The sequence below is a fragment of the Lactobacillus selangorensis genome (assembly GCF_001437205.1).
GTDB lineage: Bacteria > Bacillota > Bacilli > Lactobacillales > Lactobacillaceae > Paralactobacillus > Paralactobacillus selangorensis.
Window position 1 is genome coordinate 57,672 of sequence record NZ_JQAZ01000003.1, and the last position, 57,671, is coordinate 115,342.

The following is a 57,671-nucleotide window of genomic DNA, read 5'->3' on the forward strand; positions in this document are numbered from 1 at the left end:
ACCATCAGTTGATGATACAGCGTATATTTCTCAGTTAGCGAAGCAAGAACGTCGCGATTTGAAGAGTAGCCGTTTTCATATGTCACTCCCATATCTTTTCGTGAAGCGCTTACTGGACATGATTTTGTCCGCATTGGCGCTTCTCTTTCTAAGCCCATTTTTCTTAGTCATGTTTGGAATTTATCACGTCGGCGACAATAAAGGACCAATGTTTTTTAAGCAGAAGCGAATTGGTCAATACGGCAAACCATTCTATATCTATAAGTTTCGTTCTATGGTTGTTGGTGCAGATAAAAAATTACGTGCTAATCCAAGATTATTTAAAAAGTATGTCGATAATAATTACAAGCTTCCACCGGATGAAGATCCGCGTGTTACCAAATTTGGTTCTTTTATTCGTAAATATTCGATCGATGAACTGCCCCAGTTTATTAACATTTTAAAAGGGGATATGGCTTTGATTGGTCCACGTCCAGTTGTTCAAGTTGAACTAAAGGAATATGGAAATAAAGTTGGAAAACTATTAGCTGTTAAGCCAGGTGCAATGGGCTATTGGCAAGCAAGTGGGCGCAGTAACATTGAATATCCGGAACGCTGCGATGTTGAGCTGTATTATGTTGATCATGCTAGTTTATGGTTCGATACCAAGATTTTCTTTAAGAATATTATCAGTATTTTTAAAACTGATGGTGCTTATTAACAAATTAAGGAGTAAGTATTTTGAATATCAAAATTTTAGTAGCCACACATAAAAACTACGAAATGCCAGCAGATAGTGACCTCTATCTGCCGGTTTTTGTAGGTAAGGATTTGCATCCAGATGTCAATCATACTTTTATTGGAGATAATACGGGAGACAATATCTCTAAGAAAAATGCTCATTATAATGAATTAACTGCTATTTATTGGGCGTGGAAAAATCTGAAAAATGTCGATGCAATTGGATTAGTGCATTATCGGCGTTATTTGAGTTTAAACCATCACAAAAATTTGAATGAGATTTTAACTAAAAAAGATATTGAAAAGCTCTTTACAGAGACGAATATCATTCTTCCTAAGAAACGTAATTATTTTATCGAGTCTAATTTTTCACATTACATACATGCTCACCATCAAGAACCACTTGATTTGACTCGTCAAATCATTGCTAAGGATTATCCATCTTATTTGGGTGCTTATGACAAAGTGATGAATTCAACCTCGGCGCATATGTTTAACATGTTCATCATGCGGAAAAAGTACTTTGATTGGTATTGCAACTGGTTGTTTGATATTCTCGGTAAAGTTGAAGACCAATTAGATATCAGTGATTATGATACATATGAAGCACGTGTTTACGGCTTTATCAGCGAATTATTGTTGGATACCTGGATCACGGCTAATCATTATGACTATAAAGAAGTTAATTTTGTGTATATGGAAAAACAAAATTGGCTAAAAAAAGGCAGTAATTTTTTAGCGAGAAAGTTAGAAGGAACATTGTAGTGAATGAATTAGTGTCCATTATTGTACCTATTTATAATGCAGCGGCATCTTTAGAGAGATGCTTAAATTCTATTTTAAGTCAGACATATGAGCACCTTGAAATTATTTTGGTTGATGATGGTTCATCTGATAATAGTTTGCAAATTGAGCAGGATTTCAAAAAAAGTGATCAAAGAATACGATTGTTAAAGCAAGCAAATTCAGGACAATCAAGAGCTAGAAACCAGGCATTGAATGTTTCTACCGGATCATACATTGTTTTTGTAGATTCTGATGACTATATTGCTTCTGATTATATTAAACAAATGCTTTTTATTGCGACTAAGACAAAAGCAGGAATGGTTGCGTGTCAGTACCAGGAGTTTTTTGATGGGAAAAGACTTTTTTTAAAAAGGCAACATCATTTTAGAGTAAAAACATTGTCTGCTAAGGGCTTTTTTAAACGTTTAGGCAATAATTCATTACCTGGAAATATAGATGTTTCAGCACATTCAAAGTTGTATGCAAGTTATTTGTTTACAGATGTTCGCTTTCCAGAAAATAAGACGTTCGAAGAACCTTTTATCTTTTTTAATTTAGTTGAAAAAGCAAGTAAGGTTGCATTTACTGATTATACGGGCTATTTTTACAATCGTCGTGTTGGGTCAACAGTTAATGCAAAGTTTAGTTTGAAACGTTTGGATTATGTAGATGGCGAAAAGGTAATGTATCAGAAAATTACCCATAAATATCCAGATCTGATAAATACTATGAATTTGCGAAAAACACATGTTCTATTGAATAACTTGGGACATATTGCATTATCTAGTGATAAACAATTTAAATCTTTAGAAATAGAATATAAGCACAAAGTCTTAAAACAGAATGTTTTTGTTTTCTTAGGAAACCCTTCTTCAAATTTAAAAGATAAATTAGGAATCGTGATATTAATATTTGGCGGGTTACCTACTTTTCAATTTGTATCAAGAACTTTCAAAAAGATTCAATCAAAATTATGAGGTAAAAAAATGGATTTAAAGCTATTGCAAAAACATGAAACAGAACTTTTGGGCTTTTTTGATGAATTATGTGCTACAAATGGAATTAAATATTTTTTGATTGGTGGTTCACTATTAGGTGCAATTCGACATCATGGATTTATACCTTGGGATGATGATCTTGATGTTGGAATGAAACGTGCAGACTATGATAAGTTAAATCGATTAGCTTTAGATGGGAAAATACCCCTACCATATTTCTTAGATACACCAATTAGTGATCCAGCATATTCGTTGAGTTTTATGAAGGTTATTAATACATCTATTCCTTTTGTTGAAGAACGAACAAAAAAATTAAAAAATATTAAGGGTATTTACTTAGATGTTTTTCCTTTTGATATTATGCCAGACAATAACATTTTAGCTCATAAGCAAGACATTCAATACCGTTATTACAATAACTATGTGGAACGTCTCAGGGGATGGCGGAAATATTCTTGGAAATCAAATTTGATTGCAAATATACATCGATTTGATCCACGAAAGCCATCGTATTCTGAGTTATTAAAAAAGCGTAGATCAGTAATGGAACAATATAATAATTCACCACTTAAGGGCAATTACTATAATATTTCTTCACAATATGGATTTAAACGCGAAAAAATATCCTTTGCTGAAATAGATAATTTAATTCGCGTTCCATTTGAAACTTTAATGGTATCAATTCCAGATGATTATGATAACATTTTAACAACACAGTATGGAAACTATATGCAACTACCTCCTGAGGCGGATAGAATTCCAAAACATAGTGAGGATAAATAAGATGGAACTAATTTCGATTATTATTCCTGTCTATAATATGCAAAACTATATTAGCAGATGTTTAAGAAGCGTTTTAAATCAAGATAATCAAAATTTTGAAGTTGTTATGGTTGATGATGGATCAACCGATAGTTCGTTACGAATTTGTCAAAATTGGGCTAGAAGAGATAACCGAATTCGGGTTGTTCATCAAGATAATTTAGGGGTTGCTATTGCACGCAATACAGGCATACAGGTTAGCAAAGGATCATATATAATATTTGTCGATGCAGATGATTGGGTCTCATCTAGTTTAATTAGTGAAAATATAAAAGAAATTCAAAACAAGAATTCTGATGTTATTTATTATGATTATCAAGCTATTAGTGGAACAAAAAAAGTAGTTGACGAATTTGGAAATCACCATTTTCCCACAGCATCGTGTTCTGGTGAAGACGCTCTAAAACACTTATTTGAATTTCAATATGATAGTTTTTTGTGGCAAATGTGTGTTAGAAAAGCACTTTACGTTGACCATAATATTTCGTTTCCCGTGAATCGGATGTTTGAAGATGTTTCAGTGGTTTATAAGTTATTAGCCTATTCTAGGAAAGTTACTTTTATTTCTAAAGTGTTATATTTTTATTATCAACGTAATGGATCATACTCTCATCAATTTAATAGTAAGAATGCGCATGATGCATATGATGTTGCTATTGAAATAAATTCCTTTCTTGAAAATAATTTTAACGATTTTACATGTTTGGCGTATAAATATGAGGTTTATAGGTTATTTAAGGCGTATGCTATGTTGTTTAACATGGACGAGCCCATCGATAAAAATTTTAAAAGGAAATTAGAAGAACAAATTTCGCAAAGAATGAAAAAAATTCCATTTAAACGAAAAATGTATAAACCTTTTTTGAAATATTTATTGATGAAAGGACAATTGCTTGGTCCACTTATTGTTTTAAAAAGGCGTGCGAAAAATTTTAGGAGAAAAAAATGACAAAATATGTAATGAATGTGGGACTTGAACAAACAAATAATGCAATGAGTAAAGCAAAAACAGATGTTACTTATTTTGCCTCTCATAATTTGGACTATCAACCAATTAATTTTCCAACTTTAAAAAGTAGAAGAAAGAGGATTTTGGATAGTAAAAAAATCATTCGAGAAAAATTAAAGGACTTTCATTCAAACGATATCTTTTTAATTCAAACCCCAACGTATTTGGGCCGCTTTTTCACTTCTATGTTACTGAAAACCCTACAACAAAAGCAGGTTAAGACAATTGCATTTGTTCATGATATTGATGACTTAAGATTTAAACGACGAGAACCTTGGAAAAACAATCAATATGAAGTGAAATTTTATAATAATTTTGATGTTGTTATTGTTTCTAATAGCAATATGGCGAAATTCTTTAGAAAAAACGGATATAAAGGGAAAATTGCAATCTTAGGTATTTTTGATTATTTGGTGGAAGAAATTGAATGGCAATTTCCAATTAAAAAAAAGGTAAACGTAATAAATTTTGCTGGCAATCTAAAAAAATCCGAGTTTCTTTGGCAATTAAATCCAAAGTATTATAGTTTGGATTTGTTTGGTAATATTTCTGAAGAACAGTTAAAAAAATTAAAATTAAATGTTAAATATGAAGGCTCTTTTAATCCAAATGAAATCGTTAATAAAGTAAGGAGTGGATATGGCTTAGTTTGGGATGGAAATAGTAGATTTCCTACTAATGATGATCGCTTGCTGAACTATGAGCGAGTTAATGACCCGCATAAGGTATCTTTATATCTTACATCGGGTATTCCTGTACTGATTTGGGAAAAGGCAGCATTGGCGCCCTTTATTTTGAAAAACAATGTTGGTAAGACAATATCATCACTGGATGACATTTATACTGTTATTAGTCATATTACTGATGCTCAGTTTCTGCAAATGCAACAAAATGCCGAGATATTGTCAAAAAAACTTAGGACTGGATTTTATACAGAAAATGCAATTAAAAATGCTGAAAAATTACTTGAAGGAGAATAAAAATGACTAAGACCGTAATCACATATGGCACATTTGATTTACTTCATTGGGGTCATGTTCGTTTGCTAGAACGTGCAAAAAAGTACGGGGATAATTTAATTGTCGGATTATCCACGGATGAGTTTAATGCTTTAAAACACAAAGAAGCTTATATTCCTTTTGAAGAACGTAAATATGTATTAGAGGCAATTCGCTATGTTGATAAAGTTATTCCAGAGAGAAGTTGGGATCAGAAAATTTCTGATGTACAAAAATATCATGTAGATACTTTTGTAATGGGGGATGATTGGAAAGGACAATTTGATTTTCTAAAAGATTATTGCCAAGTAATTTATTTACCACGTACTAAGGGCATTTCAACAACAAAAATTAAGGAAGATTTGAAATTGAGATAAAATTATTTTTAATTTAATAATGTTTATTATGATTGTGGAGAAATTATGCAGAAATTAAAATTGGGATGGATGTACAAATTCCTTGTTACTTTATTTTTAATAATGATAGTTTTGCTGACAAATACTGTTTATTCTAGATCGGGTCGTTTTGGATCTCTTTTAGGAGAAATGTTGATAGTAGGTTCAGCCTTATTAAGTATATTGAGTATAATATTATTATATCGAGCAAAAATAAATATATTGAAAAGCATTCAACTTTTTGGATGCGAAATAATAGTTATTATGGGGCTTCTAGGTTCTAATCTAATTAAAGGAACATTTTCTCTATCACTAATTATGAAACTAGTTGTTTTTCCATTGTTGTGCTTTCCAATCATACATGTTTTTTTAGTGTCTGGTGAACCTATGTATCCATTGAAGTCTTTACGGATAGTAATCGAATGGATAATGGGGATTTCTACTATTATATATTTTCTTTCTCTTTTTATATCATTGCCAAGCATCATTACCGTTTCTTATGCATGGGGAACATCACAAACAGCAAACGGTATTTTAGGAATGCAATTTTTCACACAAGGATCAACACAGTTCTTGGGAATGACAGTTTTGCGAAATACAGGGATTTTTACTGAGGCTCCAATGTCAGGATTTGTCTGTTCTCTTGCACTATTGATTTTATTATTTATTGAAAAAAAATCTATTTTTAGTTTTTCTTCAATTGTGTTGATTATTTGTGGGCTCACGACTACTTCAACAACAGTGTTAACCGTTATCATTTTTGCTGTATTTTTAAAACTATATACATCACGCTTTAAACGTTATACAGTTTTAATTGCTGTCGCTTTAATTCCAATTATATTTATTGCGATTGAAAGTATATGGGCAAGTAAAGTAGCAGCTAACTCAGGGTCTGTTGATGTTCGGTTTGATGATTTATATGCAGGAGTTAAAACTTGGATAGTTCATCCAATTTTGGGGTGGGGATGGTCTAATGAGGATGCTTATTTGCCTTATATTTCGCCTGAACGATTAAATTTTTATGGGAATAGTGGTTTTTCAAGTGGTATCTTTTTTGTTTTAATTACAGGTGGACTAGTAGAATTTTTCTTTTATTATATTGTTCCTTATTTTGAATTTGCAAAGATCTCCTTGGATAATATGTTTTTCATATTAATTTTGTTGTATATTTTCTTGATCTCGATTGCTTTAAATTCTTATTACATCATTATGTTTTTAAATCAATTTTGTTTGATGTACGCAATATATAATAAAAATACTGTAAAAATTGAAAAAGAAATACTGAGTATGACAGGAGAAGCAAATAGACCTTTACATGTTTAAAAATGTCATTTTAATAAGATTATAAAATGAAAATATAAGTCCACATTTTAATGATATAATAAAGCATTGATGCAAGAGCGCAATGCTTTTTCTTTTGAATTCTATAGTATTGGAGTATTTCTATGAAAGTTATCAAGAACTACCTTTGGAATGTGATGTATCAGTTATTGGTTATTGTCATTCCATTAATTACTGTTCACTATGTAACACGTGTTTTAGGTGCAACGGGTTATGGGATTAATTCTTTTACGAATGCAAATACACAATATTTCGTTTTGTTTGGTAGTATTGGTGTCTCACTATATGGGAACCGGCAAATTGCCTATCATCGTGATGATCGTAAAAAGACTTCTCAGACCTTTTGGGAAATTTATATCATGCGTGCCTGCACACTTGGTCTTGCAATGATTGCTTTTTACATATTCATGCTTTTTACGGGCCAATATAAAGCTGACTATTTTATGCAGTCTTTCTTGATTTGGGCAGCTGCGTTCGATATTTCATGGTTCTTTATGGGCTTTGAAAATTTCCAAGTTACTGTCGTTCGTAATATGCTTGTCAAGATTTTATCGTTAGTTTTAATTTTTATGTTTGTTAAAACACGTGGTGATCTGCCAACGTATATTTTGATTCTGTCGCTCTCGCAATTGGCTGGTAATTTAACGTTATGGCCGTATTTACGTCATTATGTTGATATGCCTGACTGGCATCATTTAAATATTTGGCAGCATTTGCGTCCATCGCTGGTCTTGTTTGTCCCACAAATTGCGACGTCATTGTATTTGTCATTAAATAAAACGATGTTGGGAAGCATGGTTAGCGTCGCTTCTGCCGGTTTCTATGATAATTCGGATAAGATTATTAAAATGGTTCTAGCAGTTGTGACAGCGACTGGGACAGTCATGTTGCCGCATGTGGCGAATGCTTTTGCACATGGCGATAAAAAGAGTGTCCATCGCTATTTGTACATGTCGTTTGACTTCGTTAGCTTTCTTTCTGTTCCGTTAATGTTTGGAATTGCCGCAATTGCTACAGCTTTTGCACCATGGTTCTTTACAAAAAGCTTTGCTGAAGTTGGTAAGTTGATGATGATTGAATCGATCGTTATGTTGATGATTGCTTGGAGCAATGTTCTCGGCGTTCAGTATTTGTTGCCAACTAATCGCAATAAGCCGTATACATTTTCCGTCACACTTGGAGCAATCGTAAATGTCGTTCTTAATGTGCCATTGATCATGATTTGGAAAACCAATGGTGCTATGTGGTCAACTGTTCTTTCTGAAGTTGCCGTAACGGGTTATCAATTATGGGTGGTTCGTCATGACATTGATATACCAAGACTGTTTACAAATCTTTGGAAATATCTAGTTGCTGGTGCTGTGATGTTTGTTGTTGTTTATTGGATGAACCTTCACTTTACAATGGGATATGTCATGCTGGTTGTTGAAGCCACTGTTGGTGCAGTCATTTATGCAGTATTGATTTTAATTTTAAAGCCAACTGTTTTGCAGACGGCAAAGATGTTTTTGGATCGTAGAAGAAATAAATAGGGCAATAAAAGGTTTCTCTGTTAACCAGTGTTGATACGGAGCTTTCGGAAGATCAATTCATTTACGAATTGGTCTTCTTTTTTGGCCTTAATTTTAAGTTGAATGCGGGGAGCGAAATGATTCCGATTGCGATAAGTTAGTCGTTTATATAGTTTTTATTCGAAATAAAAAGATGCTGATGAATTTAATCATCAACATCGAATATTGTAGAGCCGTTTTAAGGTCTCTGTTTATAATAGATTTTCTTTCTGAATTCTCGCAGGAAGTAGTCCTTATCGGTTTCTGAAGCAATTTCTAAGGCGTTGAATTTGTTTTCACGGAGGACGGCGAGCATGCAATCAAAACAGGTTCGTTCAAAGACGTCTAAGAAGTTATGAAAATCGGCCATCGTCAGTTCTTCATCACTGAATTTCTCGCAGCACTGCGAGTAGGTTTTAAAGAAATAGGGATGGGTATGAAGGACATAACCGGCATCTTCGGCCATTTTCTTCTGCATAATGAAGACACAGTGCGATACTTTTTTGGCGGCTTTAAGTCGTTCGGCAAATTCGCCGTGCAGGCGGCCTTTTAAGAGCAGGCCGCAGTTGAAGCGAATGGTAACGTGATGGCGTTTCTGACTGAAATGGTCGATATGATGCAGTGCCACCCAAATGGTCGGGTGATGATGGGGACCGGTCAACGGCATAAATTGGATGACACCGTAAATTAACGGCTGGGCGGTGCGGCCGAGTTCGAGGTATTGGTGCAGCATGCGCATCGCAAAGCAGTCGAACAGGGAAGCTTTGATGGTGGTGTTAATCAGCTGTTCGGTTGTTTTGGGCGTGCGATACAAGCCATGTTCACGGTCGGCGATTAGCGTTCCGACGGCTTGGTCCAATGGAATCATAAAAACGGTGTGTTTCGATAATTCGGGTTCAGCAACGGTTCTTAACGTCGCCAGATTGACGTGGTGCTGATAGCGGGTAAATAACCGGCCGCCGTAGTGGCACAGTTCGTTGGGCATATCGTTATATGCCACTTTCATTAAGTTTCCTAAAGACGCTGGTTCTGTCATAATACTCCTCCAATGTGTAAACGTTCTTAAAAGTTTACCATGGGGACGTTTGCGAAAAAAGATAAATTCCTAAAAAAGGGGCAGAATGGCGCTCTGGGGGCGTTTTTTGGCACGACAGGTTTATTTTTAAAATGAAACGCTTCCATATCGGCTTTTTGAGCGCAAAAAGGGCATTTTCCTAAATGAATGAATGCCGTTATGCTGTCATTGTCGTGATGCGCATCCGAAATGAATTTTCATGGAGGACTACGAGATGACAGAAACAGCGGATGAATTACAAATGGCGGCGTTGTACCAGCTGCGGGATCAGTTGCAGGGCGAATATGACCAGAAGGTGATGACGGGCTGCCGGCTGATGATGAAAAATGAGAATTTGATTTATGCGGCGGTGCATCGGGCCGGTTTGACGACACAAGATCAGGATTTTGAGGATTATTGTCAATCGGCACGGGAACAGTTTGTACGGTTATATTTGAAGTATCGCAATCCGGTGCTGACGATTGATGAGGAACGGATTTTCTGCAACTATTGCTACCGGACGATGCTGTATACGATTATTCATGATCGGCAGTATCGACGCAAGCTGGTTGCACGCGAACAGGAATTTGATGCTCACCAGCAGCCGCCGCTGACGCCGGCTGATCTCTATGACCTGTCGGAACAGTGGTAGGAATTTTTCAAGCAACTGACGGTAACCGAACGAAAAGTTTTTTTCCGCATCTATTGTGATGGTGCGGATACTAAAACGGTGGCGCACGAATTGCATTTGTCGCGCCGCACGATTCAGGTATATCAAAAAAATATCAAGGCATTATGCGAAGAAGCCCTGTTATAAACGGTCGGTGCCATGCTATACTGGAGCTGATTGGAAAGGAAGGGCAGCGATGAACTTATTAGTGACCGGCGGGGCCGGTTTTATCGGTTCGCATTTTATTCATTATGAGCTGGCGCACGATTCGGCGGTACAGATTGTCAATTTGGACTTGCTGACGTATGCGGCCGATTTGGATAACCTGGATGCTATCAAAGATGAGCGGCGTTATGTGTTTGTGCAGGGCAATATTACCAACCGTGAGCTGGTGACGGAGTTGGTCCGGCAGTATCGAATCGATGCGATCGTCAATTTTGCGGCCGAATCGCATGTCGATCGGAGTATTCGCCAGCCGGACGTGTTCATCGCTTCGAATGTACAGGGCGTGGCGGCATTATTAGCCGTTTCAAGGGCGTGCCACATCGGCCGGTTTCTGCAGGTTTCGACGGATGAAGTGTACGGCAGTTTAGGCCCGACTGGTTATTCGACAGAGGAAGCGGCGTTACGGCCGAACTCGCCGTATGCGGCCAGCAAAGCGGCGGCGGACTTACTGGTGCGGGCAGCGGTGGCGACATACGGACTGGATGCATGTGCAACCCGCTGTGCCAACAACTACGGGCCGTACCAATTTCCGGAGAAGCTGATTCCGCTGATGGTGACAAACGGGCTGCTGGGGGAAAAACTGCCGTTATACGGCGACGGGCTGAATATGCGCGACTGGCTGGCTGTTCAGGATCACTGCCGTGCGATCGACCTAGTGTTGCGGCGGGGCCAGACTGGAAACGTGTATAACGTCAGCGGCCGCAGCGAACACACCAATCGTGAAATTGCTGAACGGATTGTAGCGGCGTTACATCTGCCGGACGATGCGATTGTGACGGTGCCTGACCGTCTGGGCGATGACCGGCGTTATGCCGTCGACCCGACTAAAATAATGACTGAATTGGGCTGGCGGCCAGAAGTGTCGTTTGACGATGGCCTGCAGGCGACGATTCAATGGTACGTCGACCATGAAACCTGGTGGCGGCCGCTGAAAAAACGGGCGGCTTTAGATTGAGATTCATTTGCAGAAAGCCTATAAATTTAGCGGAAAAGCTCCTATAATGAAGCTAGACCAAATTTGATTAGAGGTAGCAGATATGAAGAAAACGATTATGGCGGCCGGAATTGCGGCTGCATTATTAGGCACGACGGGTGCCGTTCTTGGTACAAGCACGACGGCTTTTGCGGCTGGCGGTTATGCCATGAATGAATTGACTTACAACCAGCTGAACCGTGTCGGGGTCACCACCGAAGCGGCAACGGTTTACAACAGCCAGGGTGTAGCAACTGGCCAGACTTTGGCAAAAGGGACGAGCTGGAAGGTGCTCGGCCATGTCCAGGATAAAGGCGGCATGGAGTACTTCCAAGTCGGCGGCAACCAGTATGTTGCCTATACCACGATGACACTGAAGGCTGAGAATATCCTGAGCAACGTTCAAACGGCCGGCGGTGTCGTTACACTGACGAATAGCGCAGCTGTTGTCGATGCGACTGGGACAGCCCATCAGACCTTGGCAAAGGGTTCAAGCTGGAAAGTAACCCAGACAGCCTATTCGGCAGTCGATAAGGAAACCTTCTATCAGGTCGGCGCTGGCTTGTATATCGGTGCTTCCAACGTGACTTATACAGGTGCTTCAAGCGATGACAACACTACCACAATCACCAACCAGCGCAGTTTGGCTGGCGGTGTGGCAACCGTGCGGGTCATCAGCGGTGCGCCGTTAGTCAACGCACAGGGCAAGACGATTCGGACACTTGGCTACAACACTGCTTGGAAGACGACTGAAATGGCGAGCGGCGCCAATGGTCATACTTATTACGAAGTCGGTCCTAGCCAGTATGTCGATGCCAACAGCGTGACGGTCACCGGCAACGTTGGTACAATCTTCAAGGATACGGAAACAACCAGTGGCGTAGCGACTGTGCGTTACAATGACATCTGGACAGTCAACGCCAATGGGACTGCTGTCAAGGCGATTTACAAAGGCAGCGCCTGGAAAGTCGGCGCCGTCGCACATGCCTACAATGGCGATACTTACTATTTGATCGGCAGCAACCAGTATGTTTCAGCCGATTTCGTTTCGTTTCAATAATAATTAAGATTCATTTTAAGCACGGGCAAACATTTAGTTGTGTCCGTGCTTTTTTGATGCAATTTAATAAGGCATATCTCACCCTCAAAATTGGAAACACATTTATACTAAATATGAGTAGAAGATTATCAATTTTCAGAAAAAATTTTTAGATAGTAAGACAAGTCTAACTTTGGAGGGTGCATCATGAAAAAAGGACTTCGTGTTCAAACACAGCCGAAAACACATTTTAAGATGTACAAGGCTAAGAAGCAGTGGTTAGTTGCGGGAATTACGTTGTTCTCATTGGGCATTGCTGGGACGATGACCAGCCATTCGGTGCATGCGGCACGTGCAACTGCGGCCGTTGAATCTGTTCAGCCGGAACCAGGTACTAGTTCAGCAGCTGCATCAAGTTCAGCCAGTTCGCAAGCTTCTTCAAGCGTTGCTAATTCAGCTCAATCATCCGTTGCGTCGAGCAGTATTCGTTCAGGAACGAATTCGAATTCAGTTCAAGCAGCAACAACTTCTAGTGCAATTGCTTCACAGGCTTCTTTAAGCGTGGCTAGTTCGCACAATGCGTCCAGTGCTGCTTTATCGAGCACTGCGAGTTCTAGTACCACTAGTGATTCACAAACTGCTTCCAGTACGGCACAGTCTGTGTCTGCCGCCAGCAGTGCCGCTTCACTTTCGGCGGATTCTTCAGCAACAAGCAACAGTTCCAGTGCTGTCAGTGTAGATACGGATCAGTTAAGTGTGGCCTCATCGGATGATGAGACAAATCTTTCATCTGCTGCAAGTGTGGCTAGTTCAGATGTAGCAACGTCGAGTGCTGTTGCTGTTTCGGCAACCAGTCAAACTGTTTCTAGTGCGGCCACTGCACCAACTTCTTTAGCTGCGGATAGTTCGGTGTCCTCAGCATATGTTCAGCAGGGAAGCGACGGTGCAGTGAACTGGGGCTTGGACTCCGCCGGAACATTGCATTTTTACAGTACTGCAGCAGATGCGGAAATGGGCACAACACAGACTTGGCGCAAGTATCAAAATAGCGTGAAGTCGATTATTTTTGAAAATCGAATTTTAATGCCAGTCGACTGTTCAAAGTTGTTTACAAATCTTTATTACTTAGTAACCATTGTTAATGGAACAAATATGGATACTAGTCAGACAACCAATATGTCGGGCATGTTCAGCAGCAATCGTAACTTGACAACACTTGATGTTTCGAATTTGGACACGTCTAATGTCACCACGATGGTAAACATGTTTGCATATGATGACAATCTGGCTAACTTGGATGTGTCTAATTTCAAGACTGGAAATGTGACTGACTTGAGCGGGATGTTTAGCCTTGGCGAGGGGAGCACGGCCCATTTAACGACAGTGGACGTTTCAAACTGGGATACTTCGAAGGTCACGAATATGTCCTATCTTTTTAATTATCAATATGCTCTGACCAGTCTTGCAGTCGGTAATTGGAATACGTCAAATGTGACAACCATGAGCCATATGTTTAATAATTGCAGAAAATTGAATGGTTTAGATGTTTCACACTGGGACACCGCAAACACGACTGATATGTCAAATTTGTTTTCTAACGCTTCTGGATTGACGGCACTCGATGTTTCAAGCTGGAAAACAGATAAGGTAACAACGTTCGCATTTCTGTTTTCTGGCTGCAGTCAATTAACATTCTTAGATGTTTCCCAGTGGCAGACTGGCAATGTGACGAATATGTCTGATACTTTTGCATATGACGGGAAGATTACATCATTGGACGTTTCGCACTGGAATACGAGTAATGTGACGATCATGGCAGACTTATTTCAAAAAATGTCAGGAATCAAATTTTTAGATGTTTCTCAATGGCAAACGAGTCATGTGACCGACATGACAAATCTGTTTTGGGCATGCACAAATTTGCAGCAATTAGATGTTTCCCAATGGCAAACGGGAGCAGTTACTACATTAAAAAATACATTTGCCAGCTTGTATGCACTAACTTATCTGGATGTATCACGTTGGGATGTTAGCAATGTCACTTCGCTGTATAATACATTTTCTTCATGCAATAATATGACGGCCTTAGATGTCGCACAATGGAATATCGGCAAGGTTACTACCATGGAGGCTACTTTTTCAGGTATGACTACCCTAATCTCCTTAGACCTGACGAATTGGGATACTAGCAATGTGACAACGATGCGTTATACTTTCAGCGGTGATTGGAAACTGCAATATCTAAATGTTTCTAAATGGAATGTTGGCAAAGTGACGTCGATGCAGAATACATTTGACTCGAATAGTTCGCTGACTAGTTTGGATGTTTCGCACTGGGATACCAGCAGCGTGACTACTATGACCTATATGTTTTATGGCTGCAAGAATTTAACCTACTTGGATGTGTCACATTGGGATATAAGCCATGTGACAGGGACGGGGCTGACCTCAATGTTTCAAGGGGCTTCGAGTCTTGATGGTCTTGATGTTTCACAATGGGATATTAGCAATGTTACTTCCTTGTGGAAAATTTTCGACTCAGCAGATAGTCTTACGTATTTGGATGTTTCAAAGTGGAATACTAGCAATGTAACCGACATGTCTAATGCCTTTTCAGGCAGTTATGGCAAAGTCGCTACTTTAAAACAACTGGATATTTCTAAGTGGGATACAAGTCATGTGACCAGTATGGATAGCATGTTTGCACGGCGTCCAATTGCCTATTTGGATGTTTCGCAGTGGAAGATGGGAAATGTCAGTACGATTGCTAGTATGTTTGAAAACGATACAATTCTGGACAATTTAGATGTTTCTAAATGGGATACCAGCAATGTGACAACGATGAATACAACTTTTTATGGGTCGGGGCTGACTTCGATTGATGTTTCTAAATGGAATACCAGTAAAGTGACTGATTTAGGCGCTACCTTTGGAAATATGAAAAAAATAACAGCACTGAATCTCTCGACATGGGATACGAGTCGTGTGACAAATATGGCCAATACTTTTTCTGCAATGAGCAAGGTGACTACTTTAGATCTTTCGACATGGGACACGAGTCATGTGACAAATATGTTTGAAATGTTCTTTGGCTCTAATTTTGTAAGTCTCAACCTGCGAAACTTTGATATGAGTGCAATCATCGTCAATGCTATGTACAACAATGGGATTTTTAGCATGTTGTCGCATGACTCAGCACTGCGACAATTAACACTTGGCCCGAAAACAAAACTGACGATGACCGCAAACGGGATTACCAATACAGCTATGATCGATAACTTGCCGAAAAATAATTTCTGGATGAACGTCGGGACCGGTACTGTACAAAATCCCGAAGGCATACGTGCGTTTAGCTCGACTGATTTGATGGCTGATTATGATGGGGCCACAATGGCCGACACTTACGTCGTTGCACCTGTTCGTGAGACGATCACGGTCAACTATATTGACGATACCGAAAATAAAACTTTGACGAATGCTGAAACGACATTGACCGGCGGCTATGGTGAAAAAGTGGCAGCGGATGATATTGCCAAGGTGGATACTACGATTCAGCATCTGCTCGATAACGGATATCGTCTGGTGGTCAATAATAAAAATCCATTGACAGCTGGGATGACTTATCCCGATGGTGGTGCAGCGTACACGGTTCATTTTGCGCATGCCACTGAAAAAGGAACCGATACGAAGACAATTATCAGCACGATTCATTATGTAATGAGTGACGGTTCACCAGCACCGACTGACAAAATTCAGACGCTTACGTTTACACGTCCTCAAACGACGGATCAAGTCACCGGTGAAATTACCTATGGCAATTGGAATGCGGCTAGTGCAATCTTTGCGGCGGTTACTTCGCCAGTCAAAACAAGTTACACAGCGGATCAGCTCAAGGTGCCCGCAGTCACGGTTACACCAGATAGTGAAAACCTGACGACAACGGTTACCTATACGCCGATTTATACGACCGTTTCGGTCAGTTTTGTTGATGACACAGAAAATGGCAAGAATATCATGTCAACGTCTGTCAATGGTCATGACGGCACCCCGATTTCTACGAATTTGAATGCCATGCTGAGCCAGCTTGAAGGGATGGGCTATGAATTAAAGGGTGCGAACCCGTTGGAAAATTTGACGGCTTATCCGAATGCAGATGTTAGTTATACCATTCATTTGGTACATGGGACGGCAGCGGCAACAGACAATTTGACCAAAGACGTCACTAGCACCATTCATTATGTCGTAGCTGATGACAAGACAACGGCACCAGCCGACAATGTACAGACGATTCACTTCACCCGGACTGGGACGACCGATCTGGTGACTGGCAAGACGACTTACACGGATTGGACGACGGCAAATAATACCTTCGCTGATGTGACAACGCCGATTCTGGAAGGCTATAAGGCAGATCAGAGTTTGGTGAAGGGCCAGATGGTCACGGGCAATTCAGACAATGTGACAACCACGGTCACTTATACATCTGATATGACTAAGGTCACGATCAGTTATCTTGATGATGATACTCATGAGACGATTTTCACAACCACACTGAATGGTGTCCAGGGCAGCAAGATGGACGGCCAAATGGTTGATACGTTTATTCGCAGCTTAACCAGCCAGGGTTATCAGCTCGCCGACGGCTCAGGTAATCCGATCACAACAGATATGACATTCCCGTCAGATGCTATCAATTATGAAGTTCATTTTACCCATCAATTAAAGACAACCGCTGAAGCTAAGAATGTCACTAGCACCATTCATTATGTCGTCGATGGCAAAGCAACGGCACCAGCTGACAACGTTCAGACGATTACATTTACACGCACTGGGACCACAGATTTGGTCACCGGTAAAACCACTTATACGGATTGGACAACGGCAAATGATACCTTTGCGGCTGTAACGACGCCGATTCTGGAAGGCTATCGTGCGGACCAGAGTGTTGTCAGCGGCCGAACCGTTACAGCGGCTTCGGATAATAGGACGACGACTGTCACCTATACTTCCGATATGGCCACCATTAACGTTGCTTTTGTCGATGATACTGACCAGAGTACAATTATGTCGACATCGTTGTCAGGTGTGCAGGGCAGTAAAGTGTCTGACGAGACGATTGCTTCAATGATTAACGGCCTAGTGGGGATGGGTTATCAGCTCGCCGACGGTTCCGGCAATCCGATTACAGACGGAATGACGTTCCCTGACAGCAATACGAGTTATACCGTTCACTTTACGCACCAGCAATTGGCTCAAACCGACGAAACGCATGCTGTCACGAGTACCGTTCATTATGTGATGAGCGATGGCGCCAAAGCACCGGCTGATAATGTCCAGACGATTACATTCACACGTACGGTCACCAAGGATGTCGTGACTGGCAAACTGACTTATGGCGATTGGACGACGGATGAGGCAACCTTCAACGATGTTATTTCGCCAGTTCTGACCGGCTACACGGCTGATCAGGCGAATGTGAATGGTCAGACTGTCAGTGGCGAGAGTGCCGACTTAGCGACGACGGTCACTTACGCACCATTGTACACAACCGTTTCGGTCAATTTCGTTGATGATACCACTGGCAAGAACATGATGTCGACGACGGTCAAAGGCCATGATGGCACGCCGATTTCAACGAATCTGAACAAACTGCTGAGCCAGTTTGAAAGTATGGGCTACCAGCTCAGCGGTCAGAATCCGTTAGATGGATTGACCACTTATCCCGACACGGATGCCAATTATACGGTCCATCTGGTCCATCAAACCCAAGCAACGGATGAAACCAAGAATGTTACCAGCACCGTTCACTATGTTGTCGATGGCAAAGCAACTGCGCCAGCAGATAATGTACAAACGCTGATGTTCACACGGACCGGCACCAAGGATTTGGTTACTGGTAAAATTACCTATACGGATTGGACGGCAGCCAATAACACCTTTGCGGATGTACAGTCACCGATTTTGGAAGGTTACCAGCCGGATCAGAGCCTTGTCAAAGGGCAGACGGTCACTGCTGATTCAGATAATTTAACGACGACTGTGACTTATAAGTCCGAAATGGCAACGATTCACGTCGATTTTGTGGATGATACTAATCAAACAACGATTGTATCCACTTCGTTGACGGGTGTGCAGGGCAGTAAAGTGTCCGACGAGACGATTGCTTCAATGATTAACGGTCTGGTCGGGATGGGTTATCAGCTGGCCGACGGGTCTGGTAATCCAATCACAGCTGGGATGACGTTCCCAACTGGCAATGCAAATTACACGGTTCACTTTACGCATCAGCAGATTGCCCAGGCCGCTGAAACACATGACGTCACCAGCACGGTTCATTATGTGATGAGCGATGGCACGCAAGCACCAGCTGACAACGTTCAGACGATCACATTTACCCGCACTGTGACCAAGGATGCCATTACTGGCAAACTGACTTATGGCGCTTGGACGGCAACGGATACGCAATTCAAAGCGGTCGACTCACCAGCCATCACTGGTTACACGCCAAATCAGACGACAGTAGCCGGCCAGACAATTACCGAAACCAGCGGCAATATCGCTGCAACTGTCACTTACACTAAGGACAGCAGCGAACCAACCACTGAACCAACCGGTCAACCGACAACGGCCCCAACTCAGGCACCAACACAGGAACCAACGAGTCAGCCGACGACGGCTCCGACACAGGCACCAACGAGTCAGCCAACAACGGCACCGACACAGGAAACGACAAGTCAGCCAACCACGGCTCCAACGCAAGCGCCGACTCAGGAACCAACCAGTCAGTCAACGACGGCTCCAACACCAGCGCCGACTCAGGAGCCAACGGCAGCTCCAGCAACTGGGTCGCAAAATCGTACTGAAAATACGGTTGTCCCAGTTGGAAAAGCGCAGGTTGTCCAAGGACAGCAGGTTAAGTCGTTGCCAATGACTGGTACTTCAAAAGCGGACGCTTCTAAAGATGCTGCGACGGAAAATGCTTTGCCGCTCACTGGCGAAGCAACGAGCCATGCGGCCGAGACGACTGGTCTAGCGGCTCTCGGATTTGCCATTTTAGGCTTATTCGGAATTACAGGCACGGACCGGAAGCACAAACGGCGTAATTAGTTTCAAAATTCGGGATAACTAGTTCAATTCCGATGTAAAAGGGCACTAACCATGCGGTTAGTGCCCTTTTTAGCGGTTCATTATTTGTTCATAAAGCTGGTATCGTTCCAGTCGGTGCAGGTAAAATGTTTGCCATCGTCAGTGGTAAAGATGGAAATACTGCTGTTGTCGAGGAGTTTGCCGTTGCGAACGTCTTTCAGCGGAACGCCTTGCAATGTTTTCAGCAGGACTAATAAGAAGGTCCCATGACTGACGACTAGGACACGCCCCTTAGGATTGGCCTGATAAATTTTATCAATGACAGCACGGCCGCGTTTAATCATATCAGGATAGCTTTCGCCGTTTTGATTGGCGGCGTCGTATTTTTCAGGATGATGGTAATAATTGATTGCCTGAGGTTCGTGGATATGGTAAGCCCGAATGTCACCGTCCCAATCCCCTTGATTGATTTCATGGAGATCGTTCACAGTCGTCATCCGGCTGGCTTCAAAGTCGTTTGGAGCCAAAACGAGCTGTGCCGTTTTCTGAGCACGGGGTTGTGGTGACACATAAACATTATCGAAGTGGACGTCTTTCAGAAACTGGCCAGCTTCTTCGGCATGCTGAACCCCGACTTCAGTTAATGGGGAATCAGTGACCCCACCGCTGTAGCGGCCTAGGACGTTGTTCATCGTCTGCCCATGACGGACAAAATAAAATTCAGTCATTAAAATTTTCCCTCTTAAGTTAGATTTGATATCTTTATTTTAGCATTAAAAAAGAACCCGCACAGGGGTTCTTTTCAGTGCTGCTCTAAATTGGTCTGCATCTGGGCGACTTCTCGTAAGAACCAGGCGTTGAAGGCTGGCGCATCGATTGTCTCACAAACGTTGGCGTTCGTCTTTTCACCGTGATAGGCGCCCCGAATGTCGGCAATTGTTGCTCCGACAGCCGGACCGTTCAATTGGATGTCGATCCAGTACGGGTGGGTCGTATAGAATTCCGGATGCAGCAAATAAGCGAGCGTGTTGACATCGTGGACGGGAATGCCGCCTTCATGACCTTGATAATAATGCGTAAATAACTTTTGCAGCATGACACCAGCCGGGCCCATTTGACCAAGCTGGGCGAGGGTCTCGTCGGTCAAAAGGGCTTTCATCGTGACGTCCAGACCAACCATCACGATTGGCAGTCCGGATTGGTACATGATTTCCGCCGCTTCGGGATCGGTGAAGACATTAAATTCGGCCGCACTGGTCATATTGCCGCCGTGCAAAGCGCCGCCCATCGCAATGATGCGCTTGATTTTTGGCTTGACATCAGGATGCTCCGCCAGCAGCAGGGCAATGTTGGTATACGAGCCGGTCGGAATCAGTGTCATCGGAACCGGACTGTTTTTCAAAGTCGTGTACAAAGCTTCGACGGCAGTCTGCGGAATCGGTTTGTGATCATATTTGGGAAAAACATAATCACCCATGCCGGATTCGCCGTGAATGCGGGCGGCATCTTCGAATGGTTTGATCAGCGGCTGTTCAGCGCCGGCTGCGACGGGAATACCGGCTTTAAAGAAACTGACCAGATTGAGTGCATTGCGAGTCGTTTTGTCGACGGTCACATTGCCGGCGACGGTCGTAATCAGCTGAAGGTCGATGTGCGGATCATTGATTGCAACTGCGATTGCAGCCGCATCATCAATTCCTGGGTCTGTATCAAGTAAAACGGGTTCCATCATAGTAATTTCCCTCCTAATAAAACGTTTTCATTATTGTATCAAGCTTTGCAAGTCTGTGCAACGAAAGACTTTAATGAATAAAAATATCTTGGATGACGGATACTTCACGGAGAAACCAAGCGTTAAAAGCCTTCGCATCAACGCCGGTGCAAACGGTGGCATTGGTTTGGCCGTTATGATAGGCACCCCGAATGTCAGCCACTGTTACACCGCTGGCCGGGCCGTCCGTTTGAACATCGATCCAGTATTTTTTAGTTGTATAGAATTCTGGATGGAGCAGGTAAGCGAAGGCATGCATATCATAAGCAGGGACACCACCGGGAATATCCCGCAAATATTTTTTGTACAGGGCTTGAAATGATTCGGCCAGCGGACCAATCTGTTTGAGCTGGTTGATCGTATCATCAGTAATGAGTGCGTTCAGGTTGACGTCGAGACTGACCATCGTGATTGGCAGACCAGATTGATAAACGGCGACAGCTGCTTCTGGGTCGGTAAAGACATTGTAATCGGCTAGGCTGTTGACGTTGCCGCGACTCAGCGCACCACCAAGCAGAATCAGCCGTTTGATTTTGTTTTTGCAATCAGGATGGTTGAGCAGCAGGAGTGCCAAGTTCGTATAGGGACCCGTGACGACCAGAGTCATCGGCTTCGGGCTGCGGCACAGTGCGGCGTACATTGCATCTGCGGCGGCTTCCGGCAAGGGTGCTGTTTCGTAGTCGGGGTATTCATAATCGGCGGTGCCGTCATTGTTGTACACATCCGATTGCGGTTCATAGGGCTTGATTAGTGCGTGTGCGGCGCCGCCAGCGACAGGAACATTCCGCTGGTAAAAGGCAACGAGGTTCAAGGAGTGTTGTGTGGCTTTTGCAATTTGGCCATCTGCAGTTACCGTTGTCAAGAGTTTCAGATCGATTCGTGGGTCGGTTAATGCTGTCGAAGTGGCTAGAATGCCGCCGATACCGGGATCCGAATCAAAAATAATAGGTTCATCCATCACAATCTCTTCCTTTAAAAAGCGATTCTATGTTTATTTTAGCAATCTGCCAAGTCATTCAGCAACTACAAAAAAGCCGAACGATCTGCAGAATTCGATTCCGTTCGGCTGGTTAGCTTAGACGCGATTGCATTTGCGTGATTTCAGACAAAAACCACTGATTGAACGCTGCTGCATCAACAGTTTCGCAGACGGCTGCATTGACTTGACCCTGATGGTAAGCATCACGGATATCGGCAACGGTGGTTCCGGCAGCGGGACCGTTCGTTTGGACATCAATCCAGTAAGAACGGGTTTGATAAAATTCAGGGTGGCACAAGTAGGCGAGTGCGTTGATATCAAAAACGGGAATACCGTTTAAATTCATATTATAATAAGACGTAAAAAGATCTTGAAACATTTGACCAATCGGACCCAGTGTCCCGAGTTTCTGCATGGTTTCCGTCGTCAGGAGTGCCTGCCGGCTGACATCAAGTCCGACCATGACAATCGAAACACCGGCGTGGTAAAGAATCTGGGCGGCTGTCGGGTCAGAATAGACGTTGAATTCAGCCGCACTGGTCATATTGCCGCCATGCAGCGACCCTCCAAAAGCAATGATTCGTTTAATTTTAGGTTTGATATCGGGATGACTGGTCAATAATTGGGCGATGTTCGTATAGGCGCCCAGTGCGACAATCGTCAGCGGCTGCTTGCTGTGCTGCAAGGTCTGGTACGCAGCGGCAACGGCCGGTTCTGATAAAGGGGCAACACGATACTCGGGGAAAATATAATCGTCGAGACCAAATTCGCCATGAATCCGTTCATCTGGTTCGAAGGGCTTGTGCAACGGGCGAACGGCGCCTTGAGCCACCGGAATGCGGACGTGGTAAAGCTGCATGATGTTCAAAACATGCCGAGTCGTCGGTGTGATCTTCGGTCCATCCGCTTCCGTGGTCACAAGCTTTAATTTGACGCCGGGATCGTTGATAGCGATCGAAAGGGCGGCGTTGCCGGCAATTCCAGGATCGATATCTAAAAGGATGGCTTCAGGCATCTCCATAACCTCTTTTTATATTATAATTTTTTTAATATCATCGCGAATATTGTAGCAATGTTAGTTAGCCTGCGCAACAAAAAGAACCCCGCCAGGACGGGCGGAGTTCCGATTTTTATTAAAAAATGATTTGTTCGTTGGTTTCAACGTATTTGGCGCCGGCAGCTTCGTGATAAAGCTGCTTGCCGTCGCGTTCGAACAGCTTGGCAGCCACGATTTTATCCATTGCGGCCCGTGTCGCTGTTTCATCGAGATCTTCTTTGACCAAATTGAGTTTTAACGTTGTCTTGCGGCCTGCTTCGTTTTTGAATGCCATTTGTAATTGTTTCATGATAATAGTCCTCCTTCTTAATCTTCGCGGTTTAATTCAGTTGTCGTAATCATGTTGATTTCGGTGACATTGTCTTCGGCACTCAATGATGCGAGCACATCGGCAAAGCTGAAAATGGCTTTTTCATCGGGATTAGCGATCAGATTGCTATAGCGGCGTGTATAATCATTTTCATCCGTTTCCCCGTGTCCCATCTTAATGGCCAATGCGTTTTTTAAAATTGTCTTTGTCATGTCGTTCTCCTCCAAATGAGTAGTTTGTGTAAGTGCTGTCCCGGCCGGTTTTGCCTTACATCTATACAAGGCATTCTAGCGGGTCAAAACGCAGAAATTTCTTAAAGTTTTTTATCTTTCATGTTATGATTAGCCTGAACTGGATTCACAAGCGATTGCGAGTCTGGTAAAATAGGTATAGTCCAATTGACTACTTAGCGCATTGATTAAAATGCAGCACAACAGGAGGTTTAATTATGCAAGTACGCAAGGCCATTATCCCGGCAGCGGGACTCGGAACACGGTTCTTACCCGCCACGAAAGCAATGCCGAAGGAAATGTTGCCGGTCGTTGATACGCCGGTCATCCAGTTTATCGTAGAGGAAGCAGCAAAGTCAGGAATTACAGATGTACTGATCATTGATGGGAAGGGCAAACAAGCCATCGAAAACCATTTTGATTCAGCACCTTTATTGGAACAAGATCTGGAAAAGAAGCATAAAGACGGCATGCTGAAAGCCGTTGAAGCTTCCACGAACATGGGCGTACATATCTATTACACCCGTCAGCCGCATCCGAATGGATTAGGGGATGCCGTTCGTCAGGCCAAGTCATTCGTTGCTGGCGAACCCTTTGTGATTATGCTTGGTGATGATTTGATGGTTGACGATGTGCCGCTGACTAAGCAGCTGATCGATGAATACGAAAATACGCATGCATCGATTCTGGCTGTAAAGAAGGTGCCGCATGATGAAGTTTCCAAGTATGGGGTCATCGATCCTTCCGGTGAAGATCACCCAGGCTTGTACAACGTCAAGAAATTCGTTGAAAAGCCGGCTGCCAAAGATGCACCAAGTGATTTAGCCATCATTGGCCGTTACCTGCTCAATCCTGAGATTTTCGAAATCTTGGAAAAGCAGACTCCTGGTGCCGGTGGCGAAATCCAGTTGACGGATGCCATCGATACTTTGAATAAGACACAGCGTGTTTTTGCCCATGAGTTCAAAGGCAAGCGTTATGACTGCGGGAATAAATTCGGCTTGCTGCAGACTTCAATCATCTACGGTTTGCAGCATCCGCAGGTCAAGGACCAATTACGTCCGTTCATCGAACAATTAGGGGCCCAATTGACTGCTGAAGATAAAAAGCAAACTGGTAAAAAATAAATCAAGTCATTAAAAAAGTTTCTAAAATGCAATTTTTTGCATTTTGGAAACTTTTTTTGTGAAAGAGGCACACATGTCACAGTTTTTTGGTGTGCCTAATTTAACGTGATATCGCCTGAACGTGTGGTCAGACGGTAGCGGGCGTCGTTCGCTTGTGAATAAATTTTGGCGACGGTTTGGCCGTTGATTTCATTATCGCCGTCCACATTAGCAAGCGCCGCTTTTTCGGCCGGCTGGCTGATGCGGATATCGCCGCTGTCAGTGGTCACGACAAGCTGACGGGCGTTCGGCTTGGTTAGTGAAACTGTGCCGCTAGTGTTGACGATACTGAGCTGGCCGACATTCGGTCTGCTGCCGGTAATGTCGCTGCCGGCGGCTTTGATGTTGAGATGCTTGAGCTGCCGGTTCGTCAGGACAATTGTGACCTGATGTGTGATACCGAAGTCAAGATCGAGATGGAAACTGCGATCGATTGGTTTGGCTTTCGAGGTCGCAAAGGTAACTGGGTCGGACAGGACGGCGGTCGCACGTGCGGCTTTTTGAGTCGAAGCAATCGCCAAAGTACTGCCATTTTGGGCAGCACGTGGGGTCTGGCCGGTTTCACCTTCAAGAATCACTTTGGCAGTTTTGCCCCGTTTAATTTTAATATCGGAATCCCGAAGATTGATATTAAGCGTTTTGATGTCATTATCAAGCGGCAGTGTCGTTTTAGTTGCTTTGTAAAATTCAAACTGATGGGTGCTGTTATTCCAAGCGGCACTCATCCGGGCATGCATCGCAGTACCGGCTAAGACACAGAAGAAACCAACGATGATGGCAATTAGACTGCCTTTGAAGAAATGTTTCATGATTAACGGGCCTCCTTTGCCTGCCGGCGTTTCTGAATTTTGTTATATACAAATTTAGTAAAGTTAGTCAGCATTTGAACGAAAAGGCTCAATAAGTATTTGGCGATGATCAGAATCAGGAAGGTACTCCCTAAGGCAATTAAACCGATTCCGATGAAGAACAGCGCCGTTGCAAAGTGAGTAAAGAGGACGCTGAAACCGACGGCTAGAGCGGCAAAACCGCCGATGATGGCTGTTGCCAGCAGAATCAGTGCCACCACAGCCAAAATTCCAATCAGCAGAATGCCGATGAAGATTAGCCCAAAGACGACCAATGCAATCGGTATGGCGATTGGCGTTGCAAACAGTGCGAGCAGGATAATCCACATCAGCCGCAAGTTGTGACGGGATTTCTGCTGCGGCTGGTCCATCCATGTATCGGCACCGTCATCGGCTTTGATCGAATAATCAGCGAGAATTTTGCGGGCCAGCTGTTTTGGGCGCCCCAATTTCTGGGTAATCTCGGCTTCGCTGTCGAGACCGGCATCAAGAATGTATTCACGGTAGAACTCAAGTACATCGTCTTTTTCGGCCGGCGAAAGGCCAGTCAGATGCTTTTCTAGTTGTTGTAAGTAATTATTCATCTTGATTTCCTTTCATTAACCAGTCGATCTGATGTTTGTATAATTCCCAGTCGCTGCGAATTTCGCTGAGCCGTTGGAGTCCATTCGGGGTCAGCTGGTAGTAGCGGCGGTTGCGTCCTTGAAATGGTTTATCGTAAGTGGTCAGCCAGCCCTGTTTTTTCAAACGGCGCAGGACCGGATAGAGTGTTGATTCGGAAATCGGAATCGTCTGCTGCACCAGCTGCGTAATCGCATAGCCGTAATAATCTTCCTGCGATAAAATCGCTAGGACACAGCCATCGAGCAGCTCTGTATTGATTGGAATCGCCATGTTATTCTCCTTTGCATATTATACCTGATATAATATCATTCAATTGTATCTTAGCAGGGGCTCCGCCGGTTGGCAATCCGCCTTTAGACCGATCTGAACGCTGCGAGTGCATTTTCTTAAGTTTTCGTGTGATTATTGGTTTATGCCGGACAGGTCGGCCAGAAACTGTTATGCTAGCATTAAATGAATGCAGATTAGATTACGGAAGAGGATGGATGGACAGTGACAATCAAACAATGGGGAACCGCTGGGGTCGTTTTAGTGGCCATGCCGCTGGTTTTAGCAGCCTGCGGGACCAAAAAGACAACGACACAGCCTAAAACGGCAGCTGCAACGGCGAAATTTGCGAAGGGAATTTATACGACAAAAACTGAAAAGCTGACGGTCGGTGCTGCCAAAACGGCTGACAACAACAAAGTGGTCGGAATTCAATATACCGTCACAAACAAAGGCAAAAAAGCCTTTCAGCCTTTGAATCAGCTGTCGAAGGCGTTTAAAGTGCGTCAGGGCAGCAAGACACTGTCCGTCGTCGATTATCAGGACCAGAACGATGCCAATGTTCAGAAGGCCGAAAAGAAACTTGAAAAGAATCTCAAGGCCGGCAAGACGGTTACGGGAACATTGTATTACCAGCTGAAAAAGAGCGATACGCCGGTCAAAGTAACGGCTTATAATGAAAACGGCAAACAGCTCGGCAGCGTCAAACGCAAATTAACGGTCGCAACGGCAACGAGTTCGTCATCGGCCTCAAGTGCAGCGGCAGCTGTTTCGAGTACTTCAACAGTTGCAGCGGCGCAAAGCCAGTTAGCCAGCGTCGGGATGACAATCGCTAGTGCTTCGACCAGCGGAATCAGTATGGTGCCGAGTTCCGATACCATGAAACAGGCCCTGCAGTCCGACAGCACCGCCAGTGCGGTTGTTTCCCAAGCTTTGCCGAGTTTGGAAGCTGCTAGTCAAAAAGCCGGCAGTGTTCCGGTCACTTTGTACGCTGATTCAAATATGACGACCAAATTAGTGACGCTTCAAAACGGTTCGGTCACCTATAATCGGTACGGCAATTAAAAAAACGCTTGAATTTAATCGAAATGAAATATCAAATCGGGGCAAAGTCTGGTACACTCTAAACAAATGAGGCAGCTTGCTTTGTACCTCTACATATTGAAAAGAAAGGTAATCAGGTTCATGAATAAGAAGAATAACGTCCAACTCTCAAAAAAATGGCTTGTCACAGGATTAGCGTCGAGCGCATTGTTAGTCGGCGGTGTCATGGTCACAACGGCGACACCGACTCATGCGGCAACGATCGAAAATGTCAGCGGCATCCAAACGACAAAGATCACAGCGGCTTCAGGTGCCGTTTTGTATCGCACACCGGCAACCAACGGCACGGTCGTGAAAAGTGTCGCCGTCAACAGCAGCTGGCGTGTTCTTCGTCAAACGACTGCGGCCGACGGAACGACTTGGTACGATCTGGGCGGCAACCAATGGGTACAAGCCGCTGAAACGACCGGCCTGCAGCTGGTCGGGGGCCAACCGCAACCGACAGCGATGACGAATGCCGTTGCGACGACGACCACCAGCGCCGTTTTATACAATGGCTACGGCAGCAATGCGTCCGCCAGCGGCCGGGTCTTAACAACCGGCTCGCGCTGGAAGGTTTCCAACCAAGTGACAGTGAATGGAACGACTTGGTATGAAGTCGGCGGCAACCAGTGGATTACTTCTGGACAGTCGACTTTAGCAGCTAATCAAACGAATTCGTCTAATTCACAGGCAAACGTTGAAGGCACAACAGCGACACAAGCCCAAACCGTTACGGTGCATGCCAATGGGGCAACCTTGTATAATGGATATGGAACGAGTGCTGTGGCCAGCCGCAGTTTGAGTGCTTATTCGGCTTGGAAAGTCGGCCGGACGACCACTGTCAACAACGTGACTTGGTATGAAATTGGTGCTAATCAGTGGGTTAACAGCAATGAAATTACCGGCGCCAATGATTTTGTGCCGAACTCAGCCAACATGGCGGCGGTCGAAAATCGAGTTATCGAACTGATCAATCAATTACGGGCCAGCAAAGGACTCAGTCAATTAACGCTCAACAGTCAGCTCCAGGTTTTGAGCTATAACCGGGCCAATGTGCAACGGACACGCGGTTCGCTCGATGAACACGCCGGCTGGAAGTCTGCTTTGGATGCTTCCGGATACTATTATTCTGTCGCCGGTGAAAACCTGGTCCAAGGTCTGATGGGTAATAGTGTGGAAGCAACTGCCCAAGAAGCCTTTAATTTATGGAAAAATTCACCTGGCCATTACGCCAATATGGTCAACCCGAAATATACAAATATCGGCTTAACGATTTTACCCGACAGCGATGGTTATCGTGACTGGGGTGCAACCGAATTCGGCTGTTAAATCGCAAAAGGGTCGGAACGTGATCGTTCCGGCCCTTTTTGTGTCTGAATGAAAATACGCACAAGCGTTTTCACATTTTGTAACCTCATTTTGCCTATTCTGTAATCTGTCTGACACATTCATCGTGTAAACTAAGTTTTGTTGATAAGCGAAAGAGCTTTCAATCTTAAATAGAAATTTGCACCACTTAAAACAATTTCCGATGTGCTCGGAAAAATAGATTACATATACTTAGGGGAGAATATCAATATGACAATCAAACGAAATCTCGTGACATTTGCCGCAGCCAGTGCTTTAGGGTTAGCCGGTGCTGCATTGACTCAAAGTAATTCTGCACAGCATGTTCATGCTGCAACCAACTCCGTGAAGATCACCAATGCTGCTGGTGCCAACTTATTAGATGGCAACGGCAATGTAATCCGTCATTTGGCCGCTGGTTCGGAATGGCTCTCTTATCAGACAAAGACGGGCAGCAATGGCGATACATGGATCAACTTAGGCGCTGATCAGTGGGTCGACAGTGTCAACACCTCCGACAATTCCAGCAGCACCTCCAGCGCATCTTCATCTAGCAGCATTTTTACTGCTACGAAAGCAGTCAGCTTAGTTGATGTCAGCAACAACTACCTGCGTACTTTGCCAGCCGGCTCTAAGTGGAAGACTTACGGCACGATGACTGGCTGGAACGGCGATACTTATGTAAACTTAGGCGGCAACCAGTGGGTCGATGAAACGGCTGCCAACGCAGCTTCGACGGCAGTTGAAGGCGCAACAACAACTGCTACCAGCCGTGACACACAAGTGCAGGAAGTGATTGCCCTTGCGAAGGCACAAATCGGCAAGCCGTATGTTTGGGGTGCAAAAGGCCCGAACTCATTTGACTGCTCTGGTTTGACACAATATGTCTTTCAGAATGCGGTTGGCAAGAGCATCGGCGGTTACACGGTTGCACAGGAAAGTGCTGGCACGATTGTTTCGATCAGCAACTTGCAAGCCGGCGACTTAGTCTTCTGGGGTTCTCGTGGTGCCACTTATCATGTCGGCATTTACATCGGCAACAACCAGTACATCGCTGCACCGCAGCCTGGTGAAAACGTCAAGATTTCGTCTATCTCGGCTTACTTCTACCCATCCTTCGGTGTCCGTGTCCTTTAATTTGAAATAAATGGGCACAAGGAGGCATTTTAGTCAAATAAAACGCTTTCTTATGTTACAGAATGATGACAAAATACAACTTTAGACCGATTTTTAGACCGCTTCAGCCCGAAAATCGGTCTTTTTGTGTGCCGAATCAGCCGATTTTTGAAATTGGTATGGACAAATATCGTTGCCAGGACGGGCTGCAAAAATCATTGTGTGCAACCGTTCCCTTTTGTAACTTGATTTGCGCACTCCTGTAATCAAACTGAAACATCGCTCGTGTAGTATAAAGAGCGTTGAAGGGGCACAAATTCTTCACATAAAAAACGAAATTTGTTAACTTAAAAAAATTTTAGAAATTGGGAGAAATATCGATGACATTCAAAAAACATTTATTAACACTTGCTGCTGCCGGCTTTGTTGGGTTGTCTGCCACAGCACTTGCACAAGTTAACCAAACGGGTCATGTTTCCGCCGCAACCAACGTTGTTACAGTTTCAAATCCTTACGGTGCCAACTTGCTGAATGGTCAGGGTCATGTGATTCGCGCCTTAAAGCCGAACTCATCATGGATCGCTTATGAAACGATCAACCGTCCAGACGGCAGTCGTTGGGTAAATGTTGGTGGCGATCAATGGATTTCCACCGCGAATGTCACAACTGGCTCAACTGCCGTTGAAAGTGCTACAACAACGAAGACGACAACTACTACAGCAGCTACAACTCGTGCTCAGAAGGTACAAAAGTTGATTTCGGTTGCTGAAGCACAAATCGGCAAGCCATACGTTTGGGGTGCAAAAGGCCCGAACTCATTCGATTGCTCCGGCTTCACACAGTATGTTTATCAGAATGCTTTAGGGAAGAGCATTGGCGGTTACACCGTTGCTCAGGAATCCGCAGGTTCAATCGTTGCCGTTAACAACTTGAACGCCGGCGACTTGATTTTCTGGGGTGCCCGTGGTGCCACATACCACGTTGCAATGTACATCGGCAACAACCAGTACATCGCTGCACCGCAACCAGGTGAAAACGTCAAGATTTCATCGATTTCAAGCTACTTCTACCCATCCTTCGGCGTTCACTTCGCATTCTAAAATAATTCAAGAAAAATTCAAAAATGGATTGTTAAATTTTTGATAATTTGATATACTATGTGCGAAGCAATAATTCGCATATATACATAACATAAGTTTCACCTTTACGTAAATTTCATGGGAATGTGATTAAGCGTAACACATAATGAAAACCACTTCGGTAACGAAGTGGTTTTTTTATGTTTTCTTAAGAATTTTGCTGCTCAGGTTTAAACGTGTGCGCAGAAGCGTTAAGTTGCTGTTCCACAAATCCCACGACTAGAATTTTGGGCAAAGCATCCTTAACCCGCACGCTCGCACGCTCCTTGTTTGCACTCTTTTTGCTTTTTTGTTAATCTTATAACAGAACGTCTGTTTGCAGGTTAGAAAGAGAGTATGTCATGCGACGTAAATTGACACAGTTTATTTATCGGCTCGGACTGGCGGGCTTTATTCTGGGGCTCCTGTATTTCTGGCAGCGGCCGAGTTTATACTTAGCCCCGTACCGGACCCAGCTCGATCCATGGGCGGCGTTTCTATTGATTGCTTACTTAGTGATGGGAGCGTACTGGCTGTTTCGGCTGCCGGAACGGTTCGACCACGTTTCGTTACGGAAAATCGACGAGATGGAGGGAGATGAATTTGAGCACTACACAGCCTATTTGCTCAAGCATCTCGGCTACCGCCACATCCATGTCACCAATTACGAAGGTGATCAAGGCATCGACGTCCTTGCTGAACGGCACGGCGAAAAGTGGGGCTTCCAATGCAAACGCTGGCAGGCCTACGTCGGCAACAAAGCCGTTCAGGAAGTTTGGGCCGGCAAGGGTTTTTACGACCTCGACCAAGTCGCCGTGATTACCAACAGCCACTTTACACGTTCGGCACGGGCACTGGGCAACAAGCTTGAGATCGAACTGATCGACCGGGAAGGCCTGAAGAAACTGATCAACGAAGCACACTGAGCTTTTAGCTTGGTGTGTTTTTAAGTTGGAAAAGCTTATACTGAAGGCAAAGATAAAGGAGGGGACTGCTTGTGACAGTTCAACTTGGTTTGAAAGGCAGCACGGATTCGGCACAGTTAATGGATCGGCTGCAGTTTTATCCGCAGGTGTATGAATTTCATCTCGTTGATACAGATTTAACAACGGAGGGCCTGCAGCGGCTCAGGGATGAAATCGATCAGGTCAAAGCGACGGCAACGACTCAGATTGTGCTGCATCATCCGACTCGGGTTCATGGCAAATCGCTGGAGATGATTACAGCTGAAAATCAGGAACCGGAAGTGTATCGTTTCCTGATTGACAGTTCGGAAAAATTAATCGATTTGGCTCGGGAAAAAGATATTCAAGTGCTGCTGCATGGCGCTTATTCGCAAAAACGAGCTCAGCACTATCTGGATGCTTATCCCGATATCGAGGCGGCGCAGAAGGTTTTGTTCGACCGCCTCGACTACTTCCAGCGGTACGGCGGCCGCCACGTCATGTTCGAAAATTCGATTTCGCCGCTGTATTATTACGGCGATGCTGAATTCGACCAGTTTATCTACCAGAAAAATTACCGCTTGGCGTTTGATACGAGCCATGTCTTCATTAAAAGTCATGGCGATAACGATGTTTTGCTGGCCGCTTTGAACGACCTGTATGCCCACATTGTTCATTATCACTTGGTCGATTCGATGGGACGCAAGCATGATAGTTTAGAACTGGGCAAAGGCAAGATTGACTGGGCACGAGTCCTGCCCCGTCTCAATCCAGCGGCGACGAATATTTATGAAATCGGGCTCGCAAATCCGAATGATTGCCTGCCGATGGTGCGGAGCCATTGTTATGCCCGTCATCTGCAAGAACAGCAATAAAAAAGCCGGCTGAATGTCAGTCGGCCGCAGTTCAGCTCAGCCCAGCAGAATTGTCTGGCCGTCCTGTCGATAGCCGAAAATGGGATAGGGATGTTTATCCAGCTCAACAAAGACGTAATGCTGGTAGTAAATGCGTTTTTGAATTAGGAGTCGCAGTTCCCACAGATGGAGGGGGTGGCCGCCTTGTTTCAGGCGCAGAATCAGCTGCAGTTCTTCCTCAGGCGTTTCAGTCGTCTCAAAGTCGGCGAGATTGTAATTGTCGCCGCCGAGCGGATTTTCAAATTGAATGATGTCGTTTTTGGGCAGGTCGCCGAATAACATCAATAGGTCGAGCACACGCATTTTTAGGTCGCCTCCATCATTTAAGAATACGCGCTTGTCGTGTTTTTGCAACACACAAACGGCGTTCTAACAGCTTAAAAATACTTAAAGAATAACAAATAAATTATCTTATTAAAGTCGAGTCTGGTAAACTAGAATAGTGAATATTCTAGAAAATTGGTGAGGGGTCATGGAATTTATGGATAAAATCGTCATTGCAGGTGCAGTGCGGACGCCGATTGGGAAATTAGGCGGCGAATTAAGCACTGTCTCAGCTGTTGAACTCGGTACTTTAGTTGTCAAAGAAGCCATGAAACGTGCCAAGGTCCAGCCACAGGATGTGGACCAAGTGATCTTCGGAAATGTCTTACAAGCCGGAAATGGACAGAACGTTGCGCGTCAAGTCGAAGTCAATGCTGGAATTCCAGTTTCGAGCACGGCGATGACGGTTAACGAAGTCTGCGGCAGCGGGCTGAAGTCCGTCCGGTTAGGGCAATCTGCCATTATGATGGGCGATGCCGACATTGTCGTCGTCGGCGGGACCGAAAATATGTCTCAAGCCCCTTACTTAGATAAAACAACACGGTGGGGCCACAAATTCGGCAACGTCACCTTGGAAGATGAGATGCTGGTTGATGGACTGACCGATGCCTTTTCACAACGCCACATGGGGATTACGGCGGAAAATGTCGCCAATCGCTTCCATGTGACTCGTGAGCAGCAGGATGCGTTTGGGGTTCAGTCGCAGCAACGGGCCGCCGCCGCTACCAAAGCCGGTTATTTCGATGCTGAAAAGATTCCAGTTACCGTCCACACTCGTAAAGGCGATGTGGTTGTCGATACGGACCAGCAGATTCGGGATACCAGTCTGGAACTGATGGGCAAGCTCCGTCCGGCATTTGCCAAAGACGGCAGTGTGACCGCCGGAAATTCATCTGGTATCAATGATGGGGCTGCTGCTTTAGTTTTGATGCGGGCTTCCAAAGCCGAAGAACTGGGTGTGCCCGTTTTAGGTTCGATTGAAGGATACGCCGAAGTCGGCATTGATCCCGAAATTATGGGCTATGCACCGTACTATGCGATTCCAAAGGCAGTCGCACAAGCTGGTTTAACGTTAGACGACATCGACTTGTTTGAAATCAACGAAGCCTATGCCTCACAGAGTGTTGCGGTCACGCGTGATCTCAAACTCGATTTGGATAAAGTCAATATTTCGGGCGGAGCGATTGCGCTTGGCCATCCGATCGGTGCTTCCGGCGCCCGCATTTTGACCACGCTGTTATACAACATGCAGCGTCTGGACAAGCATGAGGGGGTCGCCGGCATTTGTATCGGCGGCGGCCTTGGAATCGCCATGAATGTCAAACGGGCATAAATAAATGGCAAAATTTTATCAAATGAGCCGTGAACAGCGGCTGCAAGAATTGCAAAAGGCCGGCTATCTGAACGAACGAGGCCGTGCCTTTCTGGAAAATAATCAGCCGATTCCGAATGAGGTCGCTGATGGGATGATTGAAAATCAGATTGGCCAGTTTACCCTGCCGATGGGCGTGGCTCAGCATTTTGTGGTCAATGGCACCAAGTATTGGGTGCCGATGGTCACAGAGGAACCGTCTGTCATCGCCGCTGCCGGCAATGGCGCTCGGATGGCCTTTATGAACGGCGGTATCAAAGCCGATGCCCAGTGGCCCCGTGCCATGATCGGCGAAATCGTTTGGGAAAATGTGCCAGACGTGACTGGGGCCGCTGAACGCTTGAAACAGCATGCGGCCGACATTAAGGCGATTGCGGATGCGGCTCATCCATCGATTGTCAAACGGGGCGGCGGTTTGCGCAGTCAGGAAGTCGTCATTGTCGACGGCCGTTATTTGAAACTGCAATTGGCCATCGATACCCAAGAAGCGATGGGTGCCAACATGGTCGACACAATCTGTGAAGCAGTCGCCAAAGCCGTTCAGCCGTGGGTCAACGGCGAATTATTATTTGCAGTATTGTCGAATGATGCTGACCAGGCGCTGGTCACGGCAACGATGAGCTTGGATCCGATGACGATTGCCACCAAACAGATGGATGGAACCACAATTGCCGAAAAAATCGTTTCAATCACTGCTTTTGCCGAACAGGATGTTTATCGGGCAGCGACACACAATAAAGGCATTATGAATGGCGTCGATGCCGTCGTTTTAGCAATGGGCAATGATTGGCGGGCCATCGAAGCCGGTGCGCACAGTTATGCTAGTCGTGACGGTCATTATCGGCCGCTGTCGAATTGGCAGATGCAGGACGGCAAATTAGTCGGCACTTTGACGATGCCGATGCCAATCGGCAGTGTCGGCGGGGCCACCCATTTATTGCCGGTTGTCCGCATCAACCGCAAAATTGTTAAAATCAATTCAGCCAAAGTTTTAGCTGAATTGATTGCTGGCGTCGGGTTAGCTCAGAATCTAGCCGCTTTAAGGGCCTTAGTGTCGAGCGGCATTCAAGCCGGACATATGGCTTTGCAGGCAACTTCACTGGCCATTACCGCTGGAGCCAAAGGGGACGATATTCCGAAGGTCGCCGCCAAATTACAACAGGTCGGCCGGATGGATCTAGCCACAGCCAAGCATATTTTAAAACACTTACGTTAAAATTATCAAAGGATGGGATATAATCGTGAAAATTGGGATTGATCAGATCGGGCTCTTTACGCCTGGTCAGTACGTTGATTTGGTCGAGGTTGCACAAGCACGGGGCGTTGATCCGAATAAGTTTACGATCGGAATCGGCCAGGACCGGCAAAGCGTTCCAGGTCTGACACAGGACGCTGTGACAATGGCTGCCAATGCAGCGCTGGATTTCTTGACGGCTGAGGAACGGGACCAAGTCGAACTGATTATTTTAGGCACCGAAAGCGGCGTTGATAATTCAAAGGCTGGTGCTTTGTACGTTCAGCATCTGTTGGGTTTGAACCAATGGAGCCGGGCTTTTGAAATCAAGGAAGCCTGCTACGGTGCAACGGCTGGCCTGCAGATGGCGGCTGACTTTGTCGCTGCCCATCCGGATAAAAAGGCCTTGGTTTTTGGCTCCGACATTGCCCGTTACGGCTTAGCCACTGGCGGTGAAGTTACGCAGGGCGCCGGTGCGGTGGCCATGTTGATCAGTGCTAATCCCCGTATTCTGGCCCTTAACAACGATAGTGTCTATCGCAGCCAGAGTATCCAGGATTTCTGGCGGCCGGTTTATTCCGACATTGCCTTTGCTCGTGGCCATTACTCTACCAACCAATACATCGATTTCTTCCAGAAAGTCTGGGCCAAGTACCGTGAGGAAACTGGCCATACATTGGATGACTTCAAAGCCTTGTGCTTCCATTTGCCATACACGAAGCAGGGCCTGAAAGCACTCCGGAAAATTCTGCCCGAAACGAATGTCGATCATCAGCAGAGCTTATTGCACTACTATGATGAAAGTATTCAATATACGCGTCAAATTGGGAATATTTATACTGGTTCGCTTTACTTAGGCTTGCTTTCCTTATTGGAAACCAGCACGTCATTAGCCGCCGGCGATACCATTGGTTTGTTCAGTTATGGTTCCGGAGCCGAAGGGGAATTCTATTCCGCCGAACTCCAGCCTGGTTTTGAAGAACAGCTGCATGGCGAGACGCATCAGCAGATGCTGGCGAACCGCCGTCAGCTGAGTGTGCCTGAATACGAAAAAGTCTTTTCGGAAGAATTGCCGACTGATGGCAGTGCGTACAAGGCCGACACATCCAATGAAAAGGCCCGTTTCTACTTAGCCGGTATTAAGAACCATGAACGTCAATATCGAGATCATTTACGGGGCAACGAAGACGCCGGAGCCGAATCCGCACCCGACGAACCGATTGCTTAATCGAACCGTTTTAGCGATAACCGAATAAAAGCGTCTTTGCAATGATTTGCAGAGACGCTTTTTTTGGCTGCCATTAAGGTTCAGGATAAAAAAGCAGCGCTAATATTCCATATGGATTATCAAAACCAACATCAAAAAGTGCATCCCGTCCTGCTCATTTAACGGCTTCGGAAGCGGAAACCGCTCCGGAAATAAGCGGTTGTCCGGTTGAGGTCGATGTTAAGGTAATCGGCCACTGCGAAGAGCTGGTTATTCGACACATTGTAGTTGTGTTCGATCCGAGAGATGACGCCCTGATTGATTTTGATGTGATAATTATTGGCAACTACTTGCGAAAGTTCTGCCATCGTCATCCGTTTATTCTGACGGGCGCTTCTGACTTGTGTGCCAAAATCCATATGCAACCAGTCCTTTTTTTAGTTCATAAGTTAATAGTGTGGCATTTTCGGCTCGCAAGCAAGCATAAAATACCGCCTGATATAAATTGATGCCCACCTATTTATTTCATATGGAATGAAATTATCAGCCAATTAGGTATTGAAACGTAAAAGAATATGAGCGAGAATAATACATATGGAATATAAAAAATATTCCCTTTTTTCATAACAGCTGAATCGTCTGCTGTGCTGAGTGACGACGGCTGATGTGATTCCGAAAGTTCTCCAGCATGATAGTACTTAAAAAATCGCGTGCATAACGCTGCAACCTCAAAAAAGGGGCCTCTTCCAGAAATGGAAGAGGCCCCTTTGGTGTTCGTTGATCATTTTGCCAGCTTAAAGCTGTAATGATAGAGAACGAAATTGAGGAAGGCTAGGATAACCAAGAAAATAAAGCCGTTTTGCGTCCCAGCAGCGGTCCGAACAGCTTCGGTCTTGCCCGCAGCAGAGGTCATAAAACTGGCCATGATGCTGGTCCCAATCGAGCCGCCGAATTGCTGGAGGGTATTCAGGACAGCGTTAGCATCGGCCTGATGCTGACGAGGCACATTGTTGATTGCATTGGTGAGGGTATTTTCAAAGGCCATTGAGCGGCCGAATGAAAAGACCAAATATAAAATGACGATCATCAAGGGTGACAAGTGCAGACTCAAGAGGGCAAATCCGACTAAGGCAATCGTATAAATCGTATTCCCGGTCAAAATGGGTTTCTTCGGACCGTAAGTATCCAGCAGATGTCCGAAGTAGGGACCCATCAAACCAGCGACCAGGCTGCCAGGCAGGAGAATCATGCCGCTGATCAGCGACGTCGAATGATCGACCAGCTGAGCGTAGTTCGGCAGCATGAAACTGCCGCCGATGTTGGTCAACTGAATGATAAAGTAGGCGGTCAGGCTCAAAGAGAAAGCCGGAATTTTGAAAACAGAAATATCGACCAGCATCCGATGGGTACGATTCGAAGTGTAGACGAAGGCGAGCACGGCGATGATTGCCACGACCATGAAGAGGTCAAAACGAACGTTGAACCAGCCGAGTGTGCTGACGGTGTTGAAGCCCAGTGTCAAACTGATGAAAAAGACGGCCAGAATGAACAGCCGCAGCCAGTCGAATTGCGGTTTCGTCGTTTCAGAAACTTGGGTAATCGTGTTCAAACCCATGAAGAGGGCGATAATCATCAGTGGCAGGACGATCCAGAAAATCCAGCGCCAGCCTAAGTAGTAGACGACGACCCCGCCGAATGTGGGCCCGAATGCCGGTGCTAAGGCTAAAATCATTCCACCGACGCCCATATACGTCCCACGAACAGCCTTAGGAGCCTGTTCAAGGATGATATTGAACATCAGGGGTAAAGTCAAGCCCGTCCCGATTGCCTGGATGAGACGGCCGATCAGCAGCATGACAAAGCTGCCGGCAGTTCCGCAGACAATGGTTCCGATGACAAAGAAACAAACGGATGTAATAAAGATGTGACGCTCCTTATAGCGTGCCTTAATGTAGGCAGAACAAACGATCACAAGCGCAACTGTCAGTAAATAAGCAGTTGTAATCCATTGAATCGTTCCTAAAGTGACATGGAACTCTTTGATCATCGTCGGAAATGTCACGTTCATAGATGTTTCGATTAAAATTCCGACAAAAGAGAGCAAAGCAGCCGACAAAATGGCGGCGAGTGCTTTGCGAGAAATTTTCTCTTGGCCCATAAATTAGGCCTCCTTAGGTTTCAGTTTAAATGCATAATGATAAAAAATGAAATTCAGGCAGATTAAAACGAAGAAGAAGATAAACGCATGCTGAGTCCCGCTTGCTGTTCGTGCGGCAGTCGTTGCACCGCTGCCGGAAGCTAAAAAGCTGGATGCAATGGCTGTCCCGATTGAACCGCCGAACTGCTGCAAAGTGTTGAAAATCGCATTCGCATCAGCTTCGTATTGAATCGGAACTTGGCCCAAGGCAAATGTCATCGTGTTGGCAAAGGACATCGACATCCCAATCGCAAAGACGATGTACATCAGCATAATCATCATTGGCGACATGTGCAGACTGAAGGCGATGAAGGCGATCAGAGCGATTGCAAAGATCGTATTCCCCCAAGTGATTGGTCGCTTGGGACCCAAGTCATCGAGCATTTTCCCAAATAACGGGTTCAGCATGCCGGCCAGCAAACTCCCAGGCAGCAAGATCAGCCCGCTGATTAAGGTCGTCGAATGATCGACTAACTGTGCATAGTTCGGCAAAATGAAGTTGGAGCCGATGTTGGTGAACTGGATTAGGAAATAGGCGATCAGGCTTAATGTGAAGACGGGCAGGGTAAATACCTTGATGTTGACCAGCATCCGATCGGAGTGCTGCGAAGCGGCGATGAAGGCCCAAGTGGCCAGGGCAAAGACGACCAGACTGAATAAAAATTCAAAGTTGAGCCAGCCGAGTGTGCCGACGGTGTTGAAGCCTAAGGTCAGGCTGACGAGCATGACAGTCAATAAGGCCAGTCGCAGCCAATCGAATTTCGGATGCGACAGCTTGGTAACTTGGTCAATCGAGAACCACCCTAAGAACAGGGCCACGATCATAAAGGGCAACACAATCCAGAAAATATCACGCCAGCCTAAGAAATAGACGACGATTCCGCCGAATGTCGGGCCGAGTGCTGGGGCCATTGAAACGATCAGGCCACCCAGACCCATGAATAAGCCCCGCCGTGACAGCGGTGCCCGTTCGAGGATGATGTTGAATAACAGCGGTAAGACGATCCCAGTTCCGCCAGCTTGAACGAGCCGGCCGAACAGCAAAATCCAGAAATTCGGTGCTAGGGCACAGATTAAATCACCGATGACGGCGAAAATAACTCCAGTGACGAAGATGTTCTTTTCTTTGAAACGCATTTTGATGTAGGCTGAGCAGATAATGACCAGCGAGACCATCAAGAGGTAGCCTGTCCCGACCCATTGAGCGACTGACAGGGTAATGTGGAATTGTTTAATCAGTGTTGGGAATGTGACGTTCATCGACGTTTCGATCAAAATCCCGACGAATGACATCAGTGCGGCCGCTAAAATGGCAACGAGATCTTTTTTGGACATGGTTTGGTTCTGATTCATTTTGTTCCTTCTTCCTTTTGTGCAGATGCAAGCGCCTTGTTCAGCAAATGCTCCAATTGTTCCTGTTCGGAGTCATTCAACCCTGCAAAGAGCTTGTCGTAAATTTGGTTGACGATCGGGAGAATCTTTTGGCACAGCTCCGCCGCCTTATCGGTGGGATAAATCTGGCTCGCCCGTTTGTCGTTCGGATTCGGCGAACGGGTGATGATGCCCTTATCGATCAGCTTGGCGACGGCCCGAGTGACCGTACTATGGTCGAGCGACATTTTTTTCGTCAGATCATCTTGCGAGATACCGGGATTGTCCAACAGAATAAAAATAAAGAAAAAATTGCTATCGTTTAATCCAAACGGCTTTAAACGCCGGTTCAATTCACGACGAATGATGCGATTCATGGCTAAACCGCTTCGCAACGGGTCATAAAAGCTGAATTCCACTAAAAGTTCACTCCGATCTTTTAATAATATGTGCAACGACACCTAATTTATTTAAACACTTTCAGAAAATTTGTCAAATGGAAAATGAATGATATCTGGCAAACCCTTTTTCAAAATGGGTAGTAAAAGGAAGTAAACCGACCCATTAAAAAAAGTGTTTCTGAAAGCTGAACCAAACCAAGTCCAGATGAATTCCTCATGCAAGACGACGCCATTAAAAAAACGGCTGTAACAAGTTTAGGTTTTGTTACAACCGTTTTTGTTTTAGACACGATTTTTAAGAATCGTATACGTTAATTTCGTTTCGGAACTCGAAGTGCCCGTATAATAATAATCCGTTTTGGCGGTGCTGAGTTCGATGACCGGACTATTATGGCGGACATAAAGATAGGCATCACGTTTGCCGATGCGGTAATGACCAAGCCGATAGTGAGTTGTTGCAACCCCATTGACTCGGACACCGTTCGGCAGCTGCTTGAGCAGTTTGATCTGCTTAACTTGAGTGTACGGCACTTTTTTGGTAGCTGTCAAGGGGGCCTGCAAGGTTATTTCGTCGGCACCGGCATTGAGAGAGATGGCCTGCTGGTTGAAATCAGCCCGAAACAGCTGACTGCCAACGATTACGAGCACACCGGCCAAGACCAGCAGCAGCAGTCCTAAAATGACTTTGCCCAGCGGCCGGCCGATATTGATACTGACATTGCCGCCGACCCGGTTGGGCACATTCAGACGTGGATCGTTGGGATTGTCGTAGATTCCGTAACGCCAATAATAATCGGCACTATCTGGCTGAAAAGTCTGAGTGTGAGCCAATTCGGCATCTTCGGTATTGCGCAAGCGCCAGAAACTGAAGAAGACCCAAGCAATGAACAGAAATAGCACCAGCAAATAACCGAGCACTACGATTTGTGCCAGTTCGGGTGCAATACTGATACTGAGTGCTACCATGCCAGGAATCAGGCTGACAACGGTGGCACCGGCGACAAACTGCAGCGACCAAGTGTGACGCCAAGCATTATTGAGGCGGCGGTTGACGGCGGTATCTTCCGTCAGCGAACGGGGCGGCTGCTGCTGGATGACGTAATAAAGCCCGATAAACACGGCCAGTGTTGCGACGGCGAGCAGGCCGACAAAGAGCCGGCTGGTTGGGATCATTCGGCCCAGCCACCACCAGCCGCCGACTGCGAGCAATACGGCTGGCAGGAAGGCAAAGGGCGGCAGCAAACCCTGATTCGGGTCGATCAATAGTTGGGTATCCACGACAATCGTATCGTCGGGGTCGGCTAGCCAGCCTTGCTTGTTTTTGACGGCGGTCATCTTGCGGATGAAATGGACTTCAAGGGAAAAATTAGTTCCAATTGCAACGACTAGGAGCAGCATCAGCCAGATGAAATTGAGCGAATCATAAGTGATCCATAACATCGGCAGGCCCGCTGCACATAGCAGGAGCGTCGCAATTACAATGGCACGGCGATAAGCATGCACCACGACTTGGACCAGCGGACTGTTCAACTTCTCAGCCGGTAAAGTAGTTTCCAAAATAATGTTCTGATGGGGTCGTGACTGAATCAGCAGGCCGGCCGCAAAACAAAGGGCGACGGCGACCCAGATAAAGTAGATTAGTACGATGATGAAGACCTCTTTTCAAAAAGTGATTGCACAATTTTTTCAAATTCTGCGACGGTGAGCGATTGCAGTTTGGCTTGGGCGACTAGCGGTTCTAATGCAGCGGTCAGCTGGGCCAAAAAATGATCGTTTTTCGGCAGTGTGGCCGCAACATGAGTGCCGTTGCGGCGGTCGCTGACCAGATAGCCTTCTTTTTTCAAGTGGGCGTAACTTTTGGAGACCGTCATCGGATTGACCTGCAATTGGGCCGCTAGCTGCCGCACTGTTGGCAGCTGCTCGTGCGGCTGCAGCTGGCCGTCAGCAAGCGCCAGCAAAATCTGATCGTGGATCTGTTCATGGAGCGGCACGTCACTATTCAAGTGAATATGCAATAACATCGCAATTGCCTCCTCTTTGTATCATTTGTATTATAACTCGTTATACAAAGAAAACAAGCAAAAACCCATCGCCGGTTCACATGCGATGGGTTTTATGCTGCGTTCCTTATGCTTCTTGATTGGTGACGAATTGGTGGACCAGTTGCAGGAGCTGTTCTGTACCATTGACGACTTCGCCGTTCATTTTGATGAGACCGACGGGGTAGAGGTTGATGTACGAAAACTGATTTTCGGCGACCTCACGGAGGGCGCGTAATTTCTGCGGATTGTCGTAGCCGAGCTGGCGGCTATCGGTATATAAACCATAAATCGGAATGTGCTTGGCATAAGCAACCCCGACTTCAGCGGCCACACCGGCATCGATGGTTGAACCGTCGAGAACGGCGACCATCAGATCGCTGCTTAATAATTCGGCCGTGTCGCCTTGCGCAATGTCTTTCGCGTTGGCGTAATTATTCTTATCGTTGATGGCGGCATTTTCCTGCGGCAGGTAAATATCGACATCGGGATTCTGCTGCCGCATTGCGGCGACGAGCCGTTCATTGAAATCAAAATCGGCTTGTGAAAAGAGGGAATTACCAAAATAAATTTTCATTTTTACTGCCCCTTGTAGTTGAGATTTTTATGCCAGATAAATTTGATGACGGCTTTGTCGACAGCGGCATTTTCATGGAGCTTGGTGTGATAAGCATTGGCACCGGTGAATTCCTTCACTTGATAGCTCTTGGTTTCGCCCCGCAGCAAATACTTGAGCGACAAAGCGGAAGCATTGGTGACTTGTCCGTCAGAATTCGTGCCGTCATTCAGATTGCCATATAAATTGAGGACTTTGACGCCTTTAGGGAAACCTTTGCGGAGGCTTTCAAGTTCGGTGTAGGACGGATAGTCGGCACTTTCGACAACCACACTTGGTTTGCCGTTTTTATCCAATTTAGTGGTATTAGCTGTGTCGCCCATGCCTAAGACGCCGTCAAAAGGACCAGCGATTGTCACGAGCTTCTTCAATTTCGGAGTGGCTTTCTTGCGTCCGTTTTTCATGGCGTTTTCGACGGTCGCCACACAGCCAGCCGAGTGACAGACGGCGTTGTAAGTTGTGTAATGGTACTTTTTCTTCATCGAGACCAACACATTTTGAATCCATTGGGCTTGTGTATCGACGGGCATCGTGTTTTCGGTCAGAACAACCTGAATAATTGGATGCTTGACCTTTTTGATGTTGACGCCGGCCGTTTCGGTCCAAGCAACATTTCCGCTCGCATCGACGGTCGCAGTGGCGATTTTAGTGCCGGCTTTGGCATCGTCCTGCGCAATGACAATCATGCTGTTCATCGAAGCAGCCGACCCCTTGAAACCATGGATGTAGAGAGTCGGGGTGATGGTCTTTTTTTTAGCGGCCTGAACTGGCGCCGCTAAAAGGACACTGCCGACCAAGACGGCGGCAAATAGGAGCAAAAAACGAGTGAGTGACTTTGAATGCATTCCGAGACCTTCTTTGAGAGTTTTCTTAATCTAAGTGTACAGAAAGAAATTTACTGAAACAAGGGTCATTTCCCCCAGAGAAATTGAATGACAGCATGATCGACGGTTGAATTCTCATGGAGCTGGCTGTGCTGAGCGTGTTTGCCGGTGATTTCCTTTTCCTGATAACTGGCCGTTTTGTCCCGCAACAAGTACTGCAATGAACGGGCGGAAACCGTTGAAACATCGCCGTCGGAATTGCTGCCGTCCTCTTGATTGCCATAAATGTTTAAGATTTTGACATGATGCGGAAAATTCTGGCGTTTCGACAGTAAATCGGCATAGGTCGTGTAAATATGTTTCGGCCGGCCGTCTTTTTCAAAATAATTCGTATTCGGTTTGTCGTTGACGAAGGTAATCCCATCGAAAGGACCGGCAATCGTCACGAGCTTGTTCAGCTTTGGAACGTGGCGATTATTGGCACTCGTAACGGCGTAATCGATCAAATCGACGGACCCATTCGAATGGCCGACGCCGTTGAACGTTCGGACGTGATATTTGGTATAGAGCTGTTCCAAGATTGCAGTCAGCCATTTCGTGTTCTGGTCAACGGGTGCCTTGCTGTTCTGAAAGGCAACTTGCACGATGGGATTATCAGCTTTATTGGACCAGCGGCCATGCCAGGTGATACGGCCGGTTTTGGAAACATCAGCGACGAGCGCTTTTGTGGCCGCATGAGCGTCGACGGCAGCATTGATCATGTGATTGGTCGAACGGACCGAGCCACCGTAACCATGAACGTAGAGTGTCGTCGTCCGGCTCGCCGTGTATTTTTTCATATTGATCGTCTGAGCACTGCACGCCGCCAGCATCAGCAGCCATAAACACAGGAAGCCCAAACCCCATTTTGTTATCTTTTTCATCATTCGACCTTCTTTGTCATTATTATAGAGGCTTTCCGCAAATTTACCGCATAAAAAGACCGCCTCCGAAGGGGAGACGGCTGTTTTTTACAGGTCTTCGTTGCCATTGAAATGGAGCGTCATGTGGTTGTTAGCCAAACGGACCAGATCGGCAAAGAGTGCACGTGTTTTTTGGGTCGCTGCACTTGCCGTTTGGGCGTTTTGTGCGGTTAAGAAACCAGTGACCTCTTTTTTAGCCACTTTAGTGACAGCTAAGTCAGTTTGCTGAATGCTGCGGCTTAACGTTTCAAAGGTATCCTGCTGATAGTCTGTGATGAGCGTCTGACTGGCGGCGTAATGCGCTTCGGCTAAAACGCCGATTGTCCGATTGAGCCAGTACATATTGTTGATGTTGACATGGGCCGTCGTATTGCGATAGTTGTCCGGCGTGTCTTCACAGTTGGCGTAGAACGGCACCATCGTGTTGTAGACGTTGACACCTAAGGCTAGCCAATGAATGGCTGCAAATTCAGCCGGCAGGTCGCTGCGGATTTCCAGTACGTGCATTTCCTGATTGCGATCGAGCCCGATTGGCCGGAACTGTTTCTTCTGCACGGCTGTCCCATGACCATAGGGATCATACGGCGTGTCCTGATAGTGCGAGCTCAAAACTGTCTTCACATCATCGGCACCGAGTTTCTGGTCTGGGGTGCGAGTGAATGCCATTTGCTCTGAGAATGGATCGTTTTCGGGCTCAGCGGGCGAGAAAAGATTGTGACCATACCAGACACGAGGCGTATTGTAATGACGATCGGATTCATCATGTGTCCCGAAAATCTGGCGGAAATTGAAGCCTTTTTTGGCCGGATTGAGATGATTCTTTTTTACAAATTTTTTCAAATCAGTCGCCGTCAAAAAATCATCCGGTTTATTAAAATCGATTTCCTGAATACTGAGCTGATTGGCGACAACGGCATATTGACCATCGGGAATCCGCTGTGCTGCCCAATGATGTCCGCCAGCCGTCTCCAGATACCAGACTTCATCGGCATCAGAAAAGGCGACTCCGTTCGTTTCGGCCGTCCCGTATTTTTCGATGATAGCCCCCAGCCGTTCGACACCTTCCTTCGCAGAATGAATGAACGGCAGGACCACACTGACCATGGCATCTTCGGCAATGCCATTGGCAACCAGCGGATCAACGGCTAGGACACGGCGATTTGAAAAGGCTGATTCGGAGGCACTCATGGCGACATTTTCTGAATTGATGCCGTCTTCGGCAAAATCGCCGTACTGCGGGTCGGCATCCGGTGTTGCTGTATAACGTAGGGCGTTTTCCGGCAGGTCAATCTGAAAATCATTCCCTTTAGAACGATAATGCTGGGCTTTGGCGTGAGCCGGAATCACGACGAAGCGTTTCGGATTGACGGCGGCGCCAAAATCTTCGTTACGGGCAATCATGGTGCTGTGATGCAAACTGGCTTTTTTACCGACCAGAACGGTGGTACAACTGCTATGTGCTGATTTCATCTGTGAAGACCCCTTTTTTTATTGGGAAAACTATTTCATAATGTCATTATAAAACAATCACTACATAAGGGGCGGATAAGATGGAAATGAGTTTACAAGAGGAACAAATTGTCACCGAAACGGCCGAATTGGTCCACGAAAAATTAGGCAGCGACCGGAGCGGTCATGATTACCAGCATATTCAAAGAGTGGTGACAATGGCCAAAGTCATTGCCACCAATGAGGCCGATGCGAACAAAATCGACTTTTTTGTCGTCAACATGGCTGCCTATCTCCACGACATGGCGGACGACAAACTGAACGATGACGTGAAAACGGCCCAAGAACGTGTTCGGGAGTGGCTCGATCAGAAGCATGTCCCTGCTGGCAAACAGGCCGATATTCTGGATATTATTCAGCATATGTCCTTTTCCGACAATCTCGAACATCATTATCTCCTGTCGTTAGAAGGGCAGATCGTTCAGGATGCCGATCGGCTCGATGCGATTGGTGCCGTCGGAATCGGGCGTGCCTTTTATTATGGCGGGCACCATGGCGACCCAATCTATGACCCTGAAATCAAACCCCGCATGCACATGACCAAGGAAATGTATCGCAGCCAGTCGACCGTCATCAACCATTTTCAGGAAAAACTGCTGAAACTCGTCGACCAGCTCAACACGCCCACTGCCAAGCAAATCGGCGCGCACCGGCAAAAATATATGCAGGACTTCCTTAAAGAATTTAAAAATGAATGGGAAGGAAACTGTTAGAGCGTGAGAAGGCACGGGGTGACGATAAGGATTAACGGAACTTTGACCACAAATCCTTGGTCTTGAGGATTGTGGTCAAAGTAAGTTAACCGCAATTGTCGGTGTCTTCGAACGCGTTTAAGTAAATACTGCAGCCAGCACATTACAAAATCACTTCGCTTGCAGTACTTTATCAACTCGTTTCAAACTAGCAATCCGTTTAGCTTCTGACTGGCGTTCGGGCGTGAAATTAAGCCATTTGAAGTGTTTCATGCCCAGCTTTTTGAAGGTGCCCCGATAGAGAGCGTTGACGACTGGCTGGCGGAAATACAGTTTGTAAAGCGGCGTCGGGGTGCCTGCGACCGTAAAGACGTCGATCTGCGGACGTTTGGCCAATAAAACTTTGGGATGGGTCGAAACGAGTTTTCCCTTTGCAAAGACTTTATCGATGAATCCCTTCATCATCGCCGGCATCAATTCCCACCAAACGGGGAAAATGAAGATGAGACGGTCGGCGTTATTGATGCGCTCGTAATAATCATCGGCTTGGGGACTGATTGAACGGCGCATCCGCCAATTGGTCAGGTCCTCCTGATGCATGACGGGGTCGAACTGGTCGGCGTCAAGGTCGATCACATCGACAGAATCGCCATTGGCTTCGAGAAATTCTTGGGTGTGTTTGGCCAAAGCAGCACTATAGCTCCGAAAATGGGGAATGTTGTTGCTGGCAGCCATGGTATAGGGATGGTCAAAAATGATTACAGTTTTCATAGTTATCTGAGCTTTCATTGATTATTTCTTCCTTGGAATATATAATCAGAATACTACCTTTTAATGATTTGTCAAATTAAATTCCGAGGAATATAAAATGAAAAATGTCAAAAAAAATTTACGTCAAGAATTGCATCGTTATCGCAATCATCGTTTGAATCAATCTGCGTTTACAGCCCTTGCAAAGACAGCACCGCAACTGACCGACTCACAGCGGCAGGCGATGACGAAACTGTCGGTGAATGAACTGCATGTTTTAACGGCTTTAGACCAGCCGGAAGAACAACGTGGTGCCGATTTAGTTTCCCAACTGGATTTGACGCAGGGGGCCATTTCAAAACTGGTGACCCGGCTGACGAAACAAAAGTTATTGGAAAAATATCATCAGCCTGATAACCGTCGGGATACGTATCTCCGGTTGACGCCATTTGGAAAAGAAGTTGCCGCCGCCCATGCACATTATCATCAGGTTCAGGATGTGGCCACAAAAAAATATATGAATCAGTTCAGTAAAGAGGAACTTGCGACCGTGACTCGTTTTCTGCAAGGACTGAATGATTTGAATGATTCATGGAATGACGTCAATCAAAAAGGATCGGAATAACATTCCGATCCTTTTTGATTGCTATTTGTGCACTAATTTAACTAAGGCTTCGACACGAGCTGTCTGAGGGAACATATCGATTGGCTGAATAAAGTCGACTCGATAATCCTGTGAGAGCTGGACGAGGTCACGCGCCAATGTGGAAGGGTTGCAGGAAACGTACACAAATTTACGAGGCTGCGATTTTAAAATGGTGTCGATTAAAGAACGATCGAGCCCAGTACGGGGCGGATCGACGACCAAAGCATCCATTTGGAAACCTTCTTTGAGCCATTGCGGCAGCAGGACTTCGGCGCTGCCGACTTCATAACGGGCATTCAGAACGCCGTTCAGCTGGGCGTTTTTCTGCGCATCGGCGATTGACTCTGGCGTTGTATCCATTCCCCGTACTTCTTTAGCGTCATGCGCCAGGCTGAGGCCGATCGTGCCGACTCCGCAATAAGCGTCGACCAGATTTTCATCCGGCGTCAGATCGAGTGCATCGCTGACCAGTTCGTAGAGACGGGCGGTCTGAGCTGGATTCATCTGGAAGAAGGCACGTGCTGATAGTTCGAAGGTAATGCCGTTTAATTTTTCGGTAATTGTTTCCTTGCCGGCCAGCAATTTGGTTTCGGTCCCCCAAATGAGTGAGGTTTCACCAGGATTGAAATTCTGAAGGACGGAAACGACTTGTGGCAGTTGTGCATGGATGGCGGCCAGCAAATCCCGTTTACGGGGCAGCTTTTTCGAATTGGTAATGAAGGTCAGCTGGAGTTCGCCAGTGGCTTGTGATTCCCGCACGACTAAAGTTTTTAAAATACCGCTGTGTGCCTGTTCGTTATAGATTGGCATCCCCAAGTCAGTCAGAATCGGCAGCAAGGTCCGAATCACATGGAGTGTGCCTGGCATCTGGGTCGCAAACGACGGCAGGTCGACGAGGTCATGGCTATGTTCCTTATATAAGCCGGCGCTGAGATGGCCGTCTTGTTCACGGACTTGAAACTGCGCTTTGTTCCGGTAGCCGTATGGGTCATCCATGCCCATGGTTGGCAGAATTTTGATATCGCCGTAATGGTCAGGCCGGAATTTCTGCAGGGCTTGAATAATGACGTCCCGTTTGAATCGTAATTGGGCTGGGTAGGCTAAATCTTCGAGTTCGATGCCGCCGACTTGGCCGAATTCTGAATTACGTGGCTGGACGCGTTCCTTGCTGGCTTTACGGATGCGGTGGACTTTGCCCCGCAGGAATCGTTCCGCAACATCGGTGATTTCAGCAACGATTTCCTCATGCGGCAGGGCGCCAGGCACAAAAACGATTTTATGCTGATAATAACCGATTCCTTCGCCATTGATGCCGAGCCGTTTGATTGAAAGGGGCAGACGCTGGCCGACGTGGACCGTAGATTGAACTGGTTTCATAAATAAATGACCTCGTTTTCTGAGAATGGAATGATTTCTAAAAAAGGTCGCGTCAAAGGAGTGGAAACGGTATAATTAACGCGAGGTGAAAAATTTGCTAACGATATCTTTTTCGAGTCGTGCTCGCAATGCGAAAGTGACTCTGTATGAAAATAAAAAAGTCTTAACGACTTTAAAGTCAGGCGAAAGTTACGAACTGGATCCGAAAACGATGCAGAATGTGACTTATCGGGTCGGAATCGGACGTTCCGGCAAGGTGCCATTGAATTCACAGTCACCGCTGCGGATTGAATCCAATCCCGAAGTCGAACTGGTTTACATGGGCTTGCTGGCCATGATGGTGGCTTTGCTGTTCATTTATATGAAGCACACGCCGGCGTGGGTTTATGGCGTGATTGTTGTATTTGCGCTCTTCTATCTAGGCGCCAAATATTTCTACGGGTACCGTATCCGACCGATTCATTAAAAAAGACTGTAACCAATTTTTTGGTTCAGTCTTTTTTCGTCAATTGCTGAATCTGCTTATCGTCGTAAATGTGACGGAGCTGCATATACAAGCTTAAAAATTCGGTATCCGTTGCTTCCAGCGGCCAGTAAAGAAAATGACCAAGGTCGGCGAAGTTTTGTTTGGCGTCTTCAGATAACAGCAGTTTCGCATCCAAACGTGAAAAAGAACTGATGACAACTTCGGCATGTGTTTTCAGGTCATTTGTCGGCACAATGTCGATGAATGAGACATCACGGAGGAAAATCAGCAAATCCCGATACGGCAGCGATTCACTTTCCATGATGACCCGGACCGTCAAATGGTCGCTTGGGTCAAGCCGGCTCAAATACGGCCATACGATGTAGGCAATGCTGCTGGGCAGCGTCGGATAATGTTTGAAGACGGAGGCCGGACTGTCAGGCTCAAGGTGGTCAATAAATTGGTCGACTTCGGCCACAATCCGATCTTCGGCCCGCTGATCTTCCAAGAAGTCCAGCCGCCGCACCATGTCGCCATGGAGCGCATAATGCGCATAGACGGTTTGGTACAGATTGCGCATCAAAGAGGATTGCTCACGCAGGGCCGCACTGGCCGGCACTGCGGCCCAGAAATAAGCCATCATATCGGTACAGAAAACCCGAACCGGATTCGGTGTCTCGTTGAGGCGATCGATCATTTTCTGTTCGCCGTCAGTATTGCCAGGGTGCAGTGAAATGAAGAAGAACTGTGCAAAACAGTAGTATTCAAATTCCCGGCGCCAATCTTCCGGTGTCAGCGTTGGAAAAGCCGCTTTGAAAAAGGTATCATGCGGATAATGATTTGGTGCAATCAGTTTCAAGCGGGAATCATCAGTAATCAGATGGCCTTGCTTGATTCGCTGCGCTTGAACGGCGATTAGTGAAACATCTTCCCGATGTTTCGCCAAGTTGTGCGGGTCTTTGTCAAACGGGTTGCCAAGCGAATGCTGGTACAGTTCTTCCCCACGTGCTTCGGAAATGTGGTCAAGGGCCCAGCCGTTGCCATGATAAACTAACAAATAAAAAATGACAATCATCAGCCGAATCAAGGACTCATCGCCCTGCAATTCCGGTTTGGCCAGCGAAATTTTAAGATGATGGGCCGCCAAATAATCCCCAAATGGCTTGATGCGGCGGCGCAAGGTCGACTGGCTGATCGCATACTGGTTGCAGAAGGCTTCGACGTCGACTTTTCCATCTTGAAAGGCCGTATTAAAGAAGGCATAGGCCGCCGAATGCTGAAGCAGGTCCAGCCGATAATTATCAGAGGAAACGTTTGCCGCCAGAACGGTAAATTCATCTGAGTCGGCCAGATTAGGCTGGCAGCGTTTCAGGTCTAATAAAAGATCATGAAAGCTGCGGTAAGCCTGCTGATAGCTCAGTCCCGTTTCCTGACTGACTTCATTGATGGAAACGCGTTTCGGAAGTGCGGCACTCATATACTTAAAAATCTGCAGCCGTTGAAAGGCCGATTTATCCAAAAAGTAGGATTCAAGTTGCATGACAACCTCCTGTTGCGTAAATTATAACATGAAACGCTTTACAAAGAGAAAGGCAAAAATGACAAAATCAGAAATCACAAAAATCACGACCCAGAAACAAAAAGGGCGTTATAACATCTTTGTCGATGACGAATATGCGTTTTCGGTCGGAGAATCCGTCCTGATTCGTTACCGGCTGGCAAAAGGCCTTGAAGTGACGCCGGAACTGCGCAAGCAGCTTGAGGATGCCGATCACTTCAGCCGTGCTTACCAGCTGGCTTTGCATTATTTGGAACATCAGCTGCGGACACGTTGGGAAATTCAGAAGTATCTCCGTGACCACGAAGTCAGTCCAGCTTATCAGAAACAGATTCTCTATCAGTTAGCAGAAATGGGCTATGTCGACGACCTGCATTATGCCAAGAGTTATGTCCGTACCGCCGCCAACACGAGTACCAAAGGACCGACTGTCATCCGGCGTAAGCTCCGTGAAAAGGGCGTCAAAGACGATGTAATCGACGCTGCGATGCAGGAGTTTCAATCCGATAAACGGCGTGAAAATGGCCTCAAACTGGCACAAAAACTGGCCAAACGCTACCATCGGCGTTCGTTTGTCGATCAGAAACGGCGGGTCAAACAGGGTCTGATGACCAATGGCTTTTCCGGTGATGACGCTACTGCCATTATGGAAAAACTGGACTTGGAACGTGATGAAAACGCTGAAGATTCGGCACTGGCAACGGAAGGCGAGAAAGTGTATCGCCGTTATGCACGGCGTTATGAAGGTCGCGAACGGGACCAGAAAATTAAACAGGCTTTGTATCGAAAAGGTTTTACGTTAGGTGATATTAACTCGTTTTTAGCACAAAAGGAAGACCAAAATGACAATTGATGTGAATGCGTTCCAAACTGATTTTCGTAATTGGTATCAAACCCACAAACGTGATTTGCCTTGGCGGCGGGACCAGGAGCCGTACCATGTCTGGTTATCGGAAATTATGCTCCAGCAGACACGAGTGGATACCGTTATTCCGTATTATGAAAAATTTTTAAAATTATTTCCGACGGTGCAGGATCTGGCCAATGCCCCTGAAGACCAGCTGATGAAGGCTTGGGAAGGACTGGGCTATTATTCACGGGCCCGTAACTTGCAGAAGGCTGCTCGTCAAATCGTTCAGGATTATAACGGCGAGTGGCCGACAACGGCCAAAGAATTGCAGAATCTAGCCGGTGTGGGGCCATATACCGCCGCTGCAATTGCCAGTATCAGCTTCAATGAAAAAATTCCAGCGATTGACGGCAATGCGTTTCGAGTTTTCAGCCGTTTATTTGAGATTAAAGCCGACATTGCCGACCCGAAATCGCGCCAGGTTTTTGCCGCTGCAATTCTGCCGCTGATGCCGGATGCTGCACCTGGTGATTTTAATCAGGCCGTGATGGACCTGGGTTCCATGATTGCAACGCCGAAGGAACCTGACATTGCCCACGACCCGTTACGGAAGTATTCGCTTAGTTATGCGGATGGGACGTGGATGGATTATCCAGTTAAAACGAAGCAGAAAAAGCCGAAACCAGTGTCGTTAGTTGGAATCGTCATCCAAAATGAGTCAGGCGCGTTTTTGCTGCAGCGGCGCGACCACAAAGGCGTGCTGGCCGATCTGTTTACCTTCCCGCTGCTAGCCGAAACGGAGCCGTTGGATGCGGCAGCTCAGGGCCGATTGATTCAGGCTGAGTTCAAAGAAAGCTACAATTTGATGCTAGCTGATTTGAAGCCTTTGGGCGGCAAACCCGTCCGGCACACGTTTACGCATCTGAAGTGGACGATCGATTTATGGACGGCGCAATTGCCGTCAGACGCCGACCTAAGTTATTTTCCCGGTGAATGGGTCGCTCCATCAGAAAGCGACCGTTTTCCAGTGCCGACGGTCCAGAAAAAAATGATGAAACGTTATTTAGCGACCGTTTCCTAGACGCCTGAGACGGGAAATCAGCCGTCCTTTTTCCATAGGCAAAGCCAGCTTGTTCTGCTATAATATTCAATGAATATGATTTGTTAACTTGGAAAGCTGGTTTGGTCGATGCAAGTACCAAAAGAAGGAGACTATGTAGCGATTCAAAGTTATAAACACGATGGGAGTTTGCACCGTACCTGGCGCGATACGATGGTCCTTAAGACGAGCGAACATGAGCTCATCGGGTGCAACGATCATACTTTAGTGACTGAATCAGACGGTCGTCGTTGGGTTACACGTGAACCGGCGATCCTGTATTTCCACAAGCATTATTGGTTCAATATCATTGCGATGATCCGTGAGGGCGGCGTTTCGTATTACTGCAATTTAGCCTCGCCCTACACGCTGGACGCAGAAGCATTAAAATATATTGATTACGATCTCGATGTCAAAGTTTTTCCTGACGGGGAGAAACGGCTGCTTGACGTCGATGAGTATGAAAGCCACGGCAAGAAGTGGCATTATTCTGCCGATGTTGATCGCATTTTGAAGAGTAATGTCCGAGTGCTGGTTGATTGGATCAACAATCGGAAGGGGCCGTTCTCACAAGAGTATATCGACCTATGGTACCAACGCTACCAAGAACTATCGCACAGACGTTAGCGCGTTGAGACGCGTTTCAAATGCACGTCGTAACATAGTTTCGCTATATAACGGAGAGTCTGGGGCAGCCCAGACTTTTTTATTTCAGAAAGGGGTTTTGTTATCATGGCAGCTAAACAAGTAGCCACAGTTCAATTGCCGCAGCGGCACATGGTCGGTCGGGCGTTCACACAGGGCGCCGCCGATGCAAACGGCAGTTTTTACAGTGCCTGGCAGGATATGGAAGACAGCGGCGATTTGAAAACGTTAGACGCATTGAATCCGTCGCCAAATAAGAATCACAGCGATTTGATTATTTTCTCGCCGTATTCGATCGAATACTGGATCGGCTCATTTTTACCGGCCGATGCTGAAACGCCGCAGGGCATGCATACCTTTGACCTGCCCGACAGCAAGGCTGCAAGTGTGACGGAAGACGCTGAACACATGCTGACCCAACTGCCGCTGCAGACAAGCTTCAATCGCATCGTTTCGATGTTTGAAACCGCCAAGATTAAGGTACCCGAACATTTGGGCCGGACGGTCAATCCGTATTTCGTCGAATCTTATTCCGTCACGGATGACCAGGTCAAGCAGGTCGAATACGATTTGTACCTCTCCAAAGCAACCGGTCTGAATGACTATGAATAAAGCGTGCCAAAGAACGGGCCACAGCTAGTTAACCGAAATGGTCAGTTCTTTGAAACGCGTTTGACTGTGTTACAAGAATCTTTGATTTCGTTCGTATGTTCAAGCTAAATTATAAAAGCCATCCGAAAAAATTCAGATGGCTTTTTTGCGGTTCAATGATGATTCGGTTCATCTGGCGTCATAGCATTGGCCAGCTTTGGATTTTTGGTCATGATGTTGCGGTAGGTGCTGGGAATCGTTTTCCAAGGAATTAAAGCGACACGCCGGACATAGAGGCCTTTATGCTGGATCATGGCGTAATTTTTGCCGGGCTCGGTTTCACCAGCATAAAAATCGAGGCGTGTGCCGGAGCCGAAGGAATCGTCGGTCGACCAGATGTTCTTGTAAGGGGCCTGCACTTTTTTCGGCAGAGTGGCATAGCCAACCTTCATTTCAAGGAATGGATTGAAGCGGTCGACCCACTGATTCTGATACTGATAAGTTTTCAAAAACAGGATACTGCCGGCTAAAAGGAGGAGTAGGGCGATTAGGATGCCTTGATACCACTTTTTCTGGCGGACGTTTTCATCAATCGTTTGTACCATTTTGACATCTCCCGTCATTAATTCCTCGAGCGGCACCGCAAAAAGCTTGCTGAGATGCAGCAGCATTTCCACATCAGGGTAGGTGCGGCCGGTTTCCCAGCTCGAGATCGTTTTATCAGACACATTCAATTCAGCGGCCAGCTCTTTTTGGGTCCACTGCATTTGCTGGCGATATTTCTTGAGTTGCTCTTTGAGTTCCATATTGAAAACTCCCTTCTGGATTCAGCCTAAGCGAAGTGCGTGCCAAAGACGACCTATGATGTGCAGAATGGATTCTAGAACGTGTAGAAGACGTCTTCCAAGGCCTACTATACAGACTTTTTACCAGTCCGAACAGTCCCAATTGACATTGCTTGCTTACGCTTACAAACAGGCTTAAACTAGGGTTGAATTCAGAAAAGAGGGATTTGTTTATGACAGTTTTAACGGATACGTACACGTTGTCAAATGGGGTCAAGATTCCGCAAGTCGGTTTTGGAACTTGGCAGATTCCAGAAGGCCAGGAAACTTATGATTCCGTCAGCAAAGCACTTGCCGACGGGTATCGCCATATTGATACGGCGCTCGCCTATGGGAACGAAAAGAGTGTCGGTCAAGCCATTCGTGATTCAGGCATTCCACGTGATGAAATTTTTGTGACCTCGAAATTGCCAGCCGAAACGAAGAGCTACGAAAAGGCACTCGAAGACTTCGATCGGACGATGAAGAACCTCGACCTTGATTACGTCGATCTTTATATCATCCATGCACCGTGGCCATGGAGCAAGATTGGCGCCAATTACGACAAGGAAAACAAGAAAGTTTGGAAGGCCATGGAAGAAATTTATGCCGGCGGCCGTGCCAAGGCAATCGGGGTTTCCAACTTTGCCGTTCATGATTTGGAAAATATTCGA

Annotated in this window: 57 protein-coding genes (1 of these 57 only partly in view); 32 read left to right on the forward strand and 25 right to left on the reverse strand. The window is 45.8% G+C overall.

Features of this window, described 5'->3' with window-relative positions:
* Positions 1-79 precede the first annotated feature (79 nt).
* The 9 genes from IV40_RS05150 (at position 80) to IV40_RS05190 (ending at position 8,601) form a co-directional block, all read left to right on the forward strand.
* Positions 80-700 (forward strand): sugar transferase, encoded by a 621-nt coding sequence (locus IV40_RS05150; protein WP_057769477.1) that lies wholly within the window; start codon positions 80-82, stop codon positions 698-700.
* Positions 701-720: 20 nt separating this feature from the next.
* The gene (locus tag IV40_RS05155) at positions 721-1,485 is read left to right on the forward strand and encodes a DUF4422 domain-containing protein (RefSeq protein WP_057769315.1); all 765 of its coding nucleotides are present in this window, start codon (positions 721-723) and stop codon (positions 1,483-1,485) included.
* Positions 1,485-2,483 (forward strand): glycosyltransferase family 2 protein, encoded by a 999-nt coding sequence (locus IV40_RS05160; protein ID WP_057769316.1) that lies wholly within the window; start codon positions 1,485-1,487, stop codon positions 2,481-2,483. Before IV40_RS05155 ends, IV40_RS05160 begins: the two co-directional genes overlap by 1 nt.
* A gap of 9 nt (positions 2,484-2,492) precedes the next feature.
* Entirely contained in the window at positions 2,493-3,287 is a 795-nt protein-coding gene (locus IV40_RS05165) for a LicD family protein (RefSeq protein ID WP_057769317.1), read from the forward strand.
* Between the two features lies 1 nt (position 3,288).
* Complete coding sequence (locus IV40_RS05170; protein WP_057769318.1) at positions 3,289-4,275, forward strand: glycosyltransferase family 2 protein; 987 nt, start codon at positions 3,289-3,291, stop codon at positions 4,273-4,275.
* Positions 4,272-5,315: a glycosyltransferase gene (locus IV40_RS05175; protein WP_057769319.1), complete on the forward strand. Its 1,044-nt coding sequence runs from the start codon at positions 4,272-4,274 to the stop codon at positions 5,313-5,315. Before IV40_RS05170 ends, IV40_RS05175 begins: the two co-directional genes overlap by 4 nt.
* 2 nt (positions 5,316-5,317) lie before the next feature.
* Positions 5,318-5,710, forward strand: a complete 393-nt coding sequence (gene tagD / locus IV40_RS05180) for a glycerol-3-phosphate cytidylyltransferase (protein ID WP_057769320.1) — start codon at positions 5,318-5,320, stop codon at positions 5,708-5,710.
* Positions 5,711-5,755: 45 nt separating this feature from the next.
* Positions 5,756-7,051 carry a hypothetical protein gene (locus IV40_RS05185; RefSeq protein WP_057769321.1) on the forward strand — a complete coding sequence of 432 codons (1,296 nt, stop codon included), beginning with the start codon at positions 5,756-5,758 and terminating at the stop codon, positions 7,049-7,051.
* Between the two features lie 122 nt (positions 7,052-7,173).
* Positions 7,174-8,601, forward strand: coding sequence for a flippase (locus IV40_RS05190; RefSeq protein ID WP_057769322.1), 1,428 nt, complete (start codon positions 7,174-7,176; stop codon positions 8,599-8,601).
* Positions 8,602-8,818: 217 nt separating this feature from the next.
* Here IV40_RS05190 and IV40_RS05195 read toward each other — a convergent pair whose 3' ends face one another.
* Positions 8,819-9,655 (reverse strand): hypothetical protein, encoded by an 837-nt coding sequence (locus tag IV40_RS05195; protein ID WP_057769323.1) that lies wholly within the window; start codon positions 9,653-9,655, stop codon positions 8,819-8,821.
* A 253-nt stretch (positions 9,656-9,908) separates the two neighbouring features.
* Between IV40_RS05195 and IV40_RS05200 the strand changes: the two genes are divergently transcribed.
* The 5 genes from IV40_RS05200 to IV40_RS05215 all read left to right on the forward strand — a co-directional run bounded on the left by IV40_RS05200 (position 9,909) and on the right by IV40_RS05215 (position 19,687).
* Entirely contained in the window at positions 9,909-10,325 is a 417-nt protein-coding gene (locus IV40_RS05200) for a hypothetical protein (protein WP_057769324.1), read from the forward strand.
* Between the two features lie 15 nt (positions 10,326-10,340).
* Entirely contained in the window at positions 10,341-10,490 is a 150-nt protein-coding gene (locus IV40_RS11035; RefSeq protein WP_082617920.1) for a LuxR C-terminal-related transcriptional regulator, read from the forward strand.
* Between the two features lie 49 nt (positions 10,491-10,539).
* Positions 10,540-11,523: a dTDP-glucose 4,6-dehydratase gene (gene rfbB, locus IV40_RS05205; RefSeq protein WP_057769325.1), complete on the forward strand. Its 984-nt coding sequence runs from the start codon at positions 10,540-10,542 to the stop codon at positions 11,521-11,523.
* Positions 11,524-11,605: 82 nt separating this feature from the next.
* On the forward strand, positions 11,606-12,601 hold the full coding sequence (locus IV40_RS10730; protein ID WP_057769326.1) for an SLAP domain-containing protein: 996 nt from the start codon (positions 11,606-11,608) through the stop codon (positions 12,599-12,601).
* 186 nt (positions 12,602-12,787) lie between these two features.
* A complete protein-coding gene (locus IV40_RS05215; protein ID WP_057769327.1) occupies positions 12,788-19,687 on the forward strand; it encodes a mucin-binding protein in 6,900 nt (2,299 codons plus the stop codon).
* 80 nt (positions 19,688-19,767) lie between these two features.
* Here IV40_RS05215 and IV40_RS05220 read toward each other — a convergent pair whose 3' ends face one another.
* The 6 genes from IV40_RS05220 to IV40_RS05245 form a co-directional block, all read right to left on the reverse strand.
* Positions 19,768-20,394, reverse strand: coding sequence for a histidine phosphatase family protein (locus tag IV40_RS05220; RefSeq protein WP_057769328.1), 627 nt, complete (start codon positions 20,392-20,394; stop codon positions 19,768-19,770).
* A 74-nt stretch (positions 20,395-20,468) separates the two neighbouring features.
* Positions 20,469-21,398 (reverse strand): ribonucleoside hydrolase RihC, encoded by a 930-nt coding sequence (rihC, locus tag IV40_RS05225; protein ID WP_057769329.1) that lies wholly within the window; start codon positions 21,396-21,398, stop codon positions 20,469-20,471.
* 70 nt (positions 21,399-21,468) lie between these two features.
* A complete protein-coding gene (locus tag IV40_RS05230) occupies positions 21,469-22,395 on the reverse strand; it encodes a nucleoside hydrolase (protein WP_057769330.1) in 927 nt (308 codons plus the stop codon).
* Positions 22,396-22,507: 112 nt separating this feature from the next.
* Positions 22,508-23,431: a nucleoside hydrolase gene (locus tag IV40_RS05235; RefSeq protein ID WP_057769331.1), complete on the reverse strand. Its 924-nt coding sequence runs from the start codon at positions 23,429-23,431 to the stop codon at positions 22,508-22,510.
* A 118-nt stretch (positions 23,432-23,549) separates the two neighbouring features.
* On the reverse strand, positions 23,550-23,762 hold the full coding sequence (locus IV40_RS05240) for a DUF2922 domain-containing protein (RefSeq protein WP_057769332.1): 213 nt from the start codon (positions 23,760-23,762) through the stop codon (positions 23,550-23,552).
* A gap of 17 nt (positions 23,763-23,779) precedes the next feature.
* Complete coding sequence (locus IV40_RS05245) at positions 23,780-23,995, reverse strand: DUF1659 domain-containing protein (protein WP_057769333.1); 216 nt, start codon at positions 23,993-23,995, stop codon at positions 23,780-23,782.
* Between the two features lie 236 nt (positions 23,996-24,231).
* Between IV40_RS05245 and galU the strand changes: the two genes are divergently transcribed.
* Positions 24,232-25,140, forward strand: a complete 909-nt coding sequence (galU, locus tag IV40_RS05250) for a UTP--glucose-1-phosphate uridylyltransferase GalU (protein WP_057769334.1) — start codon at positions 24,232-24,234, stop codon at positions 25,138-25,140.
* Between the two features lie 95 nt (positions 25,141-25,235).
* Here the strand turns inward: galU and IV40_RS05255 are convergent, their stop codons facing one another.
* Genes IV40_RS05255 through IV40_RS05265 form a run of 3 tightly spaced genes read right to left on the reverse strand, consistent with a single transcriptional unit; the run spans position 25,236 to position 26,921 of the window.
* Positions 25,236-25,988 carry a DUF4097 family beta strand repeat-containing protein gene (locus IV40_RS05255; RefSeq protein WP_057769335.1) on the reverse strand — a complete coding sequence of 251 codons (753 nt, stop codon included), beginning with the start codon at positions 25,986-25,988 and terminating at the stop codon, positions 25,236-25,238.
* A gap of 2 nt (positions 25,989-25,990) precedes the next feature.
* A complete protein-coding gene (locus IV40_RS05260; protein WP_057769336.1) occupies positions 25,991-26,611 on the reverse strand; it encodes a DUF1700 domain-containing protein in 621 nt (206 codons plus the stop codon).
* Positions 26,604-26,921, reverse strand: a complete 318-nt coding sequence (locus tag IV40_RS05265) for a PadR family transcriptional regulator (protein WP_057769337.1) — start codon at positions 26,919-26,921, stop codon at positions 26,604-26,606. Before IV40_RS05265 ends, IV40_RS05260 begins: the two co-directional genes overlap by 8 nt.
* Positions 26,922-27,143: 222 nt before the next feature.
* Between IV40_RS05265 and IV40_RS05270 the strand changes: the two genes are divergently transcribed.
* The 6 genes from IV40_RS05270 (at position 27,144) to IV40_RS05295 (ending at position 33,404) form a co-directional block, all read left to right on the forward strand.
* Positions 27,144-27,983 carry a DUF5067 domain-containing protein gene (locus IV40_RS05270; protein ID WP_057769338.1) on the forward strand — a complete coding sequence of 280 codons (840 nt, stop codon included), beginning with the start codon at positions 27,144-27,146 and terminating at the stop codon, positions 27,981-27,983.
* Positions 27,984-28,103: 120 nt separating this feature from the next.
* Positions 28,104-29,333 (forward strand): CAP domain-containing protein, encoded by a 1,230-nt coding sequence (locus tag IV40_RS05275; protein ID WP_057769339.1) that lies wholly within the window; start codon positions 28,104-28,106, stop codon positions 29,331-29,333.
* Between the two features lie 249 nt (positions 29,334-29,582).
* On the forward strand, positions 29,583-30,488 hold the full coding sequence (locus tag IV40_RS10990; protein ID WP_057769340.1) for a C40 family peptidase: 906 nt from the start codon (positions 29,583-29,585) through the stop codon (positions 30,486-30,488).
* Positions 30,489-30,847: 359 nt separating this feature from the next.
* Positions 30,848-31,567: a C40 family peptidase gene (locus tag IV40_RS05285; RefSeq protein ID WP_057769341.1), complete on the forward strand. Its 720-nt coding sequence runs from the start codon at positions 30,848-30,850 to the stop codon at positions 31,565-31,567.
* Between the two features lie 380 nt (positions 31,568-31,947).
* On the forward strand, positions 31,948-32,511 hold the full coding sequence (locus IV40_RS05290; protein WP_057769342.1) for a restriction endonuclease: 564 nt from the start codon (positions 31,948-31,950) through the stop codon (positions 32,509-32,511).
* A 71-nt stretch (positions 32,512-32,582) separates the two neighbouring features.
* Positions 32,583-33,404 (forward strand): TIM barrel protein, encoded by an 822-nt coding sequence (locus tag IV40_RS05295; protein WP_236698026.1) that lies wholly within the window; start codon positions 32,583-32,585, stop codon positions 33,402-33,404.
* A 36-nt stretch (positions 33,405-33,440) separates the two neighbouring features.
* Here IV40_RS05295 and IV40_RS05300 read toward each other — a convergent pair whose 3' ends face one another.
* A complete protein-coding gene (locus IV40_RS05300; RefSeq protein ID WP_057769343.1) occupies positions 33,441-33,746 on the reverse strand; it encodes a hypothetical protein in 306 nt (101 codons plus the stop codon).
* A gap of 178 nt (positions 33,747-33,924) precedes the next feature.
* Here IV40_RS05300 and IV40_RS05305 point away from each other — a divergent pair, with 178 nt between their 5' ends.
* From IV40_RS05305 to IV40_RS05315, 3 genes are read left to right on the forward strand one after another with little or no spacing between them, the layout of a single operon-like run.
* The gene (locus IV40_RS05305; protein WP_057769344.1) at positions 33,925-35,100 is read left to right on the forward strand and encodes an acetyl-CoA C-acetyltransferase; all 1,176 of its coding nucleotides are present in this window, start codon (positions 33,925-33,927) and stop codon (positions 35,098-35,100) included.
* 4 nt (positions 35,101-35,104) lie between these two features.
* Positions 35,105-36,355 carry a hydroxymethylglutaryl-CoA reductase, degradative gene (locus tag IV40_RS05310; protein WP_057769345.1) on the forward strand — a complete coding sequence of 417 codons (1,251 nt, stop codon included), beginning with the start codon at positions 35,105-35,107 and terminating at the stop codon, positions 36,353-36,355.
* A 25-nt stretch (positions 36,356-36,380) separates the two neighbouring features.
* On the forward strand, positions 36,381-37,601 hold the full coding sequence (locus tag IV40_RS05315; RefSeq protein WP_057769346.1) for a hydroxymethylglutaryl-CoA synthase: 1,221 nt from the start codon (positions 36,381-36,383) through the stop codon (positions 37,599-37,601).
* A gap of 158 nt (positions 37,602-37,759) precedes the next feature.
* Here the strand turns inward: IV40_RS05315 and IV40_RS05320 are convergent, their stop codons facing one another.
* The 10 genes from IV40_RS05320 to IV40_RS05365 form a co-directional block, all read right to left on the reverse strand.
* Positions 37,760-37,999 (reverse strand): helix-turn-helix domain-containing protein, encoded by a 240-nt coding sequence (locus IV40_RS05320; protein WP_057769347.1) that lies wholly within the window; start codon positions 37,997-37,999, stop codon positions 37,760-37,762.
* A gap of 362 nt (positions 38,000-38,361) precedes the next feature.
* On the reverse strand, positions 38,362-39,738 hold the full coding sequence (locus IV40_RS05325; RefSeq protein ID WP_057769348.1) for a DHA2 family efflux MFS transporter permease subunit: 1,377 nt from the start codon (positions 39,736-39,738) through the stop codon (positions 38,362-38,364).
* 3 nt (positions 39,739-39,741) lie between these two features.
* Entirely contained in the window at positions 39,742-41,130 is a 1,389-nt protein-coding gene (locus IV40_RS05330; RefSeq protein WP_057769349.1) for a DHA2 family efflux MFS transporter permease subunit, read from the reverse strand.
* Complete coding sequence (locus IV40_RS05335) at positions 41,127-41,567, reverse strand: MarR family winged helix-turn-helix transcriptional regulator (RefSeq protein WP_057769350.1); 441 nt, start codon at positions 41,565-41,567, stop codon at positions 41,127-41,129. Before IV40_RS05335 ends, IV40_RS05330 begins: the two co-directional genes overlap by 4 nt.
* Before the next feature lie 264 nt (positions 41,568-41,831).
* Positions 41,832-43,106: a PH domain-containing protein gene (locus tag IV40_RS05340; protein WP_057769351.1), complete on the reverse strand. Its 1,275-nt coding sequence runs from the start codon at positions 43,104-43,106 to the stop codon at positions 41,832-41,834.
* An 80-nt stretch (positions 43,107-43,186) separates the two neighbouring features.
* The gene (locus tag IV40_RS05345) at positions 43,187-43,570 is read right to left on the reverse strand and encodes a GntR family transcriptional regulator (RefSeq protein WP_057769352.1); all 384 of its coding nucleotides are present in this window, start codon (positions 43,568-43,570) and stop codon (positions 43,187-43,189) included.
* 106 nt (positions 43,571-43,676) lie between these two features.
* On the reverse strand, positions 43,677-44,165 hold the full coding sequence (locus tag IV40_RS05350) for a nucleoside 2-deoxyribosyltransferase (protein WP_057769353.1): 489 nt from the start codon (positions 44,163-44,165) through the stop codon (positions 43,677-43,679).
* Between the two features lie 2 nt (positions 44,166-44,167).
* Positions 44,168-45,049, reverse strand: coding sequence for an alpha/beta hydrolase (locus IV40_RS05355; RefSeq protein WP_057769354.1), 882 nt, complete (start codon positions 45,047-45,049; stop codon positions 44,168-44,170).
* Positions 45,050-45,114: 65 nt separating this feature from the next.
* Positions 45,115-45,951, reverse strand: coding sequence for an alpha/beta hydrolase (locus tag IV40_RS05360; RefSeq protein WP_057769355.1), 837 nt, complete (start codon positions 45,949-45,951; stop codon positions 45,115-45,117).
* A gap of 87 nt (positions 45,952-46,038) precedes the next feature.
* Positions 46,039-47,460, reverse strand: coding sequence for a C69 family dipeptidase (locus tag IV40_RS05365; protein WP_057769356.1), 1,422 nt, complete (start codon positions 47,458-47,460; stop codon positions 46,039-46,041).
* Between the two features lie 86 nt (positions 47,461-47,546).
* On the opposite strand from IV40_RS05365, the gene IV40_RS05370 reads away from it, so the two are divergent.
* Positions 47,547-48,212, forward strand: a complete 666-nt coding sequence (locus tag IV40_RS05370) for an HD domain-containing protein (RefSeq protein WP_057769479.1) — start codon at positions 47,547-47,549, stop codon at positions 48,210-48,212.
* Positions 48,213-48,362: 150 nt separating this feature from the next.
* On the opposite strand, the gene IV40_RS05375 is transcribed toward IV40_RS05370, so the two are convergent.
* Positions 48,363-48,962 carry an NAD(P)H-dependent oxidoreductase gene (locus IV40_RS05375; RefSeq protein ID WP_057769480.1) on the reverse strand — a complete coding sequence of 200 codons (600 nt, stop codon included), beginning with the start codon at positions 48,960-48,962 and terminating at the stop codon, positions 48,363-48,365.
* A 97-nt stretch (positions 48,963-49,059) separates the two neighbouring features.
* Here IV40_RS05375 and IV40_RS05380 point away from each other — a divergent pair, with 97 nt between their 5' ends.
* The gene (locus tag IV40_RS05380; RefSeq protein ID WP_057769357.1) at positions 49,060-49,566 is read left to right on the forward strand and encodes a MarR family winged helix-turn-helix transcriptional regulator; all 507 of its coding nucleotides are present in this window, start codon (positions 49,060-49,062) and stop codon (positions 49,564-49,566) included.
* Positions 49,567-49,587: 21 nt separating this feature from the next.
* Here the strand turns inward: IV40_RS05380 and rlmD are convergent, their stop codons facing one another.
* Complete coding sequence (gene rlmD / locus IV40_RS05385) at positions 49,588-50,964, reverse strand: 23S rRNA (uracil(1939)-C(5))-methyltransferase RlmD (RefSeq protein WP_057769358.1); 1,377 nt, start codon at positions 50,962-50,964, stop codon at positions 49,588-49,590.
* Positions 50,965-51,058: 94 nt separating this feature from the next.
* Between rlmD and IV40_RS05390 the strand changes: the two genes are divergently transcribed.
* A complete protein-coding gene (locus tag IV40_RS05390; protein WP_156404239.1) occupies positions 51,059-51,430 on the forward strand; it encodes a hypothetical protein in 372 nt (123 codons plus the stop codon).
* 25 nt (positions 51,431-51,455) lie between these two features.
* Here the strand turns inward: IV40_RS05390 and IV40_RS05395 are convergent, their stop codons facing one another.
* Positions 51,456-52,970 carry a helix-turn-helix domain-containing protein gene (locus IV40_RS05395; RefSeq protein ID WP_057769360.1) on the reverse strand — a complete coding sequence of 505 codons (1,515 nt, stop codon included), beginning with the start codon at positions 52,968-52,970 and terminating at the stop codon, positions 51,456-51,458.
* Positions 52,971-53,028: 58 nt separating this feature from the next.
* Here IV40_RS05395 and recX point away from each other — a divergent pair, with 58 nt between their 5' ends.
* From recX to IV40_RS05415, 4 genes are all read left to right on the forward strand, one after another.
* A complete protein-coding gene (gene recX, locus IV40_RS05400; protein ID WP_057769361.1) occupies positions 53,029-53,841 on the forward strand; it encodes a recombination regulator RecX in 813 nt (270 codons plus the stop codon).
* Positions 53,831-54,919: an A/G-specific adenine glycosylase gene (gene mutY, locus IV40_RS05405; protein WP_057769362.1), complete on the forward strand. Its 1,089-nt coding sequence runs from the start codon at positions 53,831-53,833 to the stop codon at positions 54,917-54,919. Before recX ends, mutY begins: the two co-directional genes overlap by 11 nt.
* Before the next feature lie 108 nt (positions 54,920-55,027).
* Positions 55,028-55,564: a nucleoside tri-diphosphate phosphatase gene (gene ntdP / locus IV40_RS05410; protein WP_057769363.1), complete on the forward strand. Its 537-nt coding sequence runs from the start codon at positions 55,028-55,030 to the stop codon at positions 55,562-55,564.
* Positions 55,565-55,669: 105 nt separating this feature from the next.
* A complete protein-coding gene (locus IV40_RS05415; RefSeq protein ID WP_057769364.1) occupies positions 55,670-56,194 on the forward strand; it encodes a hypothetical protein in 525 nt (174 codons plus the stop codon).
* 152 nt (positions 56,195-56,346) lie between these two features.
* On the opposite strand, the gene IV40_RS05420 is transcribed toward IV40_RS05415, so the two are convergent.
* Positions 56,347-56,979 carry a helix-turn-helix transcriptional regulator gene (locus IV40_RS05420; protein WP_057769365.1) on the reverse strand — a complete coding sequence of 211 codons (633 nt, stop codon included), beginning with the start codon at positions 56,977-56,979 and terminating at the stop codon, positions 56,347-56,349.
* Positions 56,980-57,191: 212 nt separating this feature from the next.
* On the opposite strand from IV40_RS05420, the gene IV40_RS05425 reads away from it, so the two are divergent.
* On the forward strand, positions 57,192-57,671 hold the 5' portion of the coding sequence (locus IV40_RS05425; RefSeq protein ID WP_057769366.1) for an aldo/keto reductase. It continues 369 nt past the right edge of the window; 480 of the gene's 849 nt are visible here — the first part of the coding sequence; the start codon lies at positions 57,192-57,194; its stop codon lies off the right edge, out of view.

Coding starts and splice junctions, on each gene's coding strand:
- IV40_RS05380 (WP_057769357.1), top strand. CDS start 49,060: ATGAAAAATGTCAAAAAAAATTTACGTCAAGAATTGCATCGTTATCGC.
- rlmD (WP_057769358.1), bottom strand. CDS start 50,964: ATGAAACCAGTTCAATCTACGGTCCACGTCGGCCAGCGTCTGCCCCTT.
- IV40_RS05150 (WP_057769477.1), top strand. CDS start 80: ATGTCACTCCCATATCTTTTCGTGAAGCGCTTACTGGACATGATTTTG.
- IV40_RS05350 (WP_057769353.1), bottom strand. CDS start 44,165: ATGAAAATTTATTTTGGTAATTCCCTCTTTTCACAAGCCGATTTTGAT.
- IV40_RS05215 (WP_057769327.1), top strand. CDS start 12,788: ATGAAAAAAGGACTTCGTGTTCAAACACAGCCGAAAACACATTTTAAG.
- IV40_RS05265 (WP_057769337.1), bottom strand. CDS start 26,921: ATGGCGATTCCAATCAATACAGAGCTGCTCGATGGCTGTGTCCTAGCG.
- IV40_RS05320 (WP_057769347.1), bottom strand. CDS start 37,999: ATGGATTTTGGCACACAAGTCAGAAGCGCCCGTCAGAATAAACGGATG.
- IV40_RS05220 (WP_057769328.1), bottom strand. CDS start 20,394: ATGACTGAATTTTATTTTGTCCGTCATGGGCAGACGATGAACAACGTC.
- IV40_RS05360 (WP_057769355.1), bottom strand. CDS start 45,951: ATGAAAAAGATAACAAAATGGGGTTTGGGCTTCCTGTGTTTATGGCTG.
- IV40_RS05195 (WP_057769323.1), bottom strand. CDS start 9,655: ATGACAGAACCAGCGTCTTTAGGAAACTTAATGAAAGTGGCATATAAC.
- IV40_RS10990 (WP_057769340.1), top strand. CDS start 29,583: ATGACAATCAAACGAAATCTCGTGACATTTGCCGCAGCCAGTGCTTTA.
- IV40_RS05375 (WP_057769480.1), bottom strand. CDS start 48,962: ATGAAAACTGTAATCATTTTTGACCATCCCTATACCATGGCTGCCAGC.
- galU (WP_057769334.1), top strand. CDS start 24,232: ATGCAAGTACGCAAGGCCATTATCCCGGCAGCGGGACTCGGAACACGG.
- rfbB (WP_057769325.1), top strand. CDS start 10,540: ATGAACTTATTAGTGACCGGCGGGGCCGGTTTTATCGGTTCGCATTTT.
- IV40_RS05345 (WP_057769352.1), bottom strand. CDS start 43,570: ATGTTATTGCATATTCACTTGAATAGTGACGTGCCGCTCCATGAACAG.
- IV40_RS05365 (WP_057769356.1), bottom strand. CDS start 47,460: ATGAAATCAGCACATAGCAGTTGTACCACCGTTCTGGTCGGTAAAAAA.
- IV40_RS05175 (WP_057769319.1), top strand. CDS start 4,272: ATGACAAAATATGTAATGAATGTGGGACTTGAACAAACAAATAATGCA.
- tagD (WP_057769320.1), top strand. CDS start 5,318: ATGACTAAGACCGTAATCACATATGGCACATTTGATTTACTTCATTGG.
- IV40_RS05190 (WP_057769322.1), top strand. CDS start 7,174: ATGAAAGTTATCAAGAACTACCTTTGGAATGTGATGTATCAGTTATTG.
- IV40_RS05300 (WP_057769343.1), bottom strand. CDS start 33,746: ATGCGTGTGCTCGACCTATTGATGTTATTCGGCGACCTGCCCAAAAAC.
- IV40_RS05325 (WP_057769348.1), bottom strand. CDS start 39,738: ATGGGCCAAGAGAAAATTTCTCGCAAAGCACTCGCCGCCATTTTGTCG.
- IV40_RS05255 (WP_057769335.1), bottom strand. CDS start 25,988: ATGAAACATTTCTTCAAAGGCAGTCTAATTGCCATCATCGTTGGTTTC.
- rihC (WP_057769329.1), bottom strand. CDS start 21,398: ATGATGGAACCCGTTTTACTTGATACAGACCCAGGAATTGATGATGCG.
- mutY (WP_057769362.1), top strand. CDS start 53,831: ATGACAATTGATGTGAATGCGTTCCAAACTGATTTTCGTAATTGGTAT.
- IV40_RS05260 (WP_057769336.1), bottom strand. CDS start 26,611: ATGAATAATTACTTACAACAACTAGAAAAGCATCTGACTGGCCTTTCG.
- IV40_RS05355 (WP_057769354.1), bottom strand. CDS start 45,049: ATGCATTCAAAGTCACTCACTCGTTTTTTGCTCCTATTTGCCGCCGTC.
- recX (WP_057769361.1), top strand. CDS start 53,029: ATGACAAAATCAGAAATCACAAAAATCACGACCCAGAAACAAAAAGGG.
- IV40_RS05200 (WP_057769324.1), top strand. CDS start 9,909: ATGACAGAAACAGCGGATGAATTACAAATGGCGGCGTTGTACCAGCTG.
- IV40_RS05165 (WP_057769317.1), top strand. CDS start 2,493: ATGGATTTAAAGCTATTGCAAAAACATGAAACAGAACTTTTGGGCTTT.
- IV40_RS05305 (WP_057769344.1), top strand. CDS start 33,925: ATGGATAAAATCGTCATTGCAGGTGCAGTGCGGACGCCGATTGGGAAA.
- IV40_RS05285 (WP_057769341.1), top strand. CDS start 30,848: ATGACATTCAAAAAACATTTATTAACACTTGCTGCTGCCGGCTTTGTT.
- IV40_RS10730 (WP_057769326.1), top strand. CDS start 11,606: ATGAAGAAAACGATTATGGCGGCCGGAATTGCGGCTGCATTATTAGGC.
- IV40_RS05395 (WP_057769360.1), bottom strand. CDS start 52,970: ATGCAACTTGAATCCTACTTTTTGGATAAATCGGCCTTTCAACGGCTG.
- IV40_RS05185 (WP_057769321.1), top strand. CDS start 5,756: ATGCAGAAATTAAAATTGGGATGGATGTACAAATTCCTTGTTACTTTA.
- IV40_RS05290 (WP_057769342.1), top strand. CDS start 31,948: ATGCGACGTAAATTGACACAGTTTATTTATCGGCTCGGACTGGCGGGC.
- ntdP (WP_057769363.1), top strand. CDS start 55,028: ATGCAAGTACCAAAAGAAGGAGACTATGTAGCGATTCAAAGTTATAAA.
- IV40_RS05275 (WP_057769339.1), top strand. CDS start 28,104: ATGAATAAGAAGAATAACGTCCAACTCTCAAAAAAATGGCTTGTCACA.
- IV40_RS05230 (WP_057769330.1), bottom strand. CDS start 22,395: ATGGATGAACCTATTATTTTTGATTCGGATCCCGGTATCGGCGGCATT.
- IV40_RS05310 (WP_057769345.1), top strand. CDS start 35,105: ATGGCAAAATTTTATCAAATGAGCCGTGAACAGCGGCTGCAAGAATTG.
- IV40_RS05420 (WP_057769365.1), bottom strand. CDS start 56,979: ATGGAACTCAAAGAGCAACTCAAGAAATATCGCCAGCAAATGCAGTGG.
- IV40_RS05415 (WP_057769364.1), top strand. CDS start 55,670: ATGGCAGCTAAACAAGTAGCCACAGTTCAATTGCCGCAGCGGCACATG.
- IV40_RS05245 (WP_057769333.1), bottom strand. CDS start 23,995: ATGACAAAGACAATTTTAAAAAACGCATTGGCCATTAAGATGGGACAC.
- IV40_RS05240 (WP_057769332.1), bottom strand. CDS start 23,762: ATGAAACAATTACAAATGGCATTCAAAAACGAAGCAGGCCGCAAGACA.
- IV40_RS05235 (WP_057769331.1), bottom strand. CDS start 23,431: ATGCCTGAAGCCATCCTTTTAGATATCGATCCTGGAATTGCCGGCAAC.
- IV40_RS05330 (WP_057769349.1), bottom strand. CDS start 41,130: ATGAATCAGAACCAAACCATGTCCAAAAAAGATCTCGTTGCCATTTTA.
- IV40_RS05170 (WP_057769318.1), top strand. CDS start 3,289: ATGGAACTAATTTCGATTATTATTCCTGTCTATAATATGCAAAACTAT.
- IV40_RS05370 (WP_057769479.1), top strand. CDS start 47,547: ATGAGTTTACAAGAGGAACAAATTGTCACCGAAACGGCCGAATTGGTC.